The 57,509-nt window shown below is 57.9% G+C and carries 52 protein-coding genes, 1 tRNA gene and 2 pseudogenes (2 of these 55 cut by a window edge); 5 read left to right on the plus strand and 50 right to left on the minus strand.

The window, feature by feature from the left end; genetic code table 11:
- The 20 genes from KI617_RS12110 to hpaA form a co-directional block, all read right to left on the minus strand.
- Nucleotides 1–868: the 5' portion of a Bcr/CflA family multidrug efflux MFS transporter gene (locus KI617_RS12110; RefSeq protein WP_226446603.1), read on the minus strand. The gene continues 329 nt to the left of window position 1, outside the view; the window shows 868 of its 1,197 coding nt (coding positions 1–868); it begins with the start codon at nt 866–868; the stop codon falls past the left edge of the window.
- Between the two features lie 127 nt (nt 869–995).
- The gene (locus tag KI617_RS12115; protein ID WP_226446605.1) at nt 996–2,450 is read right to left on the minus strand and encodes an NAD-dependent succinate-semialdehyde dehydrogenase; all 1,455 of its coding nucleotides are present in this window, start codon (nt 2,448–2,450) and stop codon (nt 996–998) included.
- Between the two features lie 20 nt (nt 2,451–2,470).
- Nucleotides 2,471–3,262 (minus strand): aldolase/citrate lyase family protein, encoded by a 792-nt coding sequence (locus KI617_RS12120; protein WP_226446607.1) that lies wholly within the window; start codon nt 3,260–3,262, stop codon nt 2,471–2,473.
- Between the two features lie 122 nt (nt 3,263–3,384).
- Complete coding sequence (hpaH, locus tag KI617_RS12125; RefSeq protein ID WP_226446608.1) at nt 3,385–4,188, minus strand: 2-oxo-hept-4-ene-1,7-dioate hydratase; 804 nt, start codon at nt 4,186–4,188, stop codon at nt 3,385–3,387.
- 15 nt (nt 4,189–4,203) lie between these two features.
- Nucleotides 4,204–4,599 (minus strand): 5-carboxymethyl-2-hydroxymuconate Delta-isomerase, encoded by a 396-nt coding sequence (locus tag KI617_RS12130; protein WP_226446610.1) that lies wholly within the window; start codon nt 4,597–4,599, stop codon nt 4,204–4,206.
- A gap of 24 nt (nt 4,600–4,623) precedes the next feature.
- Entirely contained in the window at nt 4,624–5,520 is an 897-nt protein-coding gene (gene hpaD / locus KI617_RS12135; protein WP_226446612.1) for a 3,4-dihydroxyphenylacetate 2,3-dioxygenase, read from the minus strand.
- Nucleotides 5,521–5,698: 178 nt separating this feature from the next.
- On the minus strand, nt 5,699–6,547 hold the full coding sequence (hpaD, locus tag KI617_RS12140; RefSeq protein ID WP_226446614.1) for a 3,4-dihydroxyphenylacetate 2,3-dioxygenase: 849 nt from the start codon (nt 6,545–6,547) through the stop codon (nt 5,699–5,701).
- Nucleotides 6,548–6,674: 127 nt separating this feature from the next.
- Entirely contained in the window at nt 6,675–8,129 is a 1,455-nt protein-coding gene (hpaE, locus tag KI617_RS12145; RefSeq protein WP_226446616.1) for a 5-carboxymethyl-2-hydroxymuconate semialdehyde dehydrogenase, read from the minus strand.
- A gap of 18 nt (nt 8,130–8,147) precedes the next feature.
- Entirely contained in the window at nt 8,148–8,909 is a 762-nt protein-coding gene (locus tag KI617_RS12150) for a fumarylacetoacetate hydrolase family protein (RefSeq protein WP_226446618.1), read from the minus strand.
- Nucleotides 8,906–9,550: a fumarylacetoacetate hydrolase family protein gene (locus tag KI617_RS12155; RefSeq protein WP_226446620.1), complete on the minus strand. Its 645-nt coding sequence runs from the start codon at nt 9,548–9,550 to the stop codon at nt 8,906–8,908. Before KI617_RS12155 ends, KI617_RS12150 begins: the two co-directional genes overlap by 4 nt.
- A 15-nt stretch (nt 9,551–9,565) precedes the next feature.
- A complete protein-coding gene (locus tag KI617_RS12160) occupies nt 9,566–10,894 on the minus strand; it encodes a TRAP transporter large permease (protein WP_226446628.1) in 1,329 nt (442 codons plus the stop codon).
- Nucleotides 10,891–11,433, minus strand: a complete 543-nt coding sequence (locus KI617_RS12165; protein WP_226446630.1) for a TRAP transporter small permease — start codon at nt 11,431–11,433, stop codon at nt 10,891–10,893. Before KI617_RS12165 ends, KI617_RS12160 begins: the two co-directional genes overlap by 4 nt.
- A gap of 24 nt (nt 11,434–11,457) precedes the next feature.
- Nucleotides 11,458–12,480 carry a TRAP transporter substrate-binding protein gene (locus KI617_RS12170; protein ID WP_226446632.1) on the minus strand — a complete coding sequence of 341 codons (1,023 nt, stop codon included), beginning with the start codon at nt 12,478–12,480 and terminating at the stop codon, nt 11,458–11,460.
- Between the two features lie 170 nt (nt 12,481–12,650).
- Nucleotides 12,651–13,706: an NADH:ubiquinone reductase (Na(+)-transporting) subunit F gene (locus KI617_RS12175; RefSeq protein ID WP_226446633.1), complete on the minus strand. Its 1,056-nt coding sequence runs from the start codon at nt 13,704–13,706 to the stop codon at nt 12,651–12,653.
- 65 nt (nt 13,707–13,771) lie between these two features.
- Entirely contained in the window at nt 13,772–14,134 is a 363-nt protein-coding gene (locus KI617_RS12180) for a phenol hydroxylase subunit P4 (RefSeq protein WP_226446635.1), read from the minus strand.
- 10 nt (nt 14,135–14,144) lie between these two features.
- Entirely contained in the window at nt 14,145–15,689 is a 1,545-nt protein-coding gene (locus KI617_RS12185) for a YHS domain-containing protein (protein WP_226446637.1), read from the minus strand.
- A gap of 23 nt (nt 15,690–15,712) precedes the next feature.
- Nucleotides 15,713–15,982, minus strand: coding sequence for an MmoB/DmpM family protein (locus KI617_RS12190; protein ID WP_203468262.1), 270 nt, complete (start codon nt 15,980–15,982; stop codon nt 15,713–15,715).
- Between the two features lie 10 nt (nt 15,983–15,992).
- Nucleotides 15,993–16,985 (minus strand): ferritin family protein, encoded by a 993-nt coding sequence (locus tag KI617_RS12195; RefSeq protein ID WP_226446639.1) that lies wholly within the window; start codon nt 16,983–16,985, stop codon nt 15,993–15,995.
- Nucleotides 16,986–17,045: 60 nt separating this feature from the next.
- Nucleotides 17,046–17,312 carry a phenol hydroxylase subunit gene (locus KI617_RS12200; protein WP_226446641.1) on the minus strand — a complete coding sequence of 89 codons (267 nt, stop codon included), beginning with the start codon at nt 17,310–17,312 and terminating at the stop codon, nt 17,046–17,048.
- A 121-nt stretch (nt 17,313–17,433) separates the two neighbouring features.
- On the minus strand, nt 17,434–18,348 hold the full coding sequence (gene hpaA / locus KI617_RS12205; protein WP_226446643.1) for a 4-hydroxyphenylacetate catabolism regulatory protein HpaA: 915 nt from the start codon (nt 18,346–18,348) through the stop codon (nt 17,434–17,436).
- 166 nt (nt 18,349–18,514) lie between these two features.
- Here hpaA and hpaR point away from each other — a divergent pair, with 166 nt between their 5' ends.
- Nucleotides 18,515–18,994, plus strand: coding sequence for a homoprotocatechuate degradation operon regulator HpaR (gene hpaR / locus KI617_RS12210; RefSeq protein WP_226446645.1), 480 nt, complete (start codon nt 18,515–18,517; stop codon nt 18,992–18,994).
- A gap of 113 nt (nt 18,995–19,107) precedes the next feature.
- On the opposite strand, the gene KI617_RS12215 is transcribed toward hpaR, so the two are convergent.
- The 12 genes from KI617_RS12215 to KI617_RS12270 form a co-directional block, all read right to left on the minus strand.
- On the minus strand, nt 19,108–21,195 hold the full coding sequence (locus KI617_RS12215; protein WP_226446647.1) for a TonB-dependent receptor family protein: 2,088 nt from the start codon (nt 21,193–21,195) through the stop codon (nt 19,108–19,110).
- Entirely contained in the window at nt 21,192–22,319 is a 1,128-nt protein-coding gene (locus KI617_RS12220) for a hypothetical protein (protein ID WP_226446649.1), read from the minus strand. The genes KI617_RS12215 and KI617_RS12220 overlap by 4 nt, the downstream gene beginning before the upstream one ends.
- Before the next feature lie 110 nt (nt 22,320–22,429).
- A complete protein-coding gene (locus KI617_RS12225) occupies nt 22,430–23,938 on the minus strand; it encodes an aldehyde dehydrogenase family protein (protein WP_226446651.1) in 1,509 nt (502 codons plus the stop codon).
- Nucleotides 23,939–23,987: 49 nt separating this feature from the next.
- Nucleotides 23,988–26,093 (minus strand): PQQ-dependent dehydrogenase, methanol/ethanol family, encoded by a 2,106-nt coding sequence (locus KI617_RS12230; RefSeq protein ID WP_226446653.1) that lies wholly within the window; start codon nt 26,091–26,093, stop codon nt 23,988–23,990.
- A gap of 47 nt (nt 26,094–26,140) precedes the next feature.
- Nucleotides 26,141–28,546 carry an efflux RND transporter permease subunit gene (locus tag KI617_RS12235; RefSeq protein ID WP_226446655.1) on the minus strand — a complete coding sequence of 802 codons (2,406 nt, stop codon included), beginning with the start codon at nt 28,544–28,546 and terminating at the stop codon, nt 26,141–26,143.
- A complete protein-coding gene (locus tag KI617_RS12240) occupies nt 28,547–29,521 on the minus strand; it encodes a YCF48-related protein (protein WP_226446656.1) in 975 nt (324 codons plus the stop codon).
- 225 nt (nt 29,522–29,746) lie between these two features.
- Complete coding sequence (locus tag KI617_RS12245; protein ID WP_226446658.1) at nt 29,747–31,099, minus strand: DUF1329 domain-containing protein; 1,353 nt, start codon at nt 31,097–31,099, stop codon at nt 29,747–29,749.
- Nucleotides 31,100–31,120: 21 nt separating this feature from the next.
- Nucleotides 31,121–32,830 (minus strand): DUF1302 domain-containing protein, encoded by a 1,710-nt coding sequence (locus KI617_RS12250; RefSeq protein WP_226451875.1) that lies wholly within the window; start codon nt 32,828–32,830, stop codon nt 31,121–31,123.
- A gap of 197 nt (nt 32,831–33,027) precedes the next feature.
- Entirely contained in the window at nt 33,028–33,993 is a 966-nt protein-coding gene (locus tag KI617_RS12255) for an AraC-like ligand-binding domain-containing protein (protein WP_226446660.1), read from the minus strand.
- Nucleotides 33,994–34,136: 143 nt separating this feature from the next.
- The gene (locus tag KI617_RS12260) at nt 34,137–35,111 is read right to left on the minus strand and encodes a helix-turn-helix domain-containing protein (protein WP_226446662.1); all 975 of its coding nucleotides are present in this window, start codon (nt 35,109–35,111) and stop codon (nt 34,137–34,139) included.
- A 582-nt stretch (nt 35,112–35,693) separates the two neighbouring features.
- Entirely contained in the window at nt 35,694–36,599 is a 906-nt protein-coding gene (locus tag KI617_RS12265) for a recombination directionality factor (RefSeq protein ID WP_226446663.1), read from the minus strand.
- 87 nt (nt 36,600–36,686) lie between these two features.
- Nucleotides 36,687–37,697: a YqaJ viral recombinase family nuclease gene (locus KI617_RS12270; protein ID WP_226446665.1), complete on the minus strand. Its 1,011-nt coding sequence runs from the start codon at nt 37,695–37,697 to the stop codon at nt 36,687–36,689.
- 109 nt (nt 37,698–37,806) lie between these two features.
- Between KI617_RS12270 and KI617_RS12275 the strand changes: the two are divergent.
- Nucleotides 37,807–38,546: pseudogene (locus tag KI617_RS12275) on the plus strand (IS5 family transposase).
- A gap of 77 nt (nt 38,547–38,623) precedes the next feature.
- Here KI617_RS12275 and KI617_RS12280 read toward each other — a convergent pair.
- The 8 genes from KI617_RS12280 to KI617_RS12310 form a co-directional block, all read right to left on the minus strand.
- Nucleotides 38,624–39,580 (minus strand): DUF932 domain-containing protein, encoded by a 957-nt coding sequence (locus KI617_RS12280; protein WP_226446667.1) that lies wholly within the window; start codon nt 39,578–39,580, stop codon nt 38,624–38,626.
- A gap of 47 nt (nt 39,581–39,627) precedes the next feature.
- The gene (locus KI617_RS12285) at nt 39,628–40,002 is read right to left on the minus strand and encodes a hypothetical protein (RefSeq protein WP_226446668.1); all 375 of its coding nucleotides are present in this window, start codon (nt 40,000–40,002) and stop codon (nt 39,628–39,630) included.
- Nucleotides 40,003–40,409: 407 nt separating this feature from the next.
- Nucleotides 40,410–40,778, minus strand: coding sequence for a cytochrome b5 domain-containing protein (locus tag KI617_RS12290; RefSeq protein WP_226446670.1), 369 nt, complete (start codon nt 40,776–40,778; stop codon nt 40,410–40,412).
- Nucleotides 40,775–42,028 carry a ferric reductase-like transmembrane domain-containing protein gene (locus KI617_RS12295; RefSeq protein WP_226446672.1) on the minus strand — a complete coding sequence of 418 codons (1,254 nt, stop codon included), beginning with the start codon at nt 42,026–42,028 and terminating at the stop codon, nt 40,775–40,777. The genes KI617_RS12290 and KI617_RS12295 overlap by 4 nt, the downstream gene beginning before the upstream one ends.
- Before the next feature lie 27 nt (nt 42,029–42,055).
- Nucleotides 42,056–42,355 carry a hypothetical protein gene (locus KI617_RS12300; protein ID WP_226446674.1) on the minus strand — a complete coding sequence of 100 codons (300 nt, stop codon included), beginning with the start codon at nt 42,353–42,355 and terminating at the stop codon, nt 42,056–42,058.
- Nucleotides 42,356–42,376: 21 nt separating this feature from the next.
- A complete protein-coding gene (locus tag KI617_RS20375; RefSeq protein WP_264180009.1) occupies nt 42,377–42,499 on the minus strand; it encodes a hypothetical protein in 123 nt (40 codons plus the stop codon).
- Between the two features lie 439 nt (nt 42,500–42,938).
- The gene (locus KI617_RS12305; RefSeq protein WP_226446675.1) at nt 42,939–43,589 is read right to left on the minus strand and encodes an inovirus Gp2 family protein; all 651 of its coding nucleotides are present in this window, start codon (nt 43,587–43,589) and stop codon (nt 42,939–42,941) included.
- Between the two features lie 621 nt (nt 43,590–44,210).
- Complete coding sequence (locus tag KI617_RS12310) at nt 44,211–44,393, minus strand: helix-turn-helix transcriptional regulator (protein WP_226446677.1); 183 nt, start codon at nt 44,391–44,393, stop codon at nt 44,211–44,213.
- Nucleotides 44,394–44,798: 405 nt separating this feature from the next.
- Between KI617_RS12310 and KI617_RS12315 the strand changes: the two genes are divergently transcribed.
- From KI617_RS12315 to KI617_RS12325, 3 genes and pseudogenes are all read left to right on the plus strand, one after another.
- Complete coding sequence (locus KI617_RS12315) at nt 44,799–45,320, plus strand: hypothetical protein (RefSeq protein ID WP_226446679.1); 522 nt, start codon at nt 44,799–44,801, stop codon at nt 45,318–45,320.
- A 179-nt stretch (nt 45,321–45,499) separates the two neighbouring features.
- Nucleotides 45,500–46,239: pseudogene (locus KI617_RS12320) on the plus strand (IS5 family transposase).
- A gap of 49 nt (nt 46,240–46,288) precedes the next feature.
- On the plus strand, nt 46,289–46,843 hold the full coding sequence (locus KI617_RS12325; RefSeq protein ID WP_226446681.1) for a hypothetical protein: 555 nt from the start codon (nt 46,289–46,291) through the stop codon (nt 46,841–46,843).
- A 493-nt stretch (nt 46,844–47,336) separates the two neighbouring features.
- Here KI617_RS12325 and KI617_RS12330 read toward each other — a convergent pair.
- From KI617_RS12330 to KI617_RS12375, 10 genes are all read right to left on the minus strand, one after another.
- Nucleotides 47,337–47,427: transfer RNA gene (locus tag KI617_RS12330), tRNA-Ser, on the minus strand.
- 35 nt (nt 47,428–47,462) lie between these two features.
- Nucleotides 47,463–47,732: a hypothetical protein gene (locus KI617_RS12335; RefSeq protein ID WP_226446682.1), complete on the minus strand. Its 270-nt coding sequence runs from the start codon at nt 47,730–47,732 to the stop codon at nt 47,463–47,465.
- A 9-nt stretch (nt 47,733–47,741) separates the two neighbouring features.
- The gene (locus KI617_RS12340; RefSeq protein WP_226446683.1) at nt 47,742–47,993 is read right to left on the minus strand and encodes a DUF4212 domain-containing protein; all 252 of its coding nucleotides are present in this window, start codon (nt 47,991–47,993) and stop codon (nt 47,742–47,744) included.
- On the minus strand, nt 47,990–50,026 hold the full coding sequence (locus KI617_RS12345) for a sodium:solute symporter family protein (protein WP_226446684.1): 2,037 nt from the start codon (nt 50,024–50,026) through the stop codon (nt 47,990–47,992). The genes KI617_RS12340 and KI617_RS12345 overlap by 4 nt, the downstream gene beginning before the upstream one ends.
- A gap of 9 nt (nt 50,027–50,035) precedes the next feature.
- Nucleotides 50,036–50,707, minus strand: a complete 672-nt coding sequence (locus KI617_RS12350; RefSeq protein ID WP_226446685.1) for a 3'-5' exonuclease family protein — start codon at nt 50,705–50,707, stop codon at nt 50,036–50,038.
- Nucleotides 50,704–52,644, minus strand: a complete 1,941-nt coding sequence (locus tag KI617_RS12355) for a DUF294 nucleotidyltransferase-like domain-containing protein (protein ID WP_226451876.1) — start codon at nt 52,642–52,644, stop codon at nt 50,704–50,706. The genes KI617_RS12350 and KI617_RS12355 overlap by 4 nt, the downstream gene beginning before the upstream one ends.
- A gap of 49 nt (nt 52,645–52,693) precedes the next feature.
- Entirely contained in the window at nt 52,694–53,749 is a 1,056-nt protein-coding gene (locus KI617_RS12360) for a DUF294 nucleotidyltransferase-like domain-containing protein (RefSeq protein WP_226446686.1), read from the minus strand.
- Between the two features lie 7 nt (nt 53,750–53,756).
- Nucleotides 53,757–55,919 carry a 3'-5' exonuclease gene (locus KI617_RS12365; RefSeq protein WP_226446687.1) on the minus strand — a complete coding sequence of 721 codons (2,163 nt, stop codon included), beginning with the start codon at nt 55,917–55,919 and terminating at the stop codon, nt 53,757–53,759.
- 68 nt (nt 55,920–55,987) lie between these two features.
- Nucleotides 55,988–56,359: a response regulator transcription factor gene (locus KI617_RS12370; RefSeq protein WP_226446688.1), complete on the minus strand. Its 372-nt coding sequence runs from the start codon at nt 56,357–56,359 to the stop codon at nt 55,988–55,990.
- Between the two features lie 16 nt (nt 56,360–56,375).
- On the minus strand, nt 56,376–57,509 hold the 3' end of the coding sequence (locus KI617_RS12375; protein ID WP_226446689.1) for an ATP-binding protein. The gene runs 1,578 nt beyond the window's last position; the window shows 1,134 of its 2,712 coding nt (coding positions 1,579–2,712); its start codon lies beyond the right edge, outside the window; its stop codon occupies nt 56,376–56,378.

The following is a 57,509-nucleotide window of genomic DNA, read 5'->3' on the forward strand; positions in this document are numbered from 1 at the left end:
CGCTGCCGACGCCGGCCATCACTGCGGCACCCCGGCTTTTGGCCAGCCGGCTGTTGACGTAGTTGGCAGCAAAGATGCCGACCGCGTTGGCAGCGAACAGCGCGCCGTAGGCCGCGGGCGAGAAATGCTGGAGTTCGATGAAATAGAACGGGCTGGCCGTGATGTAGGCGAACATCGCGGCGAAGGACATGCCGCCGGCGAGCAGCAGACCGACGGCGACCGGATCGCGCAGCAGGTGAAAATAGGCGGCGAAGGCGGCACCCAGTGGCAACTGGCCGCGCCGTTCGGCCGGCAGCGTTTCGGGCAGATAACGCCAGACGACGACAAAACTCAGGACCCCCCAAAGCAGCACAGCAGCAAAGGTGCCGCGCCAGCCGAAGCCGGCCAGCAGCACGCTGCCGAGCAAGGGGGCAAGCAGCGGCGCGATGGCAGTAACCATCGCCATGAGCGACAGCTTGCGGATCGCCTCGGTCGGCGTGTAAACGTCGCGGACGACGGCCCGGGCCAGCACCGAAGCCGCCCCGCCGCCGAGCGACTGGACGAAACGGGCGGCGATCAACTGCTCGACGCCGGTCGCCAGCATGCAGGCCAGACTGGCCAGGGCGAACAGCGCGATGCCGCTGAGCATCACGGTGCGCCGGCCATAACGGTCGGAGATCGGCCCGTAGAACAGCATGCCGAGGCCAAAGCCGGCGAGGAAAACGGTGATCGACAACTGTACCGCTTCCGGCGTTGCAGCCAGACCGATGGCGATGGCCGGCAAGGCCGGCAGATAGAGGTCGATGGCGAGCGGCCCGAAGGCAACCAACGCACCGAGCAGCAAAATGAAACGGCCCTCGCGGGCCGGTTCAATGGCGGGATTTGTCATCGGCAGGTCTTAGTAGTTTGTCATTCCCGCGTCCCTCAGGGACTTCCTTTGGTCGCACGCGGGAATCCAGAGGTACGAAGGAAGGTCGCTGAACATCTCTGGATTCCCACTTTCGTGGGAATGACGATCAGAGGCCACCCAGCGCCAGGTACTTGGTTTCCATGTACTCGTCGAGGCCATGGCTGGAGCCCTCGCGGCCGATGCCGGACATCTTGACGCCGCCGAACGGGGCAACCTCGGTCGAAATCAGGCCGGTATTGACGCCAACCATGCCGTATTCGAGCTGCTTCGAGACGCGCCAGACGCGGCCGTGGTCCTTCGAGAAGAAGTAGGCGGCGAGGCCGAATTCGGTGTCGTTGGCCATCTGGACAGCTTCGGCTTCGGTCTTGAAGCGGAACAGCGGGGCGACCGGCCCGAAGATTTCCTCCTTGGCCACCGCCATGCCGGTCGTCACATCGGCCAGGATGGTCGGCTCGAACCAGGTGCGGCCCAGCGCATGGCGCTTGCCGCCGGTGACGACGCGGGCACCCTTGTCGGTGGCGTCCTTGACCAGTTCCTCGACCTTGTTGATGGCGGCATCGTCGATCAGCGGGCCTTGCGTGACGCCCTCCTCCGTTCCGTGGCCGACCTTCAGCCCGGCGACGGCGGCAGCCAGCTTGGCGGCGAAGGCTTCATAGACGCCATCCTGGACCAGGAAGCGGTTGGAGCAGACGCAGGTCTGGCCGGCGTTGCGGTACTTGGAGGCGATGGCACCGGCGACGGCGGCATCGAGATCGGCATCGTCGAAGACGATGAAGGGTGCGTTGCCGCCTAGTTCCAGCGACATCTTCTTGACCGTGCCGGCGCACTGCTGCATCAGCAACTGGCCGATTGGCGTCGAGCCGGTGAAGGTCAGTTTTCGGACGATGGGGCTGGCCGTCATCACACCACCGATGGCCGAGGCCTTGCCGGTGACGACGCTGAACACGCCGGCCGGCACGCCGGCACGCTCGGCCAGTTCGGCCAGGGCCAGGGCGGACAGCGGGGTCTGCTCGGCCGGCTTGAGGATGATGGTGCAACCGGCTGCGAGCGCCGGGGCGACCTTGCGGGTGATCATCGCCGACGGGAAGTTCCACGGCGTGATGGCAGCACAAACGCCAACCGGCTCCTTGGTGACGACCAGCTGGCGATCCTTGAACGGCGACGGGATGACCTCGCCATAGGCGCGCTTGGCTTCCTCGGCGAACCATTCGACGTAGGCCGCGGCATAGGCGATCTCGCCCTTAGCTTCGGCCAGCGGCTTGCCCTGCTCGGCGGTCATCAGCGCAGCGAGGTCGTCCTGGTTGGCCATCAGCAGGTCGAACCAGCGGCGCAGGATGCGGGAACGCTCGGCAGCGGTGGTTTCGCGCCAGGTCTTCAGCGCCTTGTCGGCAGCCAACACGGCGCGCTCGGTTTCGGCGGCGCCACAGCGCGGCACGGTGGCGATGGTTTCGCCGGTGGCCGGGTTGGTGACGGGGATGGTTTCGCCGCTGTCGGCGCCGACCCATGTGCCGTCGATGTAGCAGGCCTGACGCAGCAGGTTGGTGTCTTTCAATGCCAGCATGAGCTGTTCTCCTGAATGTTTTAGTAGGCGGCGCCGGTCTTGCCGGCATCCGCTTTTTTGAATTTGTCGGCCAGGGCTACGGCCGAATTGCGCAGCAACAGCGCATCGACACCGACCAGCAGGAAGCTGGCGCCAATCGCCTGATAAGCGGCCGCGGCAACCGGATCGGCCGAGAACACACCCGCCGCCTTGCCGGCAGCTGAAATCTTGCCGATGGCCCCCTCGACAGCCGCCTTGACATCAGCGTGGCCCGGATTGCCGAGGTGCCCCATCGACGCCGCCAGATCGGACGGACCGATGAAAACTGCATCGACGCCATCGACCTTGAGAATATCGTCCAGCCCTGCCAGCCCGGCAGTCGATTCAATCTGGACGATCAGGCACATTTCCTGGTCGGCCTTGGCGAAGTAACCCTCGACGCCGTTCCAGCGTGCCGCCCGGGCCAGCGCCGTTCCGACGCCACGAATCCCGTGCGGCGGATAGCGCATGGCGCGGACCAGGCTTTCAGCCTCGGCGGCAGTTTCGACCATCGGCACCATCAGCGTCTGCACGCCACCGTCGAGCAACTGCTTGATGCCCGCCGTATCGTGATCGACAGTGCGCACCACCGGCTTGACCGGGTATTGGCCGAGCGCCTGCAACTGGCCGATGATTGATTGCAGATCGTTCGGGCCGTGCTCACCGTCGATCAATAACCAGTCGAAACCGGCTGTGGCAACGACTTCCGCGGCGTAGGCGTTGGCCATGCCGAGGAACAGGCCAATCTGGGTTTCGCCGGCGGCAAGGGCACGCTTGAATTGGTTCAGGGGCATTTCCACAACGGACTCACTTTTTCAGTAAAAGCTACAAATTTCGTCACTCCCGCGCAGGCGGGAGTCCAGAAAAACCAACAACCTGGATTCCCCCTTTCGCGGGAATGACGGCATCACCAATCTCAGATGAAACGGGCGCTGATATTACCGAGCGGGCCGTAATCGACATGAATGGTATCGCCCGGCGCCACCTTGACGGGACGGGTGAAGGAACCGGCCAGGATGATCTGCCCCGGCTCCAGCGCCACACCGTGCGGTGCAAATTTTTTGGCCAGCCACGAAATGCCATTGGCCGGGTGGTTCAGCACGCCGGCAGCGACACCGGTTTCCTCGATAATGCCATTCTTGTAGAGCAGCGCGGCGGCCCAGCGCAGGTCGAGTTCCAGCGGCTTGATCGGGCGGCCGCCGAGGATGATGCCGACGTTGGCGGCATTGTCCGAAATGGTATCCATGACCTTACGCGGCCGCTTGCTTTCCGGGTCGATGCGGTGGCAGCGGGCGTCGATGATCTCGACGGCCGGGGTCACGTAGTCGGTGGCCGACAGTACGTCGAAGATGGTGACGTTCTCGCCTTCGAGGCGATCCTTCAGGATGAAGGCCAGCTCGACCTCGACCATCGGGTCGATGAAGCGCTCGCAGGGAATCTCGGCGGCGTCCTTGTAGACCATTTCGTCGAGCAGCGTGCCGAAATCCGGCTCGTTGATCTGCGACGACATCTGCATGGCGCGCGAAGTCAGGCCGATTTTGTGGCCGACGATCTTCTGGCCATCCTCCAGCTTCATCTGCACCCAGGCTTTCTGGATGGCGTAGGCGTCGGGGATGGTGATTTCCGGGTGGTCCAGCGAAATCTGGCGCACCGGATTGCGGGCCTTTTCGGCTTCGTGCAGGCGCTTGGCGGCGGCCTGGATGATCTCTTGGCTGAGCATGTTGTTTCTCCTCTGTCAGTTCTTCTTGTAGCGGGGGTGAATGTTGTTTTTCTTCCAGGTGCCGGCTTCGCTGAACTCGGCAATTTCCATCGACAGGGCCAGGCCGTGACGCTCGAAGCTGGAGGCGAAGTGCTCGCTCAACATCGCGAACAGCTCGTCGCCCGTCTTCTTTTTGGCTTCGTCGGAACGTCCGGCGCCAATCTTCAGCGTGGCATGCACGAAGGCATCAGTCGGCTGGCTGCCGTCGGCCACGCAGTAATCCGTGAGCCAGATGACGCGGGAGCGGATGCCGCCGGTCGGGAACACCCCACCCTGGTCGATCAACACCTGGTTGGCCTTCTTCAACAGCCCTGGAACGTCGCTCTCCGGCGTGTTCAGGTTGTCGGTGATTTCAAAGATCAGATGGGGCATTCCTCGCTCCTTGGATTTATTTGGTCAGGAAACCGGCATTTCGGCGCCAATACCGCGGGCGACCAGCGGAATTCCGGCAACCGGCAAGCTAACGACGACCTGGCCGGTACCCGAGCTTTCGAAGTAGGGGCAGACGATCTCGGCCTTGCCTTCGTACTTGTCCCAGCCGATGGCGCCGAACAGCATGGCGGTGTCGTGCATCTTTCCTTCGCCGGTGCAGTACTGAGCGTACTCGGGCAGCATGCGCAGGAAGGTGTCCCATTCGCCGCCTTCCCACAGTTGCAGGGCGCGCAGATCGACCTGTTTATTGAATTCGCGGCTGATGCTGTTGAAGCCCTGTTCGACCAGGCGATTTTCCCAGATCTGGTGCGACATCGAGCCGGAGGCGACGATGGCGACCTTGCTGTTGCTGCGGGCGACGGCCTTGGCCAGCGCTTCGCCGAGGATGCGCGACTCTTCGAGCGAGCCGAAGGTGCTCCAGCCGGCGATCGAGACAACCTTGATCTTGCCTTCCGGGTTCATGTAGCGCATCGGCAAAATCGTGCCGTATTCCAGGTCGAGCGAGGCTACCTGGTGGGCGCGTGTCTTGACGCCCATGGCGGTGGCTTCTTCGGCGATCAGGTCGCCCAGTTCCGGGTTGCCCGGGAATTCGTAGGGCAGGTCCTGGATGAAGTGCGGGAACTCGTGGCTGGTGTAGTTGCCCTTGTGCACCGCATTGTTGTTGATGTGGTAGCCGGCGTTGACCAGCCAGTGCGTGTCGAACACGATGAAGGTGTCGACGCCGAGCTCGACGGCGCGCCGGCCGAGCTCCCGCTCGGCATCGATGGCGGCCTGGCGGCAGCCGTGGGCCGGGCCCGGTTGTTCGGAAATAAGCATCGACGGCACGTGTGTGCACTTGATGGCCATGACGATTTCACCCATGAATCTGTCTCCTGAAGATTGCTTTTAAGGTTTCTCTGTCAAGGGAATAGGACGGCTTTAGCGAAGACCCAAGGCTGTCGTCATTCTCGCGAAAGCGGGAATCCAGGAAATTCGACGAAATGGATCCCCGCTTTCGCGGGGATGACGAGCGTGCGCTGATGGGCATCCTTAAGCTCTTTTAAATGGGGAATACGACGTTGATCTGGCCGGTGCCGGACGAGCCGAAGTAAGGCGTGACGATTTCGGCCTTGCCCTGGTAGTCCTCGGCACCGAGCACGCCGAGCAGCATCGCCGTGTCGTGCATCATTCCTTCGCCGTGACACTTGACCGCGTACTCCGGCAACATGCCGCAGAAGGTCTTCCAGTCGCCGTTCTTCCACAGTTCGACGACGTGGTGATCGACGGTTTCCAGGAACGGGTCCCAGACCTTGTGCAGGAACTGGTCGGACACGCCGTTCTGGGCGAAGCGGTGCGACAGCGAACCGGAAGCGAGCACGGCGACATTGCCCTCGAACTTCTCCTCGATGGCCTTGCGCACGGCACGCCCCAGTTCGATGGAATCGGCCAGGTTATGCACGGTGCACAGCGCCGATACCGAGACGACCTTGAACTGCTTGTCCTCGTTCATGTAGCGCATCGGCACCAGCGTGCCGTATTCCAGCGCCAGGCTGGTCGCGTCGTGGGCGCGGGTATGCACGCCGGCGGCGGTCGCCGTTTCGGCAATGGCATGGCCGAGCGCCGGGTTGCCCTGGTACGAGAAAGGCATGTTCTTGATGAAGTGCGGCAGCTCGTTGGAGGTGTAGATACCCTCCCACGACGGCGCACAATTCACGTGGTAGCCGGAATTGACCAGCCAGTGCGTGTCGAAGACGACGATGGTGTCGACCTTCAGTTCGCGCATGCGGCGGGCGATTTCCTTGTGACCGTCGATGGCCGCCTGACGGCAGCCTTTATGCGGGCCATCCTGTTCCGACAAATACATCGACGGAACGTGGGTGATCTTGGCGGCAAGTACTAGTTTTCCCATTTGTGGTCTCCTCGGTTTCTTCCTCCTCCCCCTTCAAGGGGGATGCCGGGAGGGGGATGGGTTCCTTTGCAGTGTCGGAAACCCATCCCCACCCCAACCCTCCCCGTGAAGGGGAGGGAGTATTTGTTTAGACGCCCCAGCGCGGGATGTGGTGGCTACCGTACGAAACGGCGATATTCTTTGCTTCGCAGAACACCTCGAAGCTGTAGTGGTTGCCTTCGCGGCCAGTACCCGAGGCCTTCGAACCACCAAACGGCTGGCGCAGGTCGCGGACGTTCTGGCTGTTGACGAAGGTCATGCCCGACTCGATGGCCTTGGCCAGGCGGATGGCGCGGCCGGTGTTGTTGGTCCACAAGTACGACGACAGGCCGTAGATGGTGTCGTTGGCGATGGCGACAGCTTCCTCTTCGGTCTTGAAGCGGATGATGCAGGGCACCGGCCCGAAGATTTCTTCCTGGGCAATACGCATCTTGTTGTCGACATCGGCGAAGACGGTGGGCTGCACCCAGAAACCGTTCTTAAACTTGTCGGCGACCACCGGCGTGCCTCCACCGGCGACAACCTTGGCGCCTTCCTGCTTACCGAGTTCGATGTAGTAATTGACCTTGTCCATGTGGCCCTTGGAGATCATCGGGCCGATGACCGTGTTCGGGTCCATCGGGTCGCCGACCACCAGGCGCGAGGCGCGGGCGGCGAAATCGGCGACGAACTTGTCGTAGATGCCGGCCTGGACGATGATCCGCGAACCAGCGGTGCAGCGTTCGCCGTTGTTCGAGAAGATCATGAAGATTGCGGCGTCGAGCGCGCGTTCATAGTCGGCGTCGTCGAAGATGACGAAGGGCGACTTGCCGCCCAGTTCCATCGAGAACTTCTTGAGACCGGCCGCCTTGACGATGCGGTTGCCGGTGGCGGTCGAGCCGGTGAAGGAGATCGAGCGGACATCCGGGTGCGAGACGAGCGGTTCGCCGGCCTTGTCGCCGAAACCATGCACGACGTTGAAGACGCCAGCCGGGATGCCGGCTTCGAGGGCCAGTTCGCCGAGGCGGTTAGCGGTCAGCGGCGACAGCTCCGACATCTTCATCACGGCCGTGTTGCCGAAAGCCAGGCAGGGCGCGGTCTTCCAGGTGGCAGTCATGAACGGGACGTTCCACGGCGAGATCAGCGCGCAGACGCCGACCGGCTGCCACAGCGTGTAGTTCAGGTGGCCGGTGTCGGAATCGTAGGTTTCGCCATGCATGTGCAGGATTAGCTCGGCGAAGTAGTTGAAGTTGTCCGAGGCGCGCGGAATCAGCACGCGCTTGGTCTGGTTGGTGACCTGGCCGCAGTCGGCGGTTTCCATGTCGGCGATCGGCTCGACATTGGCGGCGATCAGTTCGCCCAGGCGGCGTACCAGGCGGGCGCGCTCCTTGACCGGCGTTGCCGCCCAGCCCGGAAAGGCAGCCTTGGCGGCGGCAACGGCAGCGTTGATTTCTTCCTGGCCGCCACTGGCGACGGTATCGATCACTTCGCCGGTCGCCGGGTTGATGGTCTCGAAGGTTTCCTTGCTGCCGACCTTCTGACCGTTGATGATGTGTTGGATCATGTGCTGTTCTCGCTTTCTTTAGACGGTGGCGAAATAAGTAGCGTCGTCGACGATGGTGTTGATCAGGCAGCAGACGCCCTCGACTTCCGTCTCGATCACGTCGCCGGCCTTGACATCGGCCAGGCCTTCCGGCGTGCCGGTCAGGATGACGTCACCCGGATTCAGCGTCATGAAAGACGACAGGTATTCGATCAGCGTCGGGATGTCGAAAATCATGTCGGCCGTCGTGCCGGTCTGCGTCGTCTTGCCATTGACGCGGGTGGTCAGCTTGAGCGCCATCGGATTCGGCACTTCGGCAGCGTCGACCAGCCACGGGCCGAGCGGCGTGCAGGCGTCGCGGTTCTTGACGCGCAGGTTCGGCCGATAGAAGTTTTCCAGGTAGTCGCGGATGGCGTAGTCGTTGGCCACGCTATAGCCGGCGACGATGTCCATGGCGTCGGCCTTCTTGACGTTCTTGCCGGTCTTGCCGATGACCACGGCCAGTTCGCACTCGTAGTGCATGTAGGTGGCGTCGGCCGGACGGCGAGTGTTGGCCTTGTGGCCGGTGATGGCGTTCGGCCCCTTGAGGAAGACGAGCGGCACTTCCGGTGCCTTGAAAGCCAGCTCCTTGGCGTGGTCGGCGTAGTTCAGGCCGAGGGCGAAGACGGTGCCGACTTCGACCGGCGGCAGCCACTGGAAGTCACCGTCGTTCAAGAGGCGGCCATCGGCTAGACGGACCTTGCCATTGGCTTCGGTGACTTGATGAACGGCGCCGTTGTAGGCGATGCGACCGCGCTTCATGCTGCAACTCCTTCGGCGATGGTGAAATTCAGGCTGCCGAGACCTTCAGCGCTGATGCGAACGGCGCTGCCGGCCTTGGCCTGAGGCGCCATGTAGCGCACGCCGACGAGCAGGACGTCGCCCTGGCTCAGAGTCATCCACTCGCTAACATCGGCCAGTAGTTTGGCCGGCGAACGGATCAGGTCGGTCAACGAACGGGTGTCGACCACCTGGCCGTCGATTTCGGTCGTCAACGTCAGCCCCGCCAGATCGGCCAGCGGCTTGACCGAGGAAATCGGCAAGGCACCGTCGAAGCACTTCTCGCGGATCGCCGGACGGTAGTAGCTGCTATGCGGCAGGCTGAGGTCGGCGGCGAGCACGATGCCGGCAACCGACTCGAGCGCGTTGCCCGCGGCCAGGCGACCGGCGGCGCGGCCCATGACCAGGCCGATGGTGGCGGCGACCTCGACGCTTTTGGCACCTTGCGGCAGGTTGACCGTGCTACCGCAAGCAACACGGGTATTGGCCGGTTTCAGGTAAAGCACCGGTGCCTTGGGCGCGCCCTTGTACGGGGCATCCTCGAGCGAACCGATTTTCTGGACGGAGACGGTGTCATTGAGGATGACGCCGTACACCGTGCCGCAGACTTGCTGTTTGATCATGTTGCGAGACTCCGCTCAGCCGAGGAAATGAACCAGGCCGAGGCACATGGTGGGAAAGAAGACGAGTGCAATGATGCGCAGGAAATCGGAAGCCAGGAAGGGCATCACGCCGAGCGCGGTTTCCTTCATCGGCACATCCTTGGCGATCTTGTTAATCACGTACAGGTTCATGCCGACCGGCGGATGCACCAGGCCGATTTCAACGACCATCAGGGCCAGGATACCGAACCAGATCGACTTGTCCTCGATGCTCATGCCGAAGAAATCGAGGCCCATTACCATCGGGTAGAAGATGGGAATGGTCAGCAGGATCATGGCCAGCGAATCCATCACGCAGCCGAGCAGGATGTAGATGAGCAGGATGGAAAACAGCACGACGAGGGCCGGCAGGCCGCTGTGCTGCACCCAGGTCGCCAGCTCGGTCGGCATTTGCGACAGGGCCAGGCTGGAGTTGAGCAGGTCGGCGCCGATAAGCACCATGAAGATCATGCCGGTGGCGTGGGCCGTGCCGTAGACGCTCTGCAGGAAATCCTTGGTCCGCATGCCACCGGACACCGCCGCGATAATGCCGCAGGCGGCGGCGCCAATCGAGGCCGCTTCCGTCGGGTTGGCCCAACCGCCGTAGATACCGACGATGACGACGAGGAAGACGCAAAGCACGGGAATGATATTGACCTGGGCCTTGATCATCTCGGCGAACGGCACCTTCTTGCCAGCCGGACCGGCCGTCGGATCGCGACGAACAACGAAGGCGATGACCAGGATATAGCCGAGGGCAGCGATGATGCCGGGCACGACGGCAGCGACGAACAGCTTGCCGATCGATTCCTGGGTCAGCACTGCGTAGATGACCAGCGGCACGGACGGCGGGATCATGATGCCCAGCGTGCCGGAAGCGGCCAGCGTGGCGGTCGATAGCTTGCCGGAATAGCCGTTGGCCTTGAGTTCCGGCAGCGCGACCTGGCCCATCGTGGCGGCAGTAGCCAGCGAGGAACCGCAGATGGCGCCGAAAGCGGCACAGGCGGCCGTCGAAGCCATCGCCAGACCACCGCGCCAGTGGCCGATCAAGGTGCCGGCAGCGCGGAACAGCGCCTTGGACAGGCCGCCGTGCGTGGCGAACTGGCCCATCAGGATGAATAGCGGAATGACCGCCAGGTCGTAGTTGGAAACCCGGGCATAGACCAGGTTGTTCAGGGTGTACAGCAGGCCGGAGGTTTCGCCGGCATTCATGACCAGGTAGATGCCGGCGCCGGTGATGAACATCGCCATGGTGATATGCACACGCACCGTAAGCATGGCCAGCAGGCAGCCGAAGCCGATCAGGCCGATTGCGGTTCCGCTCATTTGTGGGCTCCCGGAATATTCTTGGTCGGGTGGAAGTGGGCGTAGGCCCGGTAGATTGCACAGATCATCATGAGGAACAGGCCGGGCACCAGCAGTGCCGTCGGAATCCACAGCGGCAGCGAGACCAGCGTCGTCACTTCCTGCGATTCGTGGGTGGCAATCGCCGACAGGATAGTGCGCCAGACCAGCAAGGCGGAAACCGCTGCAAACAGGATTTCCGCGATGCCATCAATCGGGCGCTTCAACGAATCGCGCATGTTCTCGGTGAAGAAATCCACCTTGATATGCTCGCCGAGCAGCGTGCAGTACGGCAGGAAGGCCGTCGCCGCCACAGCGGTGCCAGCCTGCATCAGCTCGATGTCGCCGTTCACCGAGCCGAAGCCCAGCTTGCGGCCGATGATCGACACCAGCGACATCGCAATCAGGGCGATGAACAGGACACCACCTGAAATCGCCATCGTCTTGCCGGCCATGATCAGGTAGTGCTCGACCTTGTCGTGCTCCACCAGCTCATGGGGCAGCCCCATCGGATCTTGCATGCTGTTCTCCTCGATCCTGTTTTTTTACTTGGTGGTACCGGTCAGTTCGCGGGCAGCGGCGATCAGCTTCTTGCCGTCGACACCCTTCTCGCCGACCTGCTTGGCCCACTCGTCCTCGACACTGGCCGTCGCCTGCTTCATGGCCGTCACTTGCGTTGCGCTCAACGTGGTGATCTTGTTGCCCTGGGCAGCGATGCGCTTCTTGGTATCGGCCGCTACCTCGTCGAACATGGCGCCGAACTTGCCGACCATCACTTCGCCAGTCGTCTTGTCGACGATGGCCTTGAGGTCGGCCGGCAGACCGTCGTACTTCTGCTTGTTCATCAGTACGGTCAGCACCGTGGCGGTCGGGTAGGCAACGCCGTTATCCGGCTGCAGGTGGAACTTGGTGACTTCGGACAGCTTGGTCGGATAGACCAGTTCCCAGGCACCGAGCGAACCGTCGACCACGCCCTTGGCGATGGCTTCCGTGACCTGGGCCGGCGGCATGGCGACCGGCTGGCCGCCGAGCGCAGCCAGGGTCTTGGCGCCGACGCGGGTCGAGGTGCGCAGCTTGACACCGGCAAAGCCGGTCAGGCCGGCGATCTGCTTGCTGGCGGTATGCACAGCCTGGCCGCCGTCGGTATGGAAAGCCAGCACCTTGTAGGCGGCGAATTCCTGCTGGGCGTGCTGCTGGTAGTAGGTCCACAACGCCTTCGAGCTAGAGGTCGAATCCTTGACCATGAACGGCAATTCGAAAGCCTCGATGGCCGGGAAGCGGCCTGCCGAGTAACCCGGGCCGGTCCACACCACGTCGGCAACGCCGTTCTTGACCTGGTCAGCCAGCTGGGCCGGCGTGCCGCCCAACTGCATGGCCGGGTAGAACTGGCACTTGATGCGGCCATTGGACAACTTGCCCATTTCCTCGCACCACGGCTGCAGGACCTTTTGCTGGGTCGGCGCGGCGGACGGCAGGAAGTGGGCGATCTTGAAGGTGACTTCCTGGGCCTGGGCCGACAGGGATGCGGCAGCGATGACGCCAGCGGCGGCAAGGTGACGGTAGTTCATTCGACATCTCCTCTTTAAGTGTGGGCAGGCCACGTTTATTAATATGTTAGTGATTAAATTAAATCACTACTATGTTAGTGAGTCAACGGGTTAAACGGATTTATTTTTGGTGAATATTTGGCCTGTGGGGGCTACGCAATAGGCGACCACCACCCACAGGAAATCGGGCTTCAGACTCGCTTGAACAGCGGGCTGCGCACCTGCTGGGCGTCGGCTGCCGAGAAGAATTTCTCGGTGTAGATGTCGCGCTCAAACAGGCGCCCCTGCATGAGCGTCGTGATGCAGGCGTCGATCATGACCGGCGGGCCGCACAGGTAAGCCTTGTTGCCGCGGAAGTCGTTGTCGAAATGGGCCTTGGCCGCTTCGTGCACGAAGCCACGGAAGCCCGTCCAGCCGCTGTCGGCCGGCTCGTCGTTGAGCGCCGGGACGTAGGTGAAGTTGGCGTGATTGGCCGCCAGATCGACGAATTCCTGGTGGTAATACAGCTCGCCCTGATTGCGCGCGCCATAGACCAGTGTGATCGGCAGATCACTGCCCTCCTCCAGCAGATCGAGCAGCATCGAGCGCGGGCTGGACAGGCCGGAACCGCCAGCCATGAACAGCGAAGGGACGTTGGCCGATTTGTGCACGAAGAAGCGGCCGTAGGGGCCGGACACCGTGATCTTGTCGCCGACCTTGAGTTCGTTATGAATCCAGGTTGTGCCGGCACCGCCGGGCACGATGCGGATGTTCAGTTCGATCTCGTCGCCGGTCGATGGTGCGTTGGCCAGCGAGAAGGCGCGATGCCCTAGGTCGTTGGGCAGGTTGAAATTGACGTACTGGCCGGCCTGGAAGTCGAGTGCTTCGTCGAGCTTGAGCCAGATGCCCTTGATGGTCGGCGTCAAATTCTCGATGCGGCTGACCACGCCGGGGAAATCGCGCACTGGAATATCGCGCGCATCCTCGTCGGTTTCCATCTCGACTTCGATAGTCATGTCGGATTCGAGCTTGGCGCAGCAGGCCAGCGCCAGCCCTTCCTCACGCTCGAAATCCATGAGCGCAAAGCTGGAGGAATTGCCGTGGTCAACTTCGCCATCGGTGATGCATACCTTGCAGGTGGCGCAATAACCCTGGCCGCAGGCGTGCGGCAGATAGATGCCAGCACGCAGCGCGGCGTCGAGGATGGTCTGGCCGTCTTCGACCTCGATGGTCCGGCCGAGGGGCTCGATACTCAGTTCGTAGCTCATGTTTTATCTCCGCGGGGTGAAACCGAGCTACCGCGCGGAAACCCCGCGCGGCGCACCGTTTGTTTTTAGTAGCCGGTGCCGGCGATGCCGTCCAGACCCGGCGTCCGGAAACGTATCAGGTCCTTGTGGCTGATACCGTTCTCTTTCAGGCTCTTGTTGCGATCCGGTGTGAAGGGCGTATTGCCGTTCTGCCAGACCACTGTGCTCCAGTCGATCTGCTTCCAGTCCGGGTGGTAGCTGAAACAGTCGGTCATGTACTGGTCGATGATCACCGAGAACGGGGTTTCCGGCGGCAGGGCGAGCACGAAGGGACGCGAGAACATGCGGTGACGTTCCCAGTTCACGTACAGCAACTGCTTGCCCTTGTAGTTCTCGAGAGCATCGCTCGACTTGAACTCGTAGGGCGCGAGGGTTTTCAACATCGTCATGGCTGTCTCCTTAGTTCTTGGTGGCCTGCTCGCGCCAAGCGGCAAAGTTCTTCTGGTCGTCCGAGCCGTTGAAGTCGCCGGTCGCCCGCTTGTCGAGCTTCCAGTAGTCGAGCATCTGGCTGCCCGGCTTGTAGTCCGGCGCATTGACATCGACGCCATCCGGCTCGCAGTTACCTTGCAGGGCCTGGTGCGAGGAGATGAAGGTCTGGATGTACTTCTCCGGCTCGTTGTCGAAGATTTCCTTGCAGTGGTCGGAACAGGTGTGGAACTTCTCGCCCTGGTACTCCGACTCGCGGAAGCACATTTCCATCGGATCGCCCGGCTCGTTGAACTTCATGGTGCTGACGCATACCTGGCAGTTCATCGGCTGCGTCTTGTTGTTGTAACGGTTGCCGGCCTTTTCCTGGGCGTCGAGATGCTCAAGCACCGGACGGTAGTACTTGTCGAAGGTGTTGGGGTACTTCTCGGACAGCCAGTCCATTTCGTCGGGCGACGGAATCCAGGTGTGGAACGGGGTCGCTTCTGGTTTCATGTAGAAACCGATCCACGACTGGTGGGTGACGTGTTCCTTTTCCTCAATGGTCTGACCGAAGCATTTCGGGATGGTGATGCCGTAGCGTGCCAGATCCTTGAACAGCGAGCCGCCATTGTCCTCGACGTACATTTCCCAGGCTTCCTTGAAGCTCATGATGCGCTTGGGCAGCATGTAGTCCATCATCATGCCGACCGAGGCCAGCTTGCGGGTACCGCGCCAGGTCCACTTGTCGATCCAGCGCTGAACGATGGGCAGGTTGTCCGGGTCCTGTTCGAGCATGAACTTGATGCATTCGAGACCGAGCGTCATGTGCCGCGCTTCGTCGGACTGCGCCGAGAAGCCGACGGTCATCGCCGCCATGTCGCCGTTGTAGGCGGCTCCGGAGATGAAGGGCACGAACAGGATGTTGGTCAGCACGTATTCGAAGGCGAATCCGATGGCGACCATGAATTCGAACGGGCCGGCGGTGATCGCGTCGTCGAAGAAGGACTTGCCGTCCGACAGGTACCACATGCGGGATTGTTGATGGGCGAACTCGTCCATCCCGTTGTAGTACTTGTTGTAGTTGGAGATCGAGTGGATCTGGGTCTGGAAGTGGCGGTATTCATCGACGGCCTGCATCTGGCAGGCGACACGCGGACCGGCGCCGTTCATCTGGCGGCCCATCATCGAGAAGCCGCGTGCAGCCATCAGTTCCAGCGGCGGTGTCGAGCCGAGGAAAAGCTTGAGCACGTTCATGTAGCGTGCATCGGTCACCGACAGGTGGCCATTGTTCTGGTTGAAGCCGTCGAGAATGGCGTACAGCTTGCGCTCTTTCTCGGACTGGTACTTCCAGTAGGCGTCCATGGTCAGGCGGAACGGATCTTCCCACTTGTCCCAGTCGTGAATCTTTATGCCCTCGTAGGTAGTCTGCGGGAAGACATCTTCCATTTTCTGGAAGGTCGTATCCCAGGCCAGATCGCGGGTCATCAGGCTGTAGCGCTCTTTCAGGCCGAGCTTCTTGGCAACTTTCATATCCATTTTTTTCTCCTTGGCGGCCGGAATCAGGAATTCCAGCTCAGGGTGAATTCGTCGTCGGTCTCGTCGAGGTGGCCGGAGATGGTGATCAGGTGCAGCTGCAGCTCCTGCAAATCGAAGCTGCGGCCCATCTTCTCTTCGACCGTCTCACGCTTGATGACCAAGCGGTTCGGCACGTCGATCTTCACCATGGAAGGCTGATCAACGACCATGGCACCCGGGTTGTCTTCGAGAATGGCCTCGACGATGCAGCGGGAGTCGTCGTTCTTCTGGAATGCGATGAATGCGTTGGACATGCGGCTTCCTTTACAGGGTGATACCGGCCTTGGCGGCGCGGGCATTCAGGTTCTGGACCAGTTCGTCCATGATGGCGTCGGCGTCGGCTCCGAAGGCCAGGGCGGCGACCGGCTTCAGAGCGACGACGGCGCGATCGCGCCAGTGCTTGATCCACTCGGCCAGCTTGGCCTTGTTGTCAGCGTTATCGGCAGCGGCCACCTTGAGGATGGAATCCATCCACTTGGTGGTTTCACCGAACCATTCACGCTGGAAGCGGGTCAGCATCGAGAAGACCGGGCTGTAGGCGGCGTTCAGCTTTTCGTTGTAGCGCTCGTAGATCAGCGGATAGAGCAGGCCTTCTAGCGCGAAATCCTGGGCAACCAGCACTTCGAACCAGTCTTTCTCGACCATCAGGTCTTCGACGTAGCGGCGCAGTTCCTGCCATTCCGCGCCTTGCAGCCATGCAGTTTTGGCAGCGGTCAGCGCATCGAGATCATTGAAAGCCAGGCCGAGACGGCTGACGTACTGGGCAACGCCCAGCTGATCCATCGACGCATAACAGGCTGCCTGCGAGATGGCGATGCCATAGCCATAGGACGAGACATAGGCCTTGTTCAGGTTCGAACCCCAGGCGACATGACGCAGCGGCAGGAAGACCCTGAGGGCTTCTGTCTTGCCGGCTTCCGGATAGGCAGCAGCCAGACCAAGCTCGTCGACCAGGTCAAAGTCGCCTTCGGCGATTTCCTGCATCTTGCCGCGCGCCAGCGTCCAGGCACCGTAGTAGTACTGGCGCGGATCCTTCAGTGCGTACCAGTCCTTCATCGTGATCTTGGTACGGGTCGTATCGAAGATCTCGTACTGCGGCTCCCAGGTCGGGCGGTAGTGATAGTTCTCGACCGGCTGCAGGTCCATGGTTGCTTCCATGTAGCGCGACGCCGGCTTGTCGGCGCCCATGCGGCGCGCCAGGTGGCCAAAGGTCTGGCGCAGCGGCGTGATGCTGACCGTCCGCAAATCTATTGCCATGCTTGTCTCCTCGAAAAATACAGCGTCGATGCGAATGCGCACCGAAAAGTCAAAAAGGGTTCAGCGAAAACGCTGGTGCGTCGCCTGATGCAGGTTCCAGTGGAAATCGGCGTCAGCCGCATTGGCATCCGACGGCTGCGGCTTGGCCTCGGTCAACAACTCGACCCGATTGGCCTGGCAGAACTCTTCGAAGGCTGCCTTGGGCATGACCAGTTCGGCCGCGACGTCCGGATCGCCGACGGCGAACTCGAATTCGATCAATCCGTTGGGCAGGGTGCGCATGACGCGCACGAACTTGCGCGTAATGTCGAAATTGCTTTCTACCATGTCGTCTCACTCCTCGTTATGGCGCCGTTGAAACTGCGCTCTGATGAGACGTATTAAGCCATTTGCTAAGATGTTAATGAATGGACATTTGGGGAAATGACTTGTACTTTTCGTAACCCGATTAAGTCTGACCAGTCAGCCGGAATTGACTCGGCGGCGTCCCCGTACGCTTGGCGAAAAATCGCGAGAAGTAGGCGGGATCGGCAAAGCCAAGCTGGTAGCTGATTTCGCTGACCGGCACGGCAGAGTAACGAAGTAGGCGCCGCGCCTCTTGGATCAGACGTTCGTGCACCACTTCCTTGGATGGCAGGTTGGCCATGCGCCGGCAAATATCGTTGAGCCGCGCCTCGGTCACCGACAGACGACCGGCGTACTCGGAGAGCGTCAGATGGTCACGAAAATGCGCTTCAACGAGATCACAGAAGTTGAGAAAGAGTCGCAAGTCTTCACTACGCTCCGAACGCTGGGCAGTTGCCGGTTCGCGGGCCAGTAGCAGGCGGCTCAGATGAATGAAGACGCACTCCCCCAGCGCTAGCAACAAGGCCGAATGGCCCTTAGCATTCAGGTCGAACTCGCGCTGCAGAAGTTCAACCGTTTGCACCAGCGCCGCGAAATCGTCGGCGCATCCGGCTGGCAAACTGCTCAGTTCAAAAAAAACTGGCTCACGCAGCAGCGCATCCGGCCACTGCCCCGGCATTTCCCGATACCAGTTGCGCACGACTTCCTGGCGCACGGTCAGCACGTGGCCGTCAGTATCTTCTTCGGAGTAAAACGAATGTGGGATGGTCGGCGGCGTGAAGATCAGCAAGGGCGCATCGCCGCCATAAACCTGGCCATCGAGACTCAGGCGAACGCTGCCACGGAGCAGCAGGTGAATCTGATAAAAGCAGTAGTGTCTATGTGGCGGCGTATTGCGGCCAAAGAAATCAGCCAGGCGGCCAAAGGTCTCATAGTGGATTTCACATTCCGGATCGCGCTGGTCGTATACCCGCCCGATATGGATGTCCGGTATGGCTTGAAGCGGCGCTGAGTTCATTCCACTTTCCAATCCCGTTCACTCGATCCGTAGTTACCCGCCAGCCCAAAAACCGGGCCATCTCGCCGATTCAATCACTAACATATTAGCCAGTCAACTGATATCATTTGCCCAGATACGCATCTTGAATGCACGTGATTGACCTACGACCAGAGACCTTTTTGCCATGTCGCGCAAACTAGCTTACCGAAATCTACCCCAACTATTCCTGAAAGCCAGGGAAGAATTGCTCTGCCATTTTCGCCCAATCATCTCGCATTTCGGGCTGACTGAGCAGCAGTGGAGAATCCTGCGCACACTAAGCGAGATGGAGCAACTGGAGCCGCGGGAGATCTGCGAAATTTGCCACATCCTGAGTCCGAGCATGACTGGCGTTCTTTCGCGCATGGAAGAAATGCATCTGGTTACTCGCCAACGTATGGAGGAAGACCAGCGCCGGGTGATTGTTCGGCTGACCCCGAAAAGCGAACAATTGGTGGCAGAACTTGGCCCGTTGATCGTCGAGCAATACAAGGCTATCGAACAGGCTTTTGGCCCGGAACTAATCAAGGAGCTATACGATGTCATGGACCGTGTCATTGCGGCGGAACGTAGCCCCATTACCAGAGTTGCCCTGCCACCGAAGAAAGATTGGTCGTCTATCTGACCGTTCCCAAGTCAACCTCCTGCCGCTAAGGACTCGTGGCAGCACTTCCAAAGTTGCTCGAAGTGAGCCACAGAAAATCAGTTCCACTGAAAAAATCGAAAAACATCAGTGATTCAAAAACTGTATCGGGCGCTGACGCCGGCCAGCCAAGTGCAGCCCGGAGCTGCTTCGTAGTAGCGGCTGTTACCGTCGCCGACGATGACCGAGCCGACGTACTGGCGGTCGAAAATATTGTCGAAGCGCAGGAAGGTACGCAGGTTCACATCGCCGACTTTGCGGTCGACACCGAAGCGCAGATTGGCGATGACGTAGCCCGGCGCCGCCTGCCTGGTGTTGGTGTCCTCAACGTAGACCTTGCTACGGGCGATGCCCTCGACGGCTGCATGGAAGCCGCTGGCCGGATGCTTCCAGGCCAGTTCGCCGAACAGGCTCTGGGCGGGAACGCCGGGCAGGCGATTGTCGGCATTGATCAGGCCGGACGAGGTGGTGAAGGCTTCATCGTAACGGGCGTCGAGGAAGGTGTAGGCGACGCGGGTCGAGAGGTTGTTGGCCCAGCGGCTATCGACTGCAGCTTCGAGGCCACGACGCATAGTCTGGCCGGCATTACGGTAAGTCGTCCGGCCACCGGCGGCGGAATCAACGACCAGTTCATCCTCGGTTTCGATCTGGAAAACCGCCAGATCGAGGCGTGAGTCACTGCCGATAAAGGCTTTCAGGCCGGTTTCGTAGTGCGTGCTGGTCGACGGCTTGAGGTTGTAGCTGAAAGTACCACCCGGGCCGGAATAGAACAGTTCGTTGAAGGTCGGCGCCTCGAAGCCGCGGGCCGCGCTGGCGTAGATGTTCACCGTCGGTGTCAGGCGGAACATGGCGGCGATGGTCGGCGTCGTCTTCTCGTAGCTGACGCTGCCGCCATCGTTGCCGTTGCTCAGGTAGGCATCCTTGACACTGAACGAGACATTGCTGTGCCGAACGCCGCCGCTGAAAGTCCAGCGCTCGCCCTGCCATTCGGCCTGGGCGTACTGATCAAAGCTGGCAACACGGTCTTCTTCGGCACGACGCTGGACGCCCTTGACGCCGAGCGTGGTGCCAATAAAGTTCTCGTAACCGCGCCGGTTGTCGATCGATTGCTCGTAGTCGACACCAACGGTCGTCGTCAGCTTGCCGCCAGCCAGCTGAAAGCGGCCGATCCAGCGCGTCGAGGCGCCGGCGAAATCGCGGTCGAAATCGATGACGCCGCCGGAGTGCTTCGAATTGCCCTGCGGGCCGGGTGGAATCGACTGGTACTGAATGGTCGACCGTTGCCCGGCATAAGCCGAAACCAGCACCGAATGATCGCCAAAACGGTGCTCGTAGGTCAGTCCGCCCTGCATGTGGTCGATACTCTTGCGCGTGTTGTAGTCGAGCACCGGCTGGGCGACGCTGCGCGGATTGGCCTGATAGCCGGCCCAGGTCTGGCCCTGCGGATCATCGGCCGTCTGTTTGAAACTGTTGGCGATGAAAGTCAGCTTGCCGTCCGCGCTCGGCCGGTAGGTCAGCTTGACCATGCTCTGGTCACGTTCGGCCTTGCTGTGGTCGCGGTAACCGTCAGTGGCAAAGCGCGAGGCGTCGATGACGTAGCCGAGGCCGCCGACTTCGCCTTGGGCGCTGATGTCGGTTTTCCACGTGTTGTTGCTGCCGGCGACAAAACCACCTTCGATGTTCGGCGCCCCCTTGCCGTCCGGTGTGAACATCTGGATAACGCCGCCGGCATGGTTGCCATAAACCACGGCCATTGGCCCGCGCAGAACTTCGATGCGTTCGGCGCGATCAAGGTTGAAGGTCGCCGCCTGCCCCTGTCCATCTGGCATCGAGGCCGGAATGCCATCGGAAATGAGGCGGATGCCGCGCACGCCGAAGGCGGAACGGGCACCAAAGCCGCGCGAAGAAATCTGCAGATCCTGGGCGTAATTCTGGCGGTTCTGTACGGTGATGCCGGGCACCGCGGCCAGCGCCTCGGAGGCATTGACCCGCGCCTGATCGGCGCCGATGCGGGCGGCGTCGACGACATCGACCGCCGCCGGCAGGTCGAAAGTATTGTGCTCGACCCGGCTGCCGCTGACGACGACTGCGTCGAGCGTCGTTGCTCCGTTCTCGGCTGGGATGCCGAGACAAGGAAAGGTGGCAGCAAGCAGGAGAGTGATGCGTTTTGTTGTAGGGCTCATCGTTCTTCGACAGGTGCTCGATATGCCGAACTGTCAGCCATATCTGATTCAGCAGGCTGCAGAACCTTCTCATTACGGAACAATGGCCAGCCATCGAAATACTTTGCAAAGCCCACCATGGCGGGAAAGGTAATGGCTAACATCGCAGAAGCAATCCACAGTTCCAGAACGTAACCAGGCTGCCCGGCGGGCAGAGCGAAGTAACTTAAAGCCAGAAATTCATAGAGATTGAATCCGGCGATCGCCAATACAGTTGCAATACCGGACAGAAGAATGCCACGCCAGGGTTGTCGGTAATTAATTGAAGGCAGCCCATCAAGCATGACCAGAACGACGAAGATTCCGAAAACACCGGACACGCTCACTTTGACCAGAAAACGCACCAGATCCATACCAAGAGTACCGACAAAGAAATTCCAGATACCCGAGGTAATGGTGACAATAAATATCCCGCTGAAGATCGCGAAGTACGGTTGCCTCCCGAAGATTGGGAAGCGGCCTGCCAGCGTTTGAATTGGCCAGAAATCGAAAAGAACGAAAGTGAGCAAAACCATGACACTGGTAATTGAGAATATCAGCGGAAGCCAGGCCATGAATACACCACCCGGATCCAGTGCTGCCACATAAACCGGCGCTTCCTTAAGAAAGGAGAAATCGAACAGACTGCGGAATAGCCCATAGGCCAAAAGATAGGCCCATAGCCAGAGCAGTACGCCTGCCAAGCCGGAATTCGAACAAAGTCGATTGAACGGCCATCCTTGGAAAACAACGACCAGCCACAAGGTTGCCGCTACCGAGAAGATTAGATACATGTTGACGAAGGGAAGCGGCGGGGAGATTCCGCCCCCAATTGTCTGCCACGCAACCCAAGCCACCAGTGATCCGGCCAGCAGAGTAGCAAGCAGATAGGCGATGCCTTTCCATGGCTGGGACAGTTGTGCGCATTGCCTGGGGTAGCCACATCCCCAAAATAGGCTGATCACAATCTGCGCTGGCACCATGGCTACTGGAATCAGAGTCCCCCACCCCATCAGCCACTCGGGGGGAATCGCCAGGCAAAAAGCCAGTGACAGCGTGACAACCAAGCATGTGGCCGTCAGACCTTTGAAAATTGGATTAGACATTGCATCCTCATGGAAAAAAGTCCCCGGTCTCATGGCGAGCCGGGGAAAGAGAGGGAGATGCTCGGTTGGTAACATTCGGGCGCCATGAGCCCGGTAAAACAGAAGTGGCGTTATTCGAAGACCGGAATGATTACTGACTTGGTTTCCGTGTATTGCTCGATAGCACCCCGGCCATGTTCTCGACCGTAGCCCGACTGTTTGAAGCCGCCGAAAGGCAGGTTAGGATCAAGCGGAATGTGGCTATTTATCCAGATTGTTCCGGCCTCAAGTTGGCGGGCTGCTTTCATCGCCGAATTGAAATCCCGGGTCCAGATACTGGCGGCCAATCCATAGGCGGTGTTGTTAGCCAGGGCAATGGCCTGATCAAGGCTCTCTACCGGTACTGCGGAAATGACAGGTCCGAATATTTCCTGCTTCTGCGCAAGGCTGTTTTCCGGTGCATTGATCAACAGCGTCGGTTCAAAGAAATAGCCAGTACGGTCAGGAGTTTTCCCGCCGGTAACGATTTCAACGCCTTCTTTGCGAATTGCATCCACAGCCTCGCTGACGCGCGCCTGATGCCGAGCAGAAACCAGCGGCTGAACCTGTGCTGTCGGGTTGAGCCCGGAGCCCAAAGTCATCCCCTTCATGGCTGACTCCAGAGTGCCGACGGTGTGATCGAAAATTGAACGATGGATGTAAAGCCGCGAGGCGGCCGCGCAAACCTGCCCCTGGTTGAAGAAGCACCCAGCCATCAGGCCCGGTGCTATTGCGGCGGCATCCATATCGTCCATGATGATCATCGGATTCTTGCCACCGAGTTCGAGCGTAAAGCGGGTCATGTTGGCGAGAGCCATACGACCTATTTCCTTGCCGGTGACCGTCGATCCGGTAAAGCTCACCTTGTCGATGCCCGGATGTCTGGCCAGCGCCGCACCGGCGCCAGCACCAAGGCCGGTGACGACATTCAGCACCCCGTCCGGAATCCCCGCTTCCTTGGCCAACTCTGCCAAGCGCAGGGCGGTCAGCGGCGTATCTTCAGACGGCTTGAGCACCATGGTGCAACCGCAGGTCAGCGCCGAAGCAATTTTCCAGATAGCCATCCCCATCGGAAAATTCCACGGCACAATGGCACCAACCACGCCGACCGGCTGGCGCAGCGTCAATCCCAGATTTCTGGCACCGGGCGGAATGGCGATCGAAAGATCAGAGGTCGTCCCTTCAATTTTTGTCGCCCAGCCGGCCATGTAGCGTACATATTCCACGGAGGCACCGACTTCGATCATTCGAGACAGGTGGATGGACTTGCCCTGGTTCAGTGTTTCCAGCTGCGCCAGTTCTTCACCATGCGCTTCGATCACGTCGGCGAATTTGAGTAGCAGGCGCTCCCGATCGGCCGGACGCATGTGGGACCAGACCTTGAAGGCGGCTCGAGCTGCCTTGATCGCGTGATCGACATCTAGGTCCGAAGCATCCGGTATATGAGAAATTTCCTGCCCTGTTGCCGGGTCGAAAACCGCCAGTGACTTCCCGCTGCTTGACGCGACCCATTGACCATTGATCCACAACGCATGCTGCCGTTGCAGAAATGCCGTGACTTCCGGAAGAACGGGAATCAGCCCTGTTTCGATACTTGTCATATTCTTTCCTTTATTCCTTGTCAAAGTGAGACTTAACTTTTGTTTATTGCTATTTGTTCTTTAGTTCAGCCTGAAGGTCGTGCGCTCGCTTGATCAGATAGTTGTGAATCAAGGTGATCTGTTCATCGCTCAGGACGTTGTGGAATGAAGGCATTCCCTTGGGTGAACGCAGGCCTTTGACGATCAGGTTGAATTGCTCATGAGTCTTGGGCGCCAGGTATCGGAGATCGGGTACGATGCCGCCGCTGATCGCGTTGAGCCCGTGACAGCCGGAGCAGTTGGCAGCATTGAACAGGTCGCGCCCGCTCTGGATTCTGACTTCATCCTCGAAAATCAGCGCTGGCGGAAGTGGCGGTGCCTGCGGTGCCAGTTTTGCCGGCGGCAACTTGGCAGTGCCGCCGAGTTTGTAGGTCAGGATGCGCGCTTCGGGCTGAACTTTCGTGCTGTTCTTGGCAAAAGGCCCCAATAACAGCGGAAATACCCCGCCCCAACCGGCCATGAAAGTCACGTATTGCTCGCCATTGACGGAGTAGCTGATCGGGCCGGCCATCACGCCCGTATTGGCTGGCGATTCCCAAAGGAGCTTGCCGCTGTCTGCAGCATAAGCCGTGACCCGGCCATCCGCCGTGCCCTGGAAAACGAGGTCGCCGGCCGTGGCCAGCGTGCCACCATTGAAGACGCCAGGGTAATTCACCGTCCACGCCGCTTTTTGCTTGAGCGGGTCCCAGGCGAGTAACTTGCCTTTGTAGGAATCGAGGATGGGCTTGGCCGCTTTGCCATCCTCCGGCAGGTCGGCCGGGATGACGCCCAGATTGACGATGGCCGGGTTGATCGAACGCGACGTGTCGGAGCTGGCCTTGTACGCCGCAGCGGTTTCCTGGGCTGGAATGTAGACCAGGCCACTCTTCGGGCTGAACGACATCGGATGCCAGCTGTGGGCTCCCAGGAAGCCGGGAACGACAAGCTTGTAGCCGTCGGCATTGGGATAATCGGCTTCGCCGGTCAGCACCGGCCGGCCGGTCGCCAGATCGATCTGGCTGGCCCAATTGACTGGTGCGAATTTTTCTGCCGAAAGGAGTTTCCCGTTGCTGCGGTCAAGCACGTAGAAGAAGCCATTTTTGGGCGCCTGCATCAGTACCTTGGTCGGTTTTCCGTTGATCGGCAACTCGGCCAGGGTAATGGTCTGGGTCGCGGTAAAATCCCAGCTATCGCCGGGGGTGGTCTGGTAATGCCAGATGTACTCACCCGTGTCCGGATTGAGTGCAACGATGGACGATACGAAAAGGTTGTCGCCCTTGCCGGCGCTACGTGTTTTGATGTTCCAGTAGGAGGCGTTGCCAACGCCGATATAGAGCTGGTTGAGCTCGGGGTCGTAGGCCATCGAGTCCCAGACCGTACCGCCACCACCCTGCTTGTAATATTCATCGCCGAACCAGGTTTTGCGGGCCATTTCCATGGCCGCGTTTTCCGCCGGCAGTGCCGGGTCGCCGGGGACAGTAAAGAACCGCCAGGCGAGCTTTCCGGTCGAGGCATCGTAGGCGGAGACATAGCCGCGAACACCAAATTCCGCGCCGCCGTTGCCGATCAGCACCTTGCCTTTGACGACACGAGGTGCGCCAGTAATCGTATAGCTCCGATCTGGGTCGGTACGCGTATCGACCGACCACAGTTGCTTGCCTGTTTTGGCGTTGAGGGCGATCAGGCGACCATCGAAGGCGCCGACGTAAACTTTGCCCTCCCAGACGGCAACGCCACGATTGACGACGTCACAGCAGCCGCGCCCGGCAACATAGCGGGGGACTTGTGGATCAAACTTCCAGAGGAGTTTTCCGGAGGCAGCATCAAGCGCATAAACCATGCTGAATGCCCCGGTGGTGTACATGACGCCATCGACGACGATAGGGGTGGCTTCGACGCCACGATCAACATCCAGTTTATGTGTCCAGGCCAGACCGAGCTTGCCGACGTTACCCTGATTGATCTGCGTCAGCGGACTGAATCGCTGCTCGCTGTAGGTGCGACCATGGCTTAACCAGTTCTGCGGCTCCTTGTCAGCGTCGTTCAGGCGCCGCGCATTCAGATTGTCGGCGGCACCGTGGGCCAGCGGGGCAAGCAGTACGGCGATGGCAAGCAAGCCATTCTTGTGGAAATGCATCTTCGATATCTCCAGTTGCTTTTTGTAAGTGCTAGTTTTTGCCTGTATTAAGAGGCAGTGTTCTTTTGTGTTGCGGGGCGCATCAGGAAGTGTGCAAGCGCGGGTAGCAGGATCAGCGCGCCCAACATGTTCCAGACGAACATGAAGGCGAGCAGGATGCCCATGTCGGCCTGGAACTTGATGGGCGAGAAGCCCCAGGTGGCTACCGCGATGCCCAGCGTTACCCCTGTCAGGACGACGACCCGGCCGGTGAAGACGAGAGCCTGGTAGTAGGCTTCCGAGAGCGAATCCCCATTGCGCAGGCGAGACAGCATCACGGTCAGCATGTAGAGTGCGTAATCGACGCCGATGCCAACGCCTAGGGCGATGACCGGAAGCGTGGCGACCTTGACGCCGATGTTGAGATAGACCATCAGCGCCTCACAGAGGGCGGAGGTGAGCATCAGGGGCAATACGGCGCAGACGACGGCCTGCCACGAACGGAAGGTGATGAAGGCCAGCACAATCACCGCGGCATAGACCAGAATCAGCATTTGCACATTGGCCCGTTTGACGACGATGTTGGTCGCGGCCTCGATACCGGCATTGCCTGCCGCAGACAAGAAAGTCGTTTCCTCGCTGTTGTGCTGTTTGGCAAAGGATTCAACCACCGCGACGACCGAATCCAGCGTATCGGCCTTGTGGTCCTTAAGGTACACGTAGAGCGTGAGCAGGTTGCAGTTCTGGTTGAACAGTTCGCGCGGGGCCCGCGTAATGAGGGCATTCAGCAAGTCCTGAGAGCGCGGAATGTCGTACCACTTCAGGCTGCCTTCGTTGAGGCCGGCCGATGCCTGCTTGGTCAGGGCGGCGAGAGAGTTGGTCGACTCCACACCGGGCAACAGGCGCAACTGGGTTTCGAGTTCGTTGACCGACAGAATGGTGTTGTAGGTACCACATTGATACTCGGGCGTCTTGACCATCACGACGTAGGTATCGCTGCTCGCCGAATAGTTGTCGACCATGAACGCGTTGTCCCGGTTGTAACGCGAGTCGGCCCGCAACTCCGGCGCACCGGCACCGGTATCGCCGATTTTCAGCTGGAGGCTGACCAGGAAGGCGGCGCTGCCCAGTACCGCCGATACGACGACGGCGATCAACGCATATTTGCGCTGGGTGAACAGGTCGAGAAAGGCCCACAGTTTGTGCTTGGTGTGCTGTTTGTCGGATGAATCTTCAGCTTCTGACTTGAGGCTGCGTGCCGCGCCCGTCGCGCTGACGCCGGTGTAGGACAGCAGAATCGGCAGGAGAACGAGATTGGTGAAAATCAGCGCAGCCATGCCGATGCTGGCGGTAATTGCCAGGTCTTGGATGACCTTGATGTCGATCAGCATGAGCACGGCAAACCCGACGCCATCGGCGAGGAGTGCCGTGACGCCGGCGAGAAACAGGCGACGGAAGGTATAGCGGGCGGCGATCAGTTTGTGGGTGCCACGGCCGATGTCCTGCATGACGCCGTTCATTTTCTGGGCGCCATGGCTCATGCCGATGGCGAAGACCAGGAAAGGGACGAGAATGGAGTAAGGATCGAGCTCGAAGCCGATGCTCGGCAGCGCGCCCAAGAGCCAGATGACGGCGCCCATCGAACACATGACGACCAACATAGTGCTGCGCAGGCAGCGGGTAAACCAGAAAAGGACAGCCGTACAAACCAGGGCGGCGGTGACGAAAAAGATCAGTACCTGCTGCAAACCGCCGATCAGATCGCCGACGATCTTGCCAAAGCCCGTGATGTGGATGCTGAGATCGTCCGATTCGTAAGTAGAGCGGATCTTTTCGAGTTTCTCCGACAGGTCGCGATAATCGATCCGTTTGCCGGTATCGGCTGCCACTTCCTGCAAGGGAACGAGCACGATGCTGGATTTGAGGTTGCCGGCAACTAGCTGGCCGATTTCTCCGGAACGCTCGACGTTGATCCGAACCTGTTCGACACTTTCAGGCGATGCGTCGTAATCGTCGGGAATGACCGGGCCGCCGTCCAGTCCATCCTCGGTGACGCCGGTCCAGCGGACCGCCGGGGTCCACAGGGATTTCATGTAGGGACGATCGACGCCCGGATAGAGAAACATCTCATCCGTAACCTTCTTGACCACTTCCAGATAGGCCGCGTCGTAGATGTTGCCTTTTTTGTTTTCGATGGCGATGCGCAGGGTGTTGCCAAGCCCGCCCAGTTGCGTCCGATTGTCCAGATAGTTGGCAATGAACGGATGTTTGGTCGGGATCATTTTTTCGAAGGCGGCATTCAGCGAAATTCCGAAGGCCTGATACGCCATGGCGAAGGTCAACAGCGTGCAGGCCAGTACCACCCAGGCACGGTTGTTGAACAACAGGCGTTCGCCCCAATTGCCGGAGTTCTGGTCGAAATCCTCCAGGTTGCGAATGACCGGATGTTCGGCTAAGGAGTTATCGTGATTCATTTATTTCGAGTCCTTCTGCGCCGCTGCAGTAGCGATCCGGAAAAGTCCGCGATTGCTCGCAAGGATGACGCTGCCGTCTGCGGCCTGTGTGATGCCGGTGATATAAGCTGCTTTGGCGATCGGCTCGGTGGTGAAATTCTGACCACCATCCGTACTGCGCAACACGCGGCCCGTTTCGTCGGCCAGCAGCAGGTTTCCGTTGTCGAGTCGGGTAGCAGCAGTCAGGGTGACCGCTGAACCGACTTCGACTTTTTTCCAGTCTCTGCCTTCGTTGCCCGACCAGAAAACATTGCCGCGCAGTCCGTAGAGGACGAGTTCCCGTTGGTTGCCGCCAATCACACCAAAATAGGTACCGTTGTAGGGCGATGAAATGGCCGAAAAGCGTTTGTCACCTTCATTGACCAATAGCGTTCCCTGTTCGCCCACGACATAACGCTTGCCAGCTATGGGACGGACGTTATAGAGGTGGCGCGACTTTGGATTGGTTATGCCGGGAATGATTGTTTCCCACTGCTTACCGCCGTTGTTGGTCGTAAAGGCAATGCCGTAGGCGCCAATGATCCAGCCCTTGTTTTCATTCTCGAAGTAAACGTCGAGGAACGGCTTGTCGGCACCATCAGCCAGTAGTTGTTGGGCATTTCGCTGCTGCGCCGGCAAGTTCGGTGTATCGCTGCCCAGCGCCTGGACGCCGGCATCATGCAGCTTGGCTGCCTGCAAGCCATCCAGTTGCTTTTTCCAAGTTTCTCCGCCGTCGGCGCTATGCAGGACAATGCCGCTATGACCGACCGCCCAACCCTGTTTGCCACCGGCAAAATAGACAGCTGTGAGCGTTACGCTGGTTGGAGTTGGCGCCTGTTTCCAAGTAGTGCCGTTATCGTCCGAGAAAATTATTCGCCCCTGTTCACCAACGGCGACCAGACGTTTGTCGGCACGCACGACAGACAGGAAGACCGAGCTTTCAACCCTAGGGTGCATTTCGGCGGGTCGCTCCAGTAGGTCCTGTGGTTTGGCCATCCCGGCCATAGGGCAGGCTAGAAGCGCTGCGAAAGCCAGGGCGGCAAGCTGTGGCGGCATTTTTCTCGTGTACGGCATCATCAGTTTCATATTTCTCTTGGCAGATGGAAGTCAGGGCCGGAAGTAATTCCAGCCCTGATCCAAGTCTTACTGGCTGATAGGTCTCAGGGCTTAACTAGGCACGACTCAGCGACCACCATCACCGGACAGCGCATCACCGCTGAAATAGGTGTCAGGGCGGCGCTTGGTGACCTTGTAGTACTCACCATTAAGCATCTGGACCACACTCATCGTGCCGGCCTGAATGTTGAATACAGCCGCTGGCATATTCACGACAGCCGGGATTGACGGTTCGACAAAGGGCGTAGTCATCGAGGTGCGCCACAGCTTGCCTTCGGTGTCGTAGCCGTCCATCAGGACCAGGTGGTAGGTATCTTCATCGAAATAGAACTTGCGCTTGGGGACAGCGTGGCGCTTACCTTCACCAACCGTTGCCTCCACTTCCCAGACGCGATGGAGTTCCCAGCGCAACTTGTCCGGATTGAGGTGGTTCTTGGTAATGGCTTCTTCTGCCGAGGCAGCCAGAAAGCCGTTGGTGTTGTAGGGGATGTACATTTCCCGCTTGCCGACGATCTTCCAGTTGTAACGGTCAGGATGGCCGAAGAAACCCTTCACTTCGTCAAAGTAGTTGGCACCGGAGGCTACGAAGTCAGGGGTGTCGTAGCCAACAGTCGGCGCACGACGGACCCGACGTTGGCCGACGAGATACTGCCAGGCGCCACGAGCGGTCTTCGGGTTCACACTGTCACGCAGAACGAGAGATTCACCGACCTTGAACGGGGGAGCAGTCGTGATAAAGCGGGCCAGTGCGTACTCGCCGTTCCAGCTTTCAGCTGAACCATCCTTGAAGTAATAAGGGAAGTTGAAGTTTTCGTCGTTCCGGGTTGCCAGCGTGCGCGATCCATCGGAATTGACCACGACATTTTTGAAGCCCATGTCGATCGATTCGGCTTCAATGCGCAGCAGCCAGTTCCAGATCAGTTCGACCCCGGCCTTGGGAATCGGGAATGGGACTCCACCGTAGCAGCCCTCAATCGAAAGGCCGCCATCCTTGATCTTGCAGTTGGCTGCATTTTTCAGCGTGTTGTCGTAGATCCAACTCGGTGCAGCGGCGGTACGATGGCTTGGAAAGACGTCAATGCGGAAGCTTTCCGGATACTTCTTCATCAAAGCCTGGACGCCATCGCTCAGTTTGTCGGCATGCTGCCCCATGTTTTTGGCAGAAATCTGGACAATCGGCTTTTCGCCAGCGAACAGTTCAAGCGGTACGTCACCCAGTTTCTTGCCCGGTACCGGCTTGGTCCAGCCACCATCCCAGGCTGGAATAGAGCCATCCTTGTTGCCAGCTTTTTCGCCACCCAAAGGCATCAGTGTGCTTTTCAGTTTGGCGACCTCATCAGCGCCGACGGCGGCGTGGGCAAGGCTGGCACTCATCGCTGCGGCAACCAGAGTTGCTAATACAGTGTATTTGATCTTCATAAAATGCTCCTGAAACTGTCTTTAGAAGGTGCGCTGCACGGTGAACGACACGTAGTCGCGATCGGCGTAATAGTTCTTGTAGCTGGCGTAGGTGCCTGCCGCGACATTCACGGCAGGGGCGGGGCCGGCGGGTCCAAAGTAGTGCACGATGTTCAGGCCAGCTTTCCAGGTTTTCTGGATATCGAAGTTGAAACCAATGCTGATATCGCCGCCATGCTCAGGGGCTACCTGGAAGATTGCGGAACGACCGCTCAAGCCATAGCCGACACCAATCGGCACCTGCAGGTCTACACCAGGCATGACCTGGAAGTACTCAGGCTGGAAGACGAAGCGAAATGCCGAGGCGTCGCGGGTGTGGGTCGAGTTGAGCGCCGGGAGATTGGTAACGCTGTTGACTGGATTGTGTGTGACATCGAGCAGTCGGTTGTAGGCAAACTCGCCAACGAAACTGGCGCCATGCCATAGCGGTGTTGCCGGTAGCAGGGTGATGGCTGACAGGTTCAAGTGGAACGAGTTGCCACGTGCGTACGGGGTATTCTTGTCGTTGTCGGCATTGGCCATGGTGTTGATAAGCAGGTCGCCTACAACGCCCAGAGGGGTATTCCGCCGCGTGGACATTTCAATCGCGACATTGGTCTCGCCCAGTACGGTTGAGGCGCTGACACCATACATCTCGATGTTTTTGGCGTACATCAGGTTATAGGTATGGCTGTTCCAATTCAGCACTGCCTGCGGCCCCTTGTCGTCATAGCGGGCTGCGTACAGGCCGTAGTCCACGTCGCCAACCTTGAACTTGAACTGGAGACCGAATTGCCCGGTATTGCTTCCTTTTGCGTCGCCGGTACGGAATGCCGGCCCGTTCGGGGCGAGCAGCAAATCTGCACCATCACCGACAAAGTCTGCCATGCTGAAATAGCTGCCCGCCGCCGGGAGTCGCATCGGCTTCCATTCATACTGTGTGTAAGCCGAAAGCGACATGCCCGGGCTGATCTGCCAACTGGCCGAAATCTGGCCAACCGGCATGGCAATTTCCTTGAACTGGGCGTTCGGCAACGAAAATGCCTTGACCAGATCAACGGGGCCTTGTGCCGCAGCAATGCCGTTGGCGCCGAGGAAAAGTGTTTCGCCGAAAAGCAGAGTGTGCTGACCGGCGCGCACAGTCAGGTTTTGTTCGTCATTCAGTGCGAACTTACCGAACACGAAGGCATCAGCAATTTCCGCACGCTTACCCATGAGGTTTTGGGAGCCTTTGGTAGTCCGGTTGAGCGGGGCGCCGCTCAGTTGAAGCTGGTTGTTGGGAGCAGCTCCGTTGAAGTCGTTCGTATCTTTCGCGTACTCAGCGTCATACCAGGCTGCACCAGATACACGCAAACCAATGTTCTTGTATTTGACGTCGAGTTCTGAGAGAAGGTCGGCCCGATTGTTGATCAGGCCCCGTTGGTGCCCCAAGTCGCCAAAATCGACGTTGGGATTGGCCGAGGAAATGGCCACATTTTGATCCGGGTTGTTGATACGGTAGGCAGCCGTATATTTCACCGTATTGTCCCAGTTCACTTTCAGGTCGCTATTGCCTGTCTCGATGTTGAAAGCTTGTGCCGCCGGTATCGAGAAAATTGTCGCCACCGCCATAGCCAGCATGGAAAGCCTGCACGGAGCACGCATATGGTCTATTACGTTCATTGAGTCCCCTCCAGTTACGTTTTCGATGGGCCGGTTTGCCTCCAAGAGCATCACTCACGCCCCCTGCACTGCGAGCTCTCATTTTTGACACCATTGCCGCTGGCGTCTTTACTGAGAGCGCACAATCAATTTACTGTTAGTGCAATTAGTTACGAATTTGAACAATGGGCGCACTTACGCCTTCCTGGTGCGTAAAAAGCCGTACTTTTTGGGAGTGTTTGGGGTGTGACCCAGACAGTAATTAGCCGTCAGGCGTGCTTGATAGCGGCCGCCTTAAAATCGCGGGGAGATACCCCAAATCGCGATTTGAATGTGCGACAAAAATGAGCGTTGCTGTTGAAGCCCCAGGCAAACGCTACTTTGGAAATACTGCCAACCCCTTCGCTGTGGGAAGTTAACTCATCTCTGCAACGCTCGAGACGGGCATTCCAGATGTAGCGGTCGAGTGTTACCCCTTCATCCTCAAAAATCCGATGCAGATAGCGCTTCGAACAGTTCAGTTCCTGGGCGATCATTTCGATCGAAAGCTCGGTGTTGACTAAGTGGCTGTGTACAAACTGCTTGACGCGGACTCTCATTACATCCGGATTGCAGCGTTGCAGATCGCTTTGGGTTTGACGGGTCGCTAGAGTAGACACCAGCAATGCCATCGTAGTATCGGCAAAGGTGCTTGCTGAGGCATCGGGCAAGGTAGGTAACTGTTGAGAGAGGGAACGGAGAAAGTTGGAAAACAGAGTTTGCATACTCTCCAACTCCGGGTGGCCGGAGAGCGGACACTGGACTTCACCCAACTTGAAAGTTCGCAAAGGATGGCGCGGGATAAGGAGCACGAGTACTTCCATCGACTCCCGATTGGAAATGGCATAGCTCAGTCGAGGATCGTAGATAGTCCACTCACCAGAGGTTAGGACGATCGATTTACCGCACTGCTCGACGACACTGTTTCCCTTAACCTGCAATACCAGCTTGTAGAAATCGGCGACAGGACTGTCCAAGGAGGCCGGCTTGCTCCAAACGCGATGCGCAGGGCCAATGACCCGAAAAATCTTGAGGCTGTCCATTTGATAAGCAACCAGACGAGCATCAAAATCGTCGTTGTCGTTGCTATCGAATTTCGCGTCCAGGTTCCCGAAAAACTCGGCTGTTGTATTGGCCCAGAAGGCTTGCCTGGACTCGGCTGGCTGGGACATCGTCCAAAATTCTCTGCTGTGCATTCTTGTCTCCTGTTTCCCTTAACGGGATCTTCTAGGGGGAATTTTCAGCAAAGTGTATTCATTCAACTGCGTCAGGCAGTAGCCTCAATTCGACATCAAAATTGACTGAAATGGACATCGTGTAAGCACCTATGGTCCGCAATCTAGATGCTATGCAATGTGCGTTTGGTCGCGGGCGGCAAGCCGTAATGCTGGCGATACACCCTCGAAAAATGGGCCGCGCTGGAGAAGCCCCAGCGATAAGCGATTTCAGCCACCTGAACATGTCGCATCGCTGGACTCATCAAGTCGTCGTTTGCCCTTTCCAGGCGGCGGCGCCAAATTAAGCGAGAAACTGATGTTCCCTCGTGCTCGAATATTCGGTTGAGTTGTCTGGCCGACAGACCTATCGCCTTGGCCACAAAGTCGCAGTCCAGCACGTTCGAATCGAGATTTTTTTCAATTAATGCCTTGGCCTGGAGCACAACATACATTTGTGAACGCGTCACGTTGTTGCCGTGCGCTGAAGATCCTAGTAGCGAGGTAAGCAAGCTAAGTAGGCGATTGCCTGCGTCTGTTTTTGATTGGTGAGAGGAGTCTTTTTTCAGTCCTCTCGTAATATCCAGCGCCCCTGACAAGACTAGGTGCCCGTACCCGAGATTTTGGCTAAGCTTTCCTGGGCGCCCAGTCCCGAAGTTGGGACACTGGGACAACATAGTGTCTATAGGGATGTCGAAAATCAGCGTGTGAATATCCGAGGTATTGCCGTGCACATATGGGTAGGAGGTGGCGTAGTAAAAAACATCCCCGGACTCCACGGGCATGCACTCACCGCCCTGAAGAATATGGGTTGCACCTTCCAACTGAAGACAAATAAAAGCGGAGTCTTTTTCGTGGCTTCGAATTTGTTGCAAATCACGCTCTACAACATGCCGATTTCCCTTAAGTTCGGCCATCCCAACCATGCCCAGCTGGCTATAGCTGAGGGACACATTCAGTCCGGCAACATCGGTTGCAGTGCAGTCAATACCTATTAGCGCCTTGCTGACATGGTCTCGCCAATAACTAGCCCGGCAGCCTAAAGGAAGGTCGTGAGTACTTATGCTGTAATCACCGTCGAAGATGCGATCTTTGTTCATTTCATACCTCCGTGTCTCTGCGGAAGGGACCTGCGTTTTATTTCTTATTCGGTGATGCCTTATTGCTCCTAGCTTCACTCAGAAATTTACTAATATATTAGCGCAACTGAGTGGTAATGGGATGCATGGATGGCATGGCAGTTGGCTCAATATCACTGAAATCGAGTTGGTAGTCCTGTCCAACATGTGCCTGTCGCAGCGAATCGCCGCCGAAGACCCTTGTGCCAAGAGATTGCGGCCAACGTCCGCGAGCGCAACGCCAAGGCAACTACCGTCAAATGGCGATTCACCACGCAGGATGCCCGAGGCAAACTCGCCCCCTTGTATCCCCGTGTTTCAACGTGACTGACTACTAGCTATATCTCACAGATATGAACGGTCACGCGGATTGAAGCATGGGCTATGACCGGTTACCAATACATTGTCGCAATTGGCGGTGATATGTAAGGGCCCGGCGAACCCACCTTGTTTTTCAGGATGAAGGTAATCGACTTGTCGAAAACCTCGACCACGAACAACTGAAAAAAATTCCTGAGCTGAACAACCCAGCCTTTCCTGGGCCGAAGCTCAGGAAAGGCTGCTTCAGTCCATATAGTCTTTTTCGGAGTTCGCCGTAGCCACCTTCTCCCCCAACCGCTCCGCCAGTGACGAAGGTTTAGGGGATGCAGTACTCGATGCTTCAGAGTTCTCGGCAACCTCCCCTACCGTAAAAAACTCCTCAACCACCGCCCCGCCCTCTTCCTCGCTGTCCTCAAATGCCCCATTCCCAAATCCCAGCCGTGCCGCTGTATCCAGCGCAACTTGATCGAAACCGGCCAACTGCCGATCCGCCTCCTTCCGCTTGGCATCGGCCAACATCTCTTCGACAGACATCCCGCTTCTCGGGGTGATATCCACGTAAAAGATCGGTGTGCCGTGACTTTGCCGTGTCGATTTCCCCCGCAGCCGCAGTTCCAGTGGCAGACAGGACAGCCGATCACCGGAAATCGCCTGGAAGTACTGCAACCGGGCCACCAAGGTCCGGATACTGTTGAACCCCGTCGTCCGGAAGATGAAACTGCCCAGAGGATCGTCATCACCAATACTGACATTCAGGCGGCCATAGGGTTTGCAGGCATTGCCCTTGGCCAGCGGGCAGCCATCCGGTGACGGACAGGGCAGACTCTGTATCCCTTCCTCGTTTTGCCGTTTACAGGTTTCGCCATTACCGACACAGAGTGGCCGGCCAGTGGTGCGGTCAAACAAGCTGTACTCAGCCCGGAAGTTCAATGCTGGGTCGTTGAACAGCAGTTGGATCGGGATGCTGCGAATCTTTCCACCCTGCGCCTTGCGCAAGCCCTCATCGAACGGATGCGGTAGCCAACCGTCCTTGCCCTGGACCTGGCTGGTGATGGTGAATTGATCGTCCTTCTCTGGCAGTCGTTTGCCAGCCTTCTCGACGACCTTGCCAATCGAGATCCGCCCGAGAATCGGCGGGGTGATGCTCAAGCCTTTCAACATCGTTGTACTCCTTGGATCAATGACCATTCCGGCCTCGCAAGGCCGGAATGGTGTTTGGGGGTATGGGTAATTTCGTCAGGCGACGAGGAAACGCCGGCTGCCGGGTTTGGTGGTGGCGTAACGTTGCTGGAACTCGGGGTAGTCCTTGAGCAAGGCCGGGAGATCAATCGTGTTGCTGTCCTTGGCTTTCTTCCAGGTCACGACGCCAGTTTCGAACAGGGCTTTGCTGGCTTCACCCATGGCCTGCTGCAGCGTCTGCTTCAGCTTGGCTTCAATGGCTTCGGTGTCGACGATGGTTTGCCGTACCGACAGCCAATCGGCAAAGGTGGCTGACAGGCTCCGGTCATCACTGAAATCGACGGTTGTTCCGGTATCGCTGGGATACAGTGCCTTGAGTGCGGTATCAGCGGATTCGGAGCCATCGGCCGGCGGTGGCGTGTCGGTCTCAACGTAGTGCCAGAAACGTCGTTCGAGTTCGATCAATCGGCCAATCAGGAGCTCGTCACGTTCGATACGATGGATCTCCAGATGCTGGCCACCGAGCAGAACCGCCACATCGGCCGCTCGCTTGCCGGTGACGGCGAGCTGGTGCATGACCTGGAGTTGGACATACTCGGGCACACCGGCTTTCCATAGCTTTGCGCCATTGATGCCGGCCGTCTTGCATTCAAGGATGTGGACATCGGGTACGCCAATGATCTCCCGGTCGATATTGGCCAGCATCCAGTGTTTGTCGGGATCGGGATGCTGAAGGACGGCATTGATCCGGCGGACCCGGTGACCGGTCCGTTTGGTGTAGTGGGCAGCGACGATGGGTTCAAGCAAGGTGCCCCAGTACATCGGGGATTCTTCATCGTGCGGATCGGCCTTCGGCAGGTTGCCGTCACGACCGGTCTTTTCCAGCCAGAGTTCGAGCTGGGATTTGTAGGGGTTGAGGCCGACGGCCGCAGCGGCATCGGAACTGCCGATCCCTTGCTTGCGGACATCGAGCCAGAGTTCCCGGGTGAGGTTGTGGGTCTTGACGAGCTTGAGGGCCGGCCGGGGAGAGATTGTCGGGACAGCGACAGCCGTATTTCGTTGTGCCATTGCGGACTCCTTGGACATAAAAAATGCCTGGTCTCCTCTAGGGGCTGTTCACAAATGACGAAATTATGTACATTCTCGCTTTTTGGAGTCTGCGAGGATGGACCGGAAGATGTTGCGAGACGACCAATGGCGGCGAATCGAAGCCCTGTGCTCAGGCAGAGCCAACGAGCGCGGGGTAACTGGGCGCGACAACCGACTCTTTGTCGAAGCGGTGCTATGGATCGCCCGCACGGGCTCGCCGTGGCGCGACCTGCCCACGCACTTCGGAGCTTGGCACACGACGTACATGCGCTTTTCCCGCTGGAGCAAGAAAGGGGTTTGGGCGCGGATGGCCGAAGCACTCAAGAGCGACGCCGATCTGGAGCAGTTGTTTGTCGACGCGACCATCGTGCGAGCCCACCAACACGCGACTGGCGCCCAAAAAAAGCGGGCGATCAAGCCATCGGGCGTAGCCGGGGCGGACTGAGTACCAAAATTCATGCGGCGGTTGAGGCCCTGGGTAATCCCTTGCGTTTGCGCCTGACCGCTGGGCAAATCGCCGACATTACCGAAGCAGCCGCTCTCATCGAGGGGATTGAGGCGCAGAGCGTCATCGCCGACAAGGGCTACGATGCCAACGCATTCGTCGACACCATTGAAGCGCAGGGCGCACAGGCGGTGATTCCGCCACGCGGTAATCGCCTGACTCAGCGTGCCTATGATCGTCACCTTTACAAAGACCGCAACCTCGTCGAACGCTTTTTCTGCCGACTCAAGCAGTTCAGGCGCATCGCCACACGCTACGAGAAGCTAGCGCAGAACTTCATGTCCATGCTCAACCTCGCTTCCGCCTATATCTGGCTGGCATGATCGCCAAAAACCCAATTGTTAACAGCCCCTAGGGAGCCAGGCATCGGGTGGGTTAGTGACTGGATGGAAATGAACGATCAGGCCGCTAGCGCCAGGGCTTTCTGGAGTGCTTTTCCCTTGAGGGTGGCGCCTTGTCCGAACCAGGCGGAGTCGAGTCGATGGTCGGTACTGCGCGCCCGGCGTTCGTGGTCGACATACTGGGTGACAGCATTGAGCAATCCCCAGGCCGTGCCATTGGCCGACGAAAGTTCGGCTCCCCTGCCCTGACCACTGTAGAGCGCATACACCTGTTGCAATCCTTTCTGGTTGGGTTGATCAGCCAGCGGCAGATTGGGATCACCCAGTACATCGACCAGGAAGTTCATGGCTTCGAATTTGTGGATAGGACGGTCAGCCAGTCGCTTGATGTCGATGACGAAACGCTCCCAGGAGGACAGGCCAAGGCCCAAAGCTTCCTTGACAGCTTTGGGGTCGAAGGTGGTGCTGTGCGGCACTTTGACCGCACCAGTGGAATCGCCGACGGCCATTTGCAGGGTGTTGTTGCAGACGACGCGGACCGAGGTGAACTGGGCCGTGGTGCACAGGGTGCCGTCGCAACTGGTAGCGAGCAGTAGATAGGCACCGACCTGATCGCCGCCCCGCAATTGGGTTTCCTGGCCGGTCTTGGCCAAGGCCCAGAGCTTTCGACCTTCCTTCAGGACACCGGCTGTTTCCAGGGTGAAACCACCGGCTTCGGTGAGATCGCGGTAGAACTCCAGGACTTCATTGGGTTGGACGACCTTGTAGCGTTTGGAGACGACCGAGAGATGGGCGTGGGTATCGGAGCGGAACAGGACCTTGCTGTCGGCATTGGCTTTGACGTGCAGGCCGTGCTCACCGGCGACGTTGTAGAGGACCGGCGTTTCGTGGATCTGCCAGTTCATGCCGGCGGCTTCCTGCCAGGTTTCGAGGGGTGCTTCGGCGGGTAGTAAATGACCGAGACCATGCCAGGGTTCTGCACCGGCATAGGCCATGGTTTGGACTTCATGGGCCATGGTGTTTCCTTTACGATTTGAGATCAGACGGGCGATAGGGATAGGGCTCAACGGCGGTGCGGTAGTTGTTGTTGCTCATCCGCCATCTCCTCCGCGGATTGGGTGCTGAAGGTATGACCACAGTTCAGGCAGTGGTTGTTGTCCAGATAGCGTTCATCGATGACTTGGCCGATCTTGGCACCGGCGGCACCGCCTGCTGTACCGCCCAGCAGGGCACCGATGATGGCGCCGGCCACACCGCCGACGCCGATTCCGACGGGGCCAATCATGGCACCCACACTGGCGCCGAGCCGGGCGCCGCTCATGGCACCGGCTGCACCACTGGCCGCGCCGCCGACAACACCGATGGTGGCGCCGGTCTTCTTACCGTAGTCGAGGGTTTCGAGATTTCTGGAGTTGCATAGAGGGCATTTCAGAGTCATGGGTTTCTCCTGGGTTCATTTAGGAAATGCAGACGAGCCAATCGAATTGGCATCGGTCGGTCGTTGAACTGTTTGGAAAGCGCACATGAAAAAGCCCATTCCGTCAGGGACGGAATGGGCTAAGGATTGATGCGCTGAGACTGGCTAATTTCTGAAGAAAGAAACAGACCTCTCAGGTTTCCAAGAGAGATGTATATGACCCAAGACTTTTAGGAACAGGATTGGGCGTGTTGGAAGGCTTGTTTCATGGCGTCAGCAAGGGGGAAACAGGTGTTTTGAGCGTTCAATGGACGAGAAACATACCTGCCATACGACGCATAAAGGATGTGATCTTTCGGGCGCTAGCTGTAACCCAATCCAGCGGTCGCCGAGTGTCAATGGCATCCAGGGCAATTCATTCACCATGCTCAAGGCGCTTTCGCCAACATCCCGATACGGTATTTCGCCAGCAGTTCGTCGGCATAAGGCGCGTGCGGGCGACCTTTGGTTTTCGTGTTGTAGGCCTCCGTCGCCTCCTTGCCGCACCAGGGCAGGACGATGTCCGGCGGCGATGGATGGGCCGGCAGGTAGGCACTGAGGTCATAAACCGACCCGCGAATCGCCATCCAGCAATTTCCCGTCGCGGCATGCTTGGCCAGTTCTGCCAAAGTGATGGTTTTTCCCTGGGCCTGTGCATCGCCTTGTTCAACAGGATTCCACAGCGCTGAGGTCATGCCCAGCCCGAAAACGACCAGCCAGAAGGCTGTCGTTGAAACGATATAGAGTTTGCGTGTCATCGGAAGTCGAAATGCTCAAAATGAATTCGTTCAGTGGGGACACTACGCTCAAGCAGAGTCCGGGAAACAGCGTCGATCAATCCCGGTGGACCGCAGACGTAGCACTCATGGTTGGCCAGCGCTTCAGCCCTTGGCAATAACCGGTCCAAATTCGGCCCTCCCGTTCCCGTAGCCTCCGCCTGCAGGACAAGTCTGGGACTGTTTGCCGACAATGTGGTTAGTTCGTCGAGATAAGCCGCATCCTGCTCGTCACGATACAAATAGATCAGGGTCGTTGGTGTCTCGAGCGGTTGCTGCCGCAGAAAGCCAATAAATGGCGTAATCCCGATCCCGCCTGCCACCCACAACAGCGGGCGAGATGGCAAAGCCTTCAGAAATTCGCCAAAGGGACCATGTACCCGAGCAGAAACGCCGGGCTCCAGACGCTGCATACGTCGAGTACAGTCGCCCAGAGCCTTCACCCCGATACGCAGCTCGTGCTCAAGCCCAATACCACTGATGGTAAATGGATGAAATTCGCCACAGCCTTGATAGCTTGGCCCCTTAAAGAATGCGGTCAGGACGAATTGCCCCGGCACAGCGTCGACCGGTATGGCCAAGGGTTTGAGTGAAACCTCCACCATTGACTGTGCCACCGAGCGCACCGAAGTCACGATATAGGGTTGTGCGGCAGTGCCGAGGTCAACACGCAGCAGGCGCCAAAGCAGGATCAGGACAGCGGCAGCCAAGGCAAGCAAGCCCCCCGCACTGATCCCGAGTTGCAGGATATGGATAAAGCCAATCAACACGCCGAGTCCGAGCAAGCTGTGCAGCCATCGCCAAGTGCTGTACGCAAGACGACTCATGAAGGTAGTAGCCAAACCCAGCATCAGGAAGATCAATCCAGCCCAGCCCAGCCAGACCGGCCAGTTTTCCGAAAACGGTGAGATGACCTGCCATGCCAGATCCGGCGACTCGGACCAGCCGGCGGCGGCAAGGGCCAGCGGGTGCAACAACAGCAACAGGTATGCAGCCATACCCGTTTGGTGATGCCAGACAGTAATTCGCTCCAGTCCCCCCAGACAATTGGTCAGTTCAACCTCGCGCACCATTAGCAGCAAATTGAACAAAAGCAGACCTGCCCCCGCCCAGCCGAGAATGATTCCGACCGCACGCCAGAAAGGCAGCCCTTCGGGAAATGCCCAAAAGACAGGCGCACCAACAAAGAACAAAAGCAGGGTCGGCAACGACAGTGTACGTAGGCGAGACATAGAGGATTCCACCATGGCTTCGATGCTTCAGTTCGCAGGCTTAAGATGCTCGCAGATATCGCGCCGACCGGATGGCATTGCCAAACCCTTCTCTTTGGCCCGTTGCTCCATCAGGCGGTGATGTTCTTGCTGGTAGGCCCGGCATTCATCAAGCGTCTTGAAACCACGGACACGCGCCTGATGTTCGACACGGTCCTCCGGTGTCATGAATTGCCAACCCCGGGTATTGTCTTCACTGGCCCGCCAAGGGCCGCGCGCCTCGGCGGCAAATGCCGCTGCTAGCAGCAACGACCCGGACAGTGTCATCAAGAGCCAACGCGATCTCATGAATGCCTCCCTATTGGTGCCTCAGGCCGCGTCCTTGCCCTGCATTTCTTCCGCTGATGCCGCGCGGGCGATGGCAGCGGCTGTCTTGCTGTCGTTGGGCAACGTTCCCTCGAAAGACGCCAGAATCTGTTTGATCAGTTCCATTTCAGTCTCATCTTCTAATTGGTCAGCACCATCATGATGCGCTCAATTAGCCGAACAAGGAATGCAAACGGCCTGACCATCCTTGGTTCGCACGTAGGAGCGTGCCCGGAATTTTGTGTTTCCCGAATGTCTGGTATCCAGCAGGCAGCTGGGTTATTCGTTGCCTCACTTGACTGGCAGTAATGGCCGAAGTGCTGTCAGGGAAAATTCGGTCCGTATGACGTCTCGACTCGATTACCTGCCCTTGGATGATCGAGATGGCCAACAGCAGGAGCAAGGTCAAAATCACGCAACTAGAAAGATGCGGCAGCGAGCCCCTGTAGGTCAATCTAAAGCTGATGAGGACTGGCTTGATGTATCAGTTCCAGATTGTTGTTAACAACATCGTTAAGCCAGCCTTGCCACCTTTCGAAAGCGCTCTGTGACGCCACAGGAACGACTACCCGCGGCTGAACCCAAAATTATGCCGCCCGTCGCCGTACGCCTTCGTCGCAACCTTGCAAAGATAGCTGCTGCGGTAGAAAAAATCTGACAACGAGGAAGGACCATCCCGCCTCAAGAGGTAACGGGCATCCAAAGGAAATTCAACCAGCCCCCTTACTTCAGGTGCGGGCAATTTCAGGGCGCTGGCCCATGCTTCGTGTAGTCGATTGAACATATTGGAGCGTTCATACTCAAAGATGCCCAGTGACGAGAAGGCGTCATAGTTCAACAACATCACGAAATGATAGTGCGGCAAGCCGTGCTGCCCGATTTCACGGCACCAGACGTATCTCACCTTAGTGTCATGCGCCTGTCGACTCAGTAACTGCGCCTGATTTCGATTGTGCCTGATCTTCGCCTTGAACGAGGCGATGAATCGCTCGATGTACTGATCGTCATTCAATCCTGAGTGCATGCCCGAGGGAAATCGGAGATCAAAGCGAAATGCAAAAACTCGCCCATAGTCTGCCAACGAAAAGTCCAGAACCTCTTCCAGACGCTGTAGATAATTTTCTGCTAAAGGGCCGCGAGTAACCTGCACGGGGAATCCCTTGTACTCCGGCCGACAATATAGCGATAGGTTTGTATTTTCAGGCAGTCGCAACATGATTTATCCCCATCCCTTCATACGGTAAAAATGATAGCGGGCAACTCTCACCCACTCTCTAATTCAAATCAATTACTTCACGCACTTGTATTGCCAACAATAAAAATAAAAATCCTCAGGCCATCGCATTTAAAACAATCCAAGAGGCAAGCGATCTGCCGATGCCTTAGGACACCGATAGTCATATAGAGGAAGACTGGATTTAACAAACACTACAACTGCATTAATACGATATCGAGGACATCAACGCCATCCGACGATTACCAAACAGAGATCATCAATCAAATTCAATTCTGTTCAATCAGCACTTCTGACCATTCCATTCTTCAGCCCAGAAATTAAATATCAACTCATACGAATATAAGCGCCTTTACCATTACCAATGACCATTACCTCCTCAGCTATTACTGCTATCACTAATGATTAATATTAATTATTACTACCATAACCGAAATAACAACATACAGAGCCATCCCGACAAAACAACAATTACTCACCCGTACGAATAAAGGTTTTTCTGGCCGGATCAACTCTCGGAATTCATCAAATTAGGTTTGACAAAACTAGACGAGCAGCCATGATCTTGAATTCAAGATCATGGCTGCTCAATTCCGTTTTAATCTAGGCGACACGCTCTTTCGCCCGCTCTTCAATCCACGCAAATATCTCTTGTTCTAGCCAGCCAACACATCTTGGCCCCAAATGGATCGGCTTTGGAAACATGCCTGCTGCCATGTATTTGTAGAGCGTCGATTTAGCTAATCCTGTCGCATCACTAACCCGCTCCACTCGTAAAACTTTCATTTCCGTGCTCCTGGTTATGTTCCAGAGCATTTGCATGAATGAAATTTTTTTACTGAAATTGACGTTGCTGTTCGACTCAGTACGGAGAGTGGAAATCGGGAGGTCGATTTGACGTCTGAGTCATCGCCCCCCAAAAGCCCGTTCTATGTCAGGCGTCCTATCAACCCACACAAAAAAGGCGAGGGCTGCCTGACCGGCACAGTCGGTCATCGAACCACGTTGAGCGACTTTTAAAGCGAGAGCCAGGAACCCGACAACGACAGTATGGCCGCGAACAGGTGCCGCGAAGCGATCTAATATTCCCACGCGCAGTGCGTCGGAATTGACTTTTTAAGCCATTGATTTATCGTTGAATGAAAATAAAATGATGTACTAGAAATTCTCTAGAGATTGAGGAAAAAATAGATGAGCTTCGAGCAGCAACGAACATTTCTAAGCACGCGCCAAACCAAAGTTTTCGCCGAATATTTTCCTGACGAAGCCATCAGCAATCGGCTGATAAACTGGCTTCACCTAGTCCTAGCCTGGAGGAGTGGAAGGCTCGGAGTTAGTGTTAACTTAGATGTTCGTACTCGACCAGAACTCCTTATCCATGAACTAAAGTCAAACCACATTTCCCCAGAGCAGGTCAAGGAAGTTAGGCTTGCAAAAATGTATGAAAAATGTCACTTCGACTGGTTTGAGGATAGTGATATTTTTTACCATACATTCATGTACAGCATCCATGAACAGAAACTTAAAGTAACTATGCCTGTTCTATTAAAATCCCGGCGAATAGATGAGTGCATAATGCTGTTTGATGGAATAATCGGCGATAGAGATACAACGGATGTGTTTCTATTGAACGCAAAGCAAAGATGGATCGATTTCAAGCCGGCTATTGAAATACTCAAATGGGCAAAGAAAGGGGTTGTTGAAAAAATATAGACGCAATAATTTCATCATTCGAGTCGAATGGAGAATTTTTTCCACGTACATACGAGCATTATTCCGTAGACGATCCATACACAAAATTCATGGTATGGATTTTTTCACTAGGGGCTGTTCACAAATGACGAAATTATGTACATTCTCGCTTTTTGGAGTCTGCGAGGATGGACCGGAAGATGTTGCGAGACGACCAATGGCGGCGAATCGAAGCCCTGTGCTCAGGCAGAGCCAACGAGCGCGGGGTAACTGGGCGCGACAACCGACTCTTTGTCGAAGCGGTGCTATGGATCGCCCGCACGGGCTCGCCGTGGCGCGACCTGCCCACGCACTTCGGAGCTTGGCACACGACGTACATGCGCTTTTCCCGCTGGAGCAAGAAAGGGGTTTGGGCGCGGATGGCCGAAGCACTCAAGAGCGACGCCGATCTGGAGCAGTTGTTTGTCGACGCGACCATCGTGCGAGCCCACCAACACGCGACTGGCGCCCAAAAAAAGCGGGCGATCAAGCCATCGGGCGTAGCCGGGGCGGACTGAGTACCAAAATTCATGCGGCGGTTGAGGCCCTGGGTAATCCCTTGCGTTTGCGCCTGACCGCTGGGCAAATCGCCGACATTACCGAAGCAGCCGCTCTCATCGAGGGGATTGAGGCGCAGAGCGTCATCGCCGACAAGGGCTACGATGCCAACGCATTCGTCGACACCATTGAAGCGCAGGGCGCACAGGCGGTGATTCCGCCACGCGGTAATCGCCTGACTCAGCGTGCCTATGATCGTCACCTTTACAAAGACCGCAACCTCGTCGAACGCTTTTTCTGCCGACTCAAGCAGTTCAGGCGCATCGCCACACGCTACGAGAAGCTAGCGCAGAACTTCATGTCCATGCTCAACCTCGCTTCCGCCTATATCTGGCTGGCATGATCGCCAAAAACCCAATTGTTAACAGCCCCTAGGCATCAAAAAAAATATCGTGAAAGGAATATCAACCCACGCCAAAAAAACGATCCGCCAATCACTACCAAGAAAAACAAAAGGAAAGAGCCAGATCAATGTATCAATATGCAAATCAACGATAGATAATTTAGAAAAGCTTTGCAAAGAAAAAAGCTCATCGAAAGCAAATTTAATAACCGAATTAATTGACAATTACAGCACTTACAATAAAGAGATCGATGCCGCAATCCAAAGGGCTAAAACAGTAGTCGTGGAGATGAAATCGATAAACCCTCTGCAGATAATTCAGTCTATTTCTCCAGCAACACCAAGAGCTTCTGATATAAATCCCAACAAAATATCCACCAAAATAAAAGAAGAAAAAAATCTACCGAATGAATATCCAAAAACTCCACGACAACGACCATATGAGACTAGAATTTCTGAAGACAATCTTCCTTCTTCAACAAATCCAAAAAACAACATTGACGGTATAACTATAGTAAGAAAAAAGAGAATTGAATTTAGGGGCAGAGACCCTAATAAGAATAAATCGATGCCTCCTGAAAGCGGAGCGTCTGATAGCGATTGAGTTGCACGCCTCATTGCACAGCGACCGTAGCAACTCCCTCACAACAAATCTCAGCGCAAGAGGCAAAAAGTACCCCTAACGGCAAGCCGTAGATTGCAACTCAGGACACAACGGTTAAATTGCAGGCGCGGGAAACGAGGGAGCGAGCATGGCGTGATGCCATACAGGCATTGATGTGAGGTTCAGCTTCCGGAGATTTGAGTTGCTAGACAATCGAATGGGAAGCGATCAGAGAGGAAAGGCAGCAGTGGAAGCATGCTTAGCGCTTAGAGACCCTTCCTACGAGGACAGCTAACGCCTGTACGTTCGCTCAACCATGGGAGGATGCAGCAACCAGCGTTGCGCTCGCGATTGAATTATTGGGACACTCTCAGCATGCTTCACAGATGAGCCCCCATCCAAATCAAGCGCAATTAATGCGGGGGGCTGAGTGGTGGGCCAGAAAAAACAACAAACAAAAAAGCCCTTGTTTCCAAGGGCTTAGATGTAAAACTGGCGGAGGAGGCGGGATTCGAACCCGCGGTAGGGGATTACCCTACACACGCTTTCCAGGCGTGCGACTTAAACCACTCATCCACCCCTCCGGAAGCCGCGCATTGTAGCAGAAGCGCAAAAATGGTCAAACAAACTTTCGGATAAAAGCCAGTCCAATCCAGAGCAGCAGCAGAAGTGCAAAACTGACAACGCCGATCACAATATCGCTTGATGAACGTGGCAATAGCGCTGCGACAAGCCGGCGAGGTGCTTTGGTCAGCAAATCAAACAACTGGTAGATGCGATTGTTTGCCCGCCGCTGCCCGGCCAGGATGTAAAGCATGCCCTGCCCCACAAGGCACAGACCCAGCATCTCGATGATGGCTCTGGCGGCACTGATCAGGAAGAAGCTCACGACGGGAGTCTAGTCCTCGTCCACACCAAATTCGGCATCGATCTTTCGCATCTGCCGGTTGTACCACCAGATGATCAGCAGAAAGATCACCAGAGAACCTTGTGCCGCCATGTAGAAGCCGAGCGGAAAACCGAGGAACCGGACCGCATTGACTTCACGGGCGAACCAGGTGACGCCGAAGGTCAGGCAAAGCCAGCAAAAAAGCAGGAAAAAGGTCAGTCGCCGAGTCCGGCGCCAGTAGCTATTGGCTTTTTCCGTCATGATGAAGTGTCATTGCGAAAGCGGATGGCTTTCAGGAAATTAAGCGCTCCGGGCTCGGGTTTGGTCACCAGGCTGACCAGAATAATCGTTGCAAAGCCAGCCAGAACACCAAAGAAGCCGCTGGAAGTCGCCTGAATATGGAACCAGGGATCCATGTGAAGGCCGCTGATACCCAGCCAGGGAATGCTGTCGAATTCGACACGCACAATGTAATAGATCGATATCAGCACTCCGACAATCATGCCGGCCAGCGCCCCCTGACGTGTCGCCCGCTCCCAGAAAATACCAAGCACCAGCGCTGGGAAGAAGGCGGAACCGGCTATCGAGAAGGCCCAAGCGACCATGGACAGGATTGTTCCCGGCTTTTGGGCAGCGACGGTGGCTGCCAGCACGGCAACGACCAGCAACATCGACTTGGAAATGACCAGCCTGAACTGCGTCGAAGCATCAGGACGGAAGATACGGTAATAGACGTCGTGGGACAGCGCGCTGGTGATCGTCAGCAACAAGCCATCAGCCGTAGACAGCGCGGCAGCCAAGCCGCCGGCCGCAACCAACCCGGAAACGACGTAGGGCATGCCGGCGATTTCTGGCGTTGCCAGCACGATCACGTCCGGATTCAGCGAAAGTTCGGCCAACTGGAGAATGCCGTCAGCGTTGATATCTTCGATGCTGACCAGCCCGATCTTGGCCCATGCCGCCACCCAACCAGGCAACTTGGCGATGGGTATTTCGGCAAGGTGGGAGAGGACCTCGTATTTGGCAAATACGGCGTAAGCCGGTGCCGTGATATAGAGCAAAAGAATAAACAGCAGCGACCAGAATACGGATTCCCGCGCTTCGCGAACGGATGGCGTCGTGTAATAACGCGTCAAAACGTGCGGCAAGGCGGCGGTGCCGACGGTCAGGCAAAAAATCAGGGCGAGAAAATTGATCCGCTGGATATCCTGCTCCTCGACCGTCTCGCCAGGAAACGCTTCACCATGATGAATCGGCGGCTTGCTGCGATCGGCCGCCGAAAACATGGCGTTTTCCCAACGAATCTTCGCCTGATCGGGATCGTGCGGCAAATCACGACGTTGCCGTTCGAGCGCGACAATATCCTTCATCTGCGCATCGCTGGCCTTGAGTTGATTGATCTGGGTCGACAGCTGTTCCCGTTCGTGGGTCAGGGAGTGCGGCAGTTGCATGATCTTCTGGGCGTACAGATCGGCCCGATCCTTGAACAACTGGCGCACCTCAACCTCGGCCGGCGTATCGAACAAACGATTTTCGAGTGCCGTCACCTGCTGCAGCACCTGCCCATAGACCAGTTGCGGGATCGGATTGCCGGTCACGTTGTAGGACAGGATAGCCACCGGCGTCACGTAGGCAACGATCAGGATCAGGTATTGGGCCACCTGCGTCCAGGTAACAGCCTTCATGCCGCCAAGAAAGGAGCAAACCAGAATGCCGGCCAGGCCGACAAAGACACCGATTTCGAACTGCAGACTGACGAACCGACTGGTGATGACGCCGACGCCATAGATCTGGGCCACCACATAAACGAAGGAAGCGAGGATGGCTGCGCCAACGGCCACCAGACGAATGGCATTGCCGCCGTAACGCGCCCCCAGAAAATCGGGAATGGTGTACTGGCCAAAACGCCGCAGATAAGGCGCCAGCAACAGAGCCACCAACACGAAGCCGCCGGTCCAGCCGATCACATAGGCCAGGCCCTGAAACCCCGAGAGATAGAGTGTTCCCGCCATGCCGATGAACGAGGCCGCACTCATCCAGTCGGCGCCGGTCGCCATGCCGTTGAAGAAGGCGGGAACCTTTCTCCCGGCGACGTAATACTCGGAAACGTCGGACGTTCGGCTGACGATCCCGATCAGGGCATACATCGAAATCGTGAAGAACAGGAAGGAATAGCCGATCCAGCGCGGCGGCATGCCGTGCTGTTCAAGGATCGCCAGCGCACCGATGAACGCCAGGAAGCAGCCTGTGTAATACAGGTAATAGCGCTGCAGCCTGGTCAGCGAACTCAACATCCGGCGATGCTAGTGGTTGCGCCGCAGGAAACTGCTCGCCCGCGACTCATCGACCAGATGCGTCGCCGTATCGATCTGCTTGCCTACGGCACGGACCAGCAACATCTGGAAGATGCGGCCGAGCAGCAGCGTATTGGCCATCGCATCGCGCCGACCGCTACCGGAATCCAGGCCAAAAACGTCGATCCAGTGGTCAAGCGGCATCACGGTATGCCCCTTTTCTTCGAACATCGAAGGCAGCAGCCAGGCCAGATCAACCCATTGCGGCTGGAAATCGACCCCCAGACGTTCCTTGAAGGCACGCTGCAGAAAGCCACCGACATAAGGCACGTGATAGGTCACCAGCGGCGCCTTGGCCGCGAACAGCAGGAAGGCCGCCAGCTGCCGATCAACGGCAGCGCCCTCGCCGTCCAGCGTCGAGAAGTCAATGTAGAAGGTATCGTCCGGCTGGATGGCTCCTTGCCAGACGCTGCTGGCAGCGATGCCCAGCAGTTGGTCGCTCTCGGGTTGCAGGCCGCTGCTGACGATATCGACGACGACATAGCGGGTATGAAAATGCAGATCGTCCAGCGGCGGCGTAGCACTGGCCCGCCAGCCCTCGAGCGAGGCGCGGACATCATCCGGCAGATGAGACGGTGCGCCACCCCGGAACAGGAATTTCTTGAGGCCGAGCATGGTCATTGCACCTGATAGTCGAGTTTGAGGCGCGTCTGGATCTTGCGGGCCTGACGGAAGGATTCTTTCAGGATACGGCGATCCAGTTCATTCAAGGTATCCGGATCGATCAGGTTATCGCCCTGCGTTCCCGGCTCGCCTTCCAGATACTGATGCTGCAGGCGCAGGAGCTGGATGAAATTGAGCCCTTCGAGCACCGCGTTGATTTCATCGCTGCGGATCGACAGGCGCTGCGAGGCCAGGCGCAGGCGCTGGATCGAATTGGTGTTGTGCACCCCGCTGGCCATCGCATAGATGCGGGCGACATCGACGAAAATGCGCGAACCGTATTTCTTGAGATCGATCTTGCCCGGATGGTCGGGTTCAAGATCGGTCAGGAAATCACGAATCTTGCCGAGTGGCGGTTCGACATCAAGCGCATTCTTCGCCATGGCGCGCAGGAACATCGGGTTGGCTGCCGTCTGGGCCAGCAGGTGGCGGCGCATGGCCTCGGCCAGTTCAGCCTTGCCGAACAAGGCGCGGAAATCGAAGAAGATGGTCGCATTGAGCAGCGCATCCGGCTGTGGCATGCGAATCCAGTTGGCAAACTGATCCTTCCACTCTTCAAGCGTCAGACACCATTGCGGATTGCTCGCCATGATGTTGCCCTTGCACAGCGGGAAGCCACAGCGATCAAGGTCGTTGTTGACGTCCAGCGCATAGGCCAGGAAACGCTGCTTGAGCGCATCGACCGAAGCGCCTTCCGGCGGGGCGAAGACAATGCCGTTATCCTGGTCGGTACTGAAGGTCTGCTCGTCGCGACCTTCCGAGCCGAAGGCCAGCCAAGCCCACTCGATACCGTCGAAATTATGGTTTTCGAGGTTGAGCTGGATAACCCGGCGGGTCAGCGCATCGTTCAGCGCCGAAATGAATTGCGTCAATTGTTCGGCACCAACGCCTTGCGCCAGCATGTTGAAGGACAGTTGTCGTACGTCGGCAGCCGCCTGTTGCAGCGCCTCGACATTGTGGGCGCCGTCGATGGCCTGACGAATCTGGCGCAGACCGACACGCTGCAACGAGAACAGATCGCGCTCGGAAACGACACCAGTCAGCTTGCCTTCGGCATCGGTCACCAGCACGTGGCGAATGCCGTGCGTCGCCATGGCGAACATCGCATCGTAGGCCGTGGCGTGCTCTTCAATCATGAATGGATTCTGCGACATGGCCTGACCGATCGGCGTCGTCAGCGGCAGATCGGCCAGCACGACACGGTCGAGCAGGTCGGTACGCGTAAAGACGCCGACGGCCTTGCGATCTTCACCGGCAATAACCAGCGAACCGACACCGGCTTGCGACATCGTTTCGAGTGCCGTGCGCAGGGGCGTTTCCGGTGCGACGGTAATCGGCGAGCGGGAACCAATGCCGGCCAGCGGTGAATTCAACGTCTGCTGCTCGCTGGCGCGCTGGGCGAACTGGAGCTGGAGCTGGCGGCGTGACTGGTCGAGCAGGCTGGCAATGTACTTCGTGCAGAACAGGTTGAATTCCGGGCTCGACGACATCAGCACCAGGAAATCCTCGGCCGGCAACTGGTAGCAGAAGGTATCCTCAACCGCCGTATAGACGTTGGTCGACGGCCGCCCGGCCGTCACCGCGCCGATCGGGAAGCTTTCCCCGGCGCCAAGACTGAGAACGGAATACTCGGTCACGGTCACTTCGCCGGCCTGGCGCGCCTGCACCTTGCCGGACTCGATCAGGTAGAAGAAACGGACATTGCCGGAATCCGGTCCGATGATCTCGCTGCCGGCCGGGTAAAACGCGATCTGCGCCTTTTCGGCAAAATGTTGCAGCGCCCCCGGCTGCATCTTGTTGAACGGAGCGTGGTTACGCAAAAAAGCCTGCGTATTGCCCGCCATGCGGGTGCGGCCTTCCTGGCGCAGCGTCATTTCCACTTGGCCCACGGCCATCTCCTGCCCTGATTGTTGTTGCGTATTCACGACAACCTCATCTTTTTCTTCAAAGTGAATAGTTTAACTTGAGACGCTGTTGCAGGCGGCGCGCCTGCTTGAGTGCCTCACGCAGAATGGCCCGATCCATCTCATGCAGCGCAGCGGGTTTCAGGCCCCCACCCTCCGCTTCGCCCTTGGCCGAGGCATTCATCTGCTGCCCCAGCCGCAATCGCAATATGTGTGAAAAAGCCGCGCTGAGCGCAGCAATTTCGGTCGCCTGCAAACCAATCGCTGCCCCGGCTTCAGTCAGGCGCTCACTGGTATTGACCCCCCTCGTCCCACTGGTCAGCGCAAAGATACGCGCCGCATCGACAAAGATCCGGCTACCGTATTTCTTGAGATCGACCGCCTGAGCTTCGTCAAGCACCAGTTCGCCGCGGAAATTGAGCGGCACTTCGGCCTGCAGCGCATTGGCCGCCATCAGGTGCTGAAACGATGGGGTGGCAACGGTCATCGACAGCAGCAAGGTACGCAGGCGCTCCCCCAATTCGAGTTGACCATACAGCGGCCGCAAATCGAAGAAGATGCTGGCATTGAGCAGCGCCACCGGGTCCGGCCGGCGCACCCAGTCGATGAACCGTCCTCGCCACTCATCCAGGGAAAGACACCACGCCGGATTACCCGCCATGATCTGGCCACTGCACAGCGCGAACCCGCAGGCGGCCAGTTGCCGATTGACGTCCTGGGCAAACGGCAGGAACAGCTCACGCAAGGCAGCCGCCTCCTGATCGCTCGTCGCATTGAAGATCAGGCCGTTATCCTGGTCGGTGACAAAAGTCTGCTCATGCCGTCCCTCCGAGCCCAGCGCTAGCCAGCACCAGGCCACCGGCGGCAGGCGATGCCGTTGGGCCGTCAACGCGATGACTTTTTCGGTCAGCCGGTCATTGAAGGCTGAAATCAGGCGCGTCGCGACGCAGCCATCCAGTCCACCACTGATCGCATGCTGCTGAAATGCCCGCAAACGACCGGCCAAGGCCGGCGCCGCCTCGATATCGAGCAGCGCGTTCAGCGCCGCTGTCAGCTCAAGCTGCTCGGTGCAGGGCGAGAGGATGTCGGGAATCACACCAGTCTCAGTATTTCACCCGGGCGAAATAGGTCTTCTCGGCTGCTTCGAGGGCCTGGCGAACGGTGACGATGCCCTGATCCTCCAGCAGCTTGACTAGCTTCAGGAAAACCTCGCCGGTCGCCAGCGCATCTTCGAGGGCGTTGTGCCGCTTGCCGATGGTGATGCCAAGCCGCTCCAAGATAACGTCGAGCTTGTGCGATTCCTGATTCGGATGGACAACGGCGGAAAGCAGCAAGGTATCGAGCACCGGCTGGGTGAAGCGAATATTGGTCCGGTCCTCCTTGAGTTGGAGGAAACGCATGTCGAAGGCCGCATTGTGGGCAATCAGCACGGTGTCTTCGCAGAACTCGTGGAAAGCCGGCAGCACGACATCGATGTTCGGCTGGCCGCGCACCATGTCCTCGGTAATGCCGTGAATCGGGATCGACTCCGGCTTCAGCGGAATTTCGGGGTCGACGATCTGGTTGAAGGTTTCCTGCCGCAACAGGCGGTTATTGACGATGCGGGCGGCGCCGATCTGGATGATCTCGTCGCCGTTGGACGGTTCCAGCCCGGTCGTTTCGGTATCGAAGACGGTATAAGTGAGTTCGGACAGCTTGCGGTCGAGGTCGATCGATTTGTCTTCGAACTTGAAAAGGTCGAAGTCATAGTATTCCGGACGCCCCTTACCCCGGGTACGCTCTTCCTGATCCTGTTCGACTTCGGGCGTCGCCACCGGCAACACGAAGCGGAAGTAGGCACGATGCGCCGCCTTTTCGCGCTGATACCAGATCTCGCCACCGTGCCGATCGATCACATCCCGCAGGGTCAGTGGCGAGGTTTCGCTGCCGATCTGCATGGCCTCCATTTCCCACGTATAGAACGTTTCCGACGACATAGCCGGCCCGGCCCAGATCAGGTCGAGATAGGCCAGTTTGCCGGAGGAAGTCAGGCGGAAGCGCAATTCGCGTGGATCGTAGTGATCCTGCAGCTTCGAGGCGAGACAGACCAGCGCGAAGACGAGCGAAAAACTGTCGGCCTTGATCCACAAGGCATCATCCATTTCTTCAGTCTTGCTCGGCAGTTTGAGCTTGTCATCGATACGGCGCTGGGCGGCAGCGATGATGTCGATGCCGAGAATGTCTTCAAGCGGCCAGCGCGTCTTGATCGCATCGGAAAACTGGCTCATGGTCTGGTCGATGACCTGGCTGCGCTTGGCCACTTCGTCGTCGATCACGTGCAGAAAGCGCTCACGCAACTCGGCTTCCATGTCCGGATAATCGAGCAGATTGGCAACCGCTGCGCGGATGTTGCCAATCGAGGAACGGCTGCCCTGGGTCAGCGTGTGCAGCGCCTGATCCCGGCGTTCTTCTTCCTCGATGCTGCGGGTAATGTTTTCGACGGTCAGCACGTAGCCCGACATCGAGGCTTCAGTGGCCTCACCGGAGGTCGCCAGCACCGGCACCATCTGGATGCGCAACAACTGGCCACCGCGCGTTGTCGTGATGAAGTTCGAAATCGCCGTCTTGCCGGCAACCAAACGCTGGTGAATGACTTCGCGGGCATGCTCGATCTGCCCTTTTTCGAGAATCGAGAAAATCGAACGTCCCAGGCCGATCAGCGCGCCGCCCGCCACCGAGGTCGGGCCTTGCGACAGTGCCTTGAACTGCAGGCGAGCCCGGTTGTTGTAGAGCAGGATGCGACCATCGAGATTGCAGACGACAACGGCCTGGGCCAGTTCCGACATCAGCGCCGCCAGCCGGTTTTTCTCTTCCTCGACGGAGGCCTTGGCCGTGGCTATCTGCGCATCGACATCGTCCATCAGGGCATCGCGCTGTTGGGCAAGATCGTTTGCCGCCTGCGCCAGTTGCATCACTTCCGGCGGACCTTCGATCGTCACCCGGAAATTGCGGTTGGCCCCCAGCATCAGGCGCAGGGTCTCCGCCATGCGCAGCAAACCCTCGACGTATTGCTTGAACAGCTTGTGCAGAACCAGCACGCCAATGACAAAACCAAACAGCGTCATCATGGTTCCAACCGGCAGTCGCGACAGCAACAGCCCGGTCAGCATGCTGCGCTCGGCTTCCTTCATGTCCAGCCAGACCAGCAAGGAAGTCACGACAAACGGACCGGTCATCAGCAGACCGAGAACAACCACGGCAATGATTAAACGATGTTTGGCCTTCATGGCACGCATCCCGACAAAATGGGTTTGGATTTCGACCTGCTCAGGCCGTCGCCCCGGAAAATCGGCGATCAGGCAACCCCGAGCATGGTCTTGACCTTGGCGACCAGATCCTTGGTCGAAAACGGCTTGGTGACGTAGGCATCAGCCCCGATCGCCAGGCCTTTGGCCACCTCGGTATCGCGTCCCTTGGCGGTCAGCATGACAATCTGCAAACCCGTTCTGGCGGGGTCGGCGCGCAAGGCTTCGCAGACTTCAAAGCCGGATTTCTTCGGCATCATCACGTCGAGCAGAACGAGGTCGGGGCTGAAGCTCGCCACCTTGGCCAGAGCCTCTTCACCGTCGACGGCGACGGCGACATCGAAGCCCTCTTTTTTCATCAAGAACTCAAGCGAGATGACGATATTCGGTTCGTCATCGACGATAAGGATTTTTTTGGTCATATGTTTGTCTCCCTTGTTATTCCTCCGATGCCGGTAAGGGCACCGTGAAAATGAAATTCGCACCCTCGCCCGGGTGGCTTTCAACCCAAAGCTTACCACCGAAATATTCGATGATCTGCCGACTGATCGGCAAGCCCAGACCCGTGCCTTTAGGCTTGCCGGTCAGGGTGTTTCCACCCTGCCGGAATTTCTCGAAAATGACATCGCACTCTTCATGCGTCAAACCCGGTCCGTTGTCCTTGACCTCGACCCGAACCATCTGGCCATCGACGCCAACCTTGACCTGAACACAGCCAAGCTCCCCCGGCACGAATTTGACGGCATTCGACAACAGGTTGATCAAAACCTGCGTCAAGCGATCACGATCAGCCAGTACGATCGGCCCGCTGGCGGGAATATCGCCCTCCAGCAGCACGCCCTTCTCACGGAACAACTGGCCGACCGAATCCATGGTCTCGCGGGCAATCTCGCCGAGATCGACTTCGCCGGTCGTCCATTCCGCGCGCCCAGACTCCAGCTTGGCCATATCGAGAATCTGGTTGATCAGCCGAGTCAGCCGCTCGGCTTCACCGACGATGATGCCGAGAAATCGCGTCCGGTCAGCCAGCTCCAGCCGCGGGTCTTCATGCAGCATTTCGGACAAGGCCCGAATCGATGTCAGCGGCGTGCGCAGCTCATGCGTCACGGTCGAGATGAAATCGTCCTTCATGCGGTCCAGTTCGCGCAGACGTTCATTCGCCTCGCGCAGCTCACTCGTTGCCGCTTCGAGCTCACGCTGCTTGGCTTCCAGTTCGCGGCTGTGGGCCCGTACCTGGGTCGCCTCGTCGAGAATATCGAGCACCTCTTCCAGGCCGAGATCTTCTTCCTGCGCCACCGAAGCCACCATCACCCGGGCACTGGCCGAACCAATCGCCCCGGCCAGCTCGGCTTCGGCAAACTGCACGAACTGCGCGTCGACAGGCAGGCTGCGCCAATCAGCCAGCCCCCTGCCCTGGGCATAGAGGCTCAATTGCTGGTGCGCCCGCGACGCCCCCAAAAATCGTTCAAGCAGGCCGACCAGGGCGTCCAGCGAAGCTTTGCCACGCCACAGCCTGGCCTCGGCCTTGCGTGGATCAAAGCGAAAGACATCGACGAAACGTTCTGCCTGGCT

The organism is Ferribacterium limneticum, from assembly GCF_020510625.1.
GTDB classification, from domain to species: domain Bacteria; phylum Pseudomonadota; class Gammaproteobacteria; order Burkholderiales; family Rhodocyclaceae; genus Azonexus; species Azonexus limneticus_A.

Coding starts and splice junctions, on each gene's coding strand:
- KI617_RS12115 (WP_226446605.1), bottom strand. CDS start 2,450: ATGCTGGCATTGAAAGACACCAACCTGCTGCGTCAGGCCTGCTACATC.
- KI617_RS12120 (WP_226446607.1), bottom strand. CDS start 3,262: ATGCCCCTGAACCAATTCAAGCGTGCCCTTGCCGCCGGCGAAACCCAG.
- hpaH (WP_226446608.1), bottom strand. CDS start 4,188: ATGCTCAGCCAAGAGATCATCCAGGCCGCCGCCAAGCGCCTGCACGAA.
- KI617_RS12130 (WP_226446610.1), bottom strand. CDS start 4,599: ATGCCCCATCTGATCTTTGAAATCACCGACAACCTGAACACGCCGGAG.
- hpaD (WP_226446612.1), bottom strand. CDS start 5,520: ATGGGTGAAATCGTCATGGCCATCAAGTGCACACACGTGCCGTCGATG.
- hpaD (WP_226446614.1), bottom strand. CDS start 6,547: ATGGGAAAACTAGTACTTGCCGCCAAGATCACCCACGTTCCGTCGATG.
- hpaE (WP_226446616.1), bottom strand. CDS start 8,129: ATGATCCAACACATCATCAACGGTCAGAAGGTCGGCAGCAAGGAAACC.
- KI617_RS12150 (WP_226446618.1), bottom strand. CDS start 8,909: ATGAAGCGCGGTCGCATCGCCTACAACGGCGCCGTTCATCAAGTCACC.
- KI617_RS12155 (WP_226446620.1), bottom strand. CDS start 9,550: ATGATCAAACAGCAAGTCTGCGGCACGGTGTACGGCGTCATCCTCAAT.
- KI617_RS12160 (WP_226446628.1), bottom strand. CDS start 10,894: ATGAGCGGAACCGCAATCGGCCTGATCGGCTTCGGCTGCCTGCTGGCC.
- KI617_RS12165 (WP_226446630.1), bottom strand. CDS start 11,433: ATGCAAGATCCGATGGGGCTGCCCCATGAGCTGGTGGAGCACGACAAG.
- KI617_RS12170 (WP_226446632.1), bottom strand. CDS start 12,480: ATGAACTACCGTCACCTTGCCGCCGCTGGCGTCATCGCTGCCGCATCC.
- KI617_RS12175 (WP_226446633.1), bottom strand. CDS start 13,706: ATGAGCTACGAACTGAGTATCGAGCCCCTCGGCCGGACCATCGAGGTC.
- KI617_RS12180 (WP_226446635.1), bottom strand. CDS start 14,134: ATGACGATGTTGAAAACCCTCGCGCCCTACGAGTTCAAGTCGAGCGAT.
- KI617_RS12185 (WP_226446637.1), bottom strand. CDS start 15,689: ATGGATATGAAAGTTGCCAAGAAGCTCGGCCTGAAAGAGCGCTACAGC.
- KI617_RS12190 (WP_203468262.1), bottom strand. CDS start 15,982: ATGTCCAACGCATTCATCGCATTCCAGAAGAACGACGACTCCCGCTGC.
- KI617_RS12195 (WP_226446639.1), bottom strand. CDS start 16,985: ATGGCAATAGATTTGCGGACGGTCAGCATCACGCCGCTGCGCCAGACC.
- KI617_RS12200 (WP_226446641.1), bottom strand. CDS start 17,312: ATGGTAGAAAGCAATTTCGACATTACGCGCAAGTTCGTGCGCGTCATG.
- hpaA (WP_226446643.1), bottom strand. CDS start 18,348: ATGAACTCAGCGCCGCTTCAAGCCATACCGGACATCCATATCGGGCGG.
- hpaR (WP_226446645.1), top strand. CDS start 18,515: ATGTCGCGCAAACTAGCTTACCGAAATCTACCCCAACTATTCCTGAAA.
- KI617_RS12215 (WP_226446647.1), bottom strand. CDS start 21,195: ATGAGCCCTACAACAAAACGCATCACTCTCCTGCTTGCTGCCACCTTT.
- KI617_RS12220 (WP_226446649.1), bottom strand. CDS start 22,319: ATGTCTAATCCAATTTTCAAAGGTCTGACGGCCACATGCTTGGTTGTC.
- KI617_RS12225 (WP_226446651.1), bottom strand. CDS start 23,938: ATGACAAGTATCGAAACAGGGCTGATTCCCGTTCTTCCGGAAGTCACG.
- KI617_RS12230 (WP_226446653.1), bottom strand. CDS start 26,093: ATGCATTTCCACAAGAATGGCTTGCTTGCCATCGCCGTACTGCTTGCC.
- KI617_RS12235 (WP_226446655.1), bottom strand. CDS start 28,546: ATGAATCACGATAACTCCTTAGCCGAACATCCGGTCATTCGCAACCTG.
- KI617_RS12240 (WP_226446656.1), bottom strand. CDS start 29,521: ATGCACCCTAGGGTTGAAAGCTCGGTCTTCCTGTCTGTCGTGCGTGCC.
- KI617_RS12245 (WP_226446658.1), bottom strand. CDS start 31,099: ATGAAGATCAAATACACTGTATTAGCAACTCTGGTTGCCGCAGCGATG.
- KI617_RS12250 (WP_226451875.1), bottom strand. CDS start 32,830: ATGCTCTTGGAGGCAAACCGGCCCATCGAAAACGTAACTGGAGGGGAC.
- KI617_RS12255 (WP_226446660.1), bottom strand. CDS start 33,993: ATGCACAGCAGAGAATTTTGGACGATGTCCCAGCCAGCCGAGTCCAGG.
- KI617_RS12260 (WP_226446662.1), bottom strand. CDS start 35,111: ATGAACAAAGATCGCATCTTCGACGGTGATTACAGCATAAGTACTCAC.
- KI617_RS12270 (WP_226446665.1), bottom strand. CDS start 37,697: ATGGCACAACGAAATACGGCTGTCGCTGTCCCGACAATCTCTCCCCGG.
- KI617_RS12280 (WP_226446667.1), bottom strand. CDS start 39,580: ATGGCCCATGAAGTCCAAACCATGGCCTATGCCGGTGCAGAACCCTGG.
- KI617_RS12285 (WP_226446668.1), bottom strand. CDS start 40,002: ATGACTCTGAAATGCCCTCTATGCAACTCCAGAAATCTCGAAACCCTC.
- KI617_RS12290 (WP_226446670.1), bottom strand. CDS start 40,778: ATGACACGCAAACTCTATATCGTTTCAACGACAGCCTTCTGGCTGGTC.
- KI617_RS12295 (WP_226446672.1), bottom strand. CDS start 42,028: ATGTCTCGCCTACGTACACTGTCGTTGCCGACCCTGCTTTTGTTCTTT.
- KI617_RS12300 (WP_226446674.1), bottom strand. CDS start 42,355: ATGAGATCGCGTTGGCTCTTGATGACACTGTCCGGGTCGTTGCTGCTA.
- KI617_RS20375 (WP_264180009.1), bottom strand. CDS start 42,499: ATGGAACTGATCAAACAGATTCTGGCGTCTTTCGAGGGAACGTTGCCC.
- KI617_RS12305 (WP_226446675.1), bottom strand. CDS start 43,589: ATGTTGCGACTGCCTGAAAATACAAACCTATCGCTATATTGTCGGCCG.
- KI617_RS12310 (WP_226446677.1), bottom strand. CDS start 44,393: ATGAAAGTTTTACGAGTGGAGCGGGTTAGTGATGCGACAGGATTAGCT.
- KI617_RS12315 (WP_226446679.1), top strand. CDS start 44,799: ATGAGCTTCGAGCAGCAACGAACATTTCTAAGCACGCGCCAAACCAAA.
- KI617_RS12340 (WP_226446683.1), bottom strand. CDS start 47,993: ATGACGGAAAAAGCCAATAGCTACTGGCGCCGGACTCGGCGACTGACC.
- KI617_RS12345 (WP_226446684.1), bottom strand. CDS start 50,026: ATGTTGAGTTCGCTGACCAGGCTGCAGCGCTATTACCTGTATTACACA.
- KI617_RS12350 (WP_226446685.1), bottom strand. CDS start 50,707: ATGACCATGCTCGGCCTCAAGAAATTCCTGTTCCGGGGTGGCGCACCG.
- KI617_RS12355 (WP_226451876.1), bottom strand. CDS start 52,644: ATGGCCGTGGGCCAAGTGGAAATGACGCTGCGCCAGGAAGGCCGCACC.
- KI617_RS12365 (WP_226446687.1), bottom strand. CDS start 55,919: ATGAAGGCCAAACATCGTTTAATCATTGCCGTGGTTGTTCTCGGTCTG.
- KI617_RS12370 (WP_226446688.1), bottom strand. CDS start 56,359: ATGACCAAAAAAATCCTTATCGTCGATGACGAACCGAATATCGTCATC.